This window comes from Methylocella silvestris BL2, from assembly GCF_000021745.1.
GTDB classification, from domain to species: Bacteria; Pseudomonadota; Alphaproteobacteria; order Rhizobiales; family Beijerinckiaceae; genus Methylocapsa; species Methylocapsa silvestris.
The window spans coordinates 4154795-4210882 of the sequence record NC_011666.1 but is presented as its reverse complement, the minus strand read 5'-3'; the positions used below and the strand labels follow the sequence as shown (position 1 = coordinate 4210882).

55 protein-coding genes (2 of these 55 only partly in view) are annotated in these 56088 nt (G+C 64.7%); 29 read left to right on the top strand and 26 right to left on the bottom strand.

The window, feature by feature from the left end; genetic code table 11:
* The 5 genes from rnr to rpmG all read left to right on the top strand — a co-directional run.
* Positions 1 to 1371 carry the 3' portion of a ribonuclease R gene (gene rnr, locus MSIL_RS19530; RefSeq protein ID WP_012592796.1) on the top strand. The gene continues 993 nt to the left of window position 1, outside the view, so 1371 of the gene's 2364 nt are visible here — the last part of the coding sequence; its start codon lies off the left edge, out of view; the stop codon is at positions 1369 to 1371.
* Positions 1372 to 1404: 33 nt separating this feature from the next.
* Positions 1405 to 1806: a DUF302 domain-containing protein gene (locus MSIL_RS19525; RefSeq protein WP_012592795.1), complete on the top strand. Its 402-nt coding sequence runs from the start codon at positions 1405 to 1407 to the stop codon at positions 1804 to 1806.
* A 99-nt stretch (positions 1807 to 1905) separates the two neighbouring features.
* Entirely contained in the window at positions 1906 to 2397 is a 492-nt protein-coding gene (locus tag MSIL_RS19520) for a DUF983 domain-containing protein (RefSeq protein WP_012592794.1), read from the top strand.
* A 26-nt stretch (positions 2398 to 2423) separates the two neighbouring features.
* On the top strand, positions 2424 to 3617 hold the full coding sequence (locus MSIL_RS19515) for an MFS transporter (protein ID WP_012592793.1): 1194 nt from the start codon (positions 2424 to 2426) through the stop codon (positions 3615 to 3617).
* A 106-nt stretch (positions 3618 to 3723) separates the two neighbouring features.
* Positions 3724 to 3891 (top strand): 50S ribosomal protein L33, encoded by a 168-nt coding sequence (rpmG, locus tag MSIL_RS19510; protein WP_012592792.1) that lies wholly within the window; start codon positions 3724 to 3726, stop codon positions 3889 to 3891.
* 39 nt (positions 3892 to 3930) lie between these two features.
* On the opposite strand, the gene recO is transcribed toward rpmG, so the two are convergent.
* The 11 genes from recO to pyrH form a co-directional block, all read right to left on the bottom strand.
* The gene (gene recO / locus MSIL_RS19505) at positions 3931 to 4674 is read right to left on the bottom strand and encodes a DNA repair protein RecO (protein WP_012592791.1); all 744 of its coding nucleotides are present in this window, start codon (positions 4672 to 4674) and stop codon (positions 3931 to 3933) included.
* Positions 4675 to 4694: 20 nt separating this feature from the next.
* The gene (locus tag MSIL_RS19500) at positions 4695 to 5666 is read right to left on the bottom strand and encodes a quinone oxidoreductase family protein (RefSeq protein ID WP_012592790.1); all 972 of its coding nucleotides are present in this window, start codon (positions 5664 to 5666) and stop codon (positions 4695 to 4697) included.
* A gap of 31 nt (positions 5667 to 5697) precedes the next feature.
* Positions 5698 to 6171 (bottom strand): 3-hydroxyacyl-ACP dehydratase FabZ, encoded by a 474-nt coding sequence (gene fabZ / locus MSIL_RS19495; RefSeq protein WP_012592789.1) that lies wholly within the window; start codon positions 6169 to 6171, stop codon positions 5698 to 5700.
* A gap of 156 nt (positions 6172 to 6327) precedes the next feature.
* Entirely contained in the window at positions 6328 to 7377 is a 1050-nt protein-coding gene (gene lpxD, locus MSIL_RS19490) for a UDP-3-O-(3-hydroxymyristoyl)glucosamine N-acyltransferase (protein ID WP_012592788.1), read from the bottom strand.
* A 278-nt stretch (positions 7378 to 7655) separates the two neighbouring features.
* Positions 7656 to 10103 carry an outer membrane protein assembly factor BamA gene (gene bamA / locus MSIL_RS19480; protein WP_041368198.1) on the bottom strand — a complete coding sequence of 816 codons (2448 nt, stop codon included), beginning with the start codon at positions 10101 to 10103 and terminating at the stop codon, positions 7656 to 7658.
* Between the two features lie 364 nt (positions 10104 to 10467).
* Positions 10468 to 11613, bottom strand: a complete 1146-nt coding sequence (gene rseP, locus MSIL_RS19475) for an RIP metalloprotease RseP (protein WP_012592786.1) — start codon at positions 11611 to 11613, stop codon at positions 10468 to 10470.
* A 96-nt stretch (positions 11614 to 11709) separates the two neighbouring features.
* Positions 11710 to 12948 (bottom strand): 1-deoxy-D-xylulose-5-phosphate reductoisomerase, encoded by a 1239-nt coding sequence (gene dxr, locus MSIL_RS19470; protein ID WP_012592785.1) that lies wholly within the window; start codon positions 12946 to 12948, stop codon positions 11710 to 11712.
* 152 nt (positions 12949 to 13100) lie between these two features.
* Positions 13101 to 14003 carry a phosphatidate cytidylyltransferase gene (locus tag MSIL_RS19465; protein WP_012592784.1) on the bottom strand — a complete coding sequence of 301 codons (903 nt, stop codon included), beginning with the start codon at positions 14001 to 14003 and terminating at the stop codon, positions 13101 to 13103.
* A 31-nt stretch (positions 14004 to 14034) separates the two neighbouring features.
* Entirely contained in the window at positions 14035 to 14817 is a 783-nt protein-coding gene (locus MSIL_RS19460; protein ID WP_012592783.1) for an isoprenyl transferase, read from the bottom strand.
* A 201-nt stretch (positions 14818 to 15018) separates the two neighbouring features.
* Entirely contained in the window at positions 15019 to 15579 is a 561-nt protein-coding gene (frr, locus tag MSIL_RS19455; protein WP_012592782.1) for a ribosome recycling factor, read from the bottom strand.
* Between the two features lie 75 nt (positions 15580 to 15654).
* Positions 15655 to 16413: a UMP kinase gene (gene pyrH, locus MSIL_RS19450; RefSeq protein WP_012592781.1), complete on the bottom strand. Its 759-nt coding sequence runs from the start codon at positions 16411 to 16413 to the stop codon at positions 15655 to 15657.
* A gap of 218 nt (positions 16414 to 16631) precedes the next feature.
* Between pyrH and MSIL_RS19445 the strand changes: the two genes are divergently transcribed.
* Complete coding sequence (locus MSIL_RS19445) at positions 16632 to 18107, top strand: histidine kinase (protein ID WP_148213151.1); 1476 nt, start codon at positions 16632 to 16634, stop codon at positions 18105 to 18107.
* Positions 18104 to 18739 carry a response regulator transcription factor gene (locus tag MSIL_RS19440; RefSeq protein ID WP_012592779.1) on the top strand — a complete coding sequence of 212 codons (636 nt, stop codon included), beginning with the start codon at positions 18104 to 18106 and terminating at the stop codon, positions 18737 to 18739. Before MSIL_RS19445 ends, MSIL_RS19440 begins: the two co-directional genes overlap by 4 nt.
* 72 nt (positions 18740 to 18811) lie before the next feature.
* On the opposite strand, the gene MSIL_RS19435 is transcribed toward MSIL_RS19440, so the two are convergent.
* Complete coding sequence (locus tag MSIL_RS19435) at positions 18812 to 19375, bottom strand: invasion associated locus B family protein (protein WP_012592778.1); 564 nt, start codon at positions 19373 to 19375, stop codon at positions 18812 to 18814.
* 486 nt (positions 19376 to 19861) lie between these two features.
* On the opposite strand from MSIL_RS19435, the gene MSIL_RS19430 reads away from it, so the two are divergent.
* The 8 genes from MSIL_RS19430 to MSIL_RS19395 all read left to right on the top strand — a co-directional run bounded on the left by MSIL_RS19430 (position 19862) and on the right by MSIL_RS19395 (position 29145).
* Positions 19862 to 21694 (top strand): extracellular solute-binding protein, encoded by a 1833-nt coding sequence (locus tag MSIL_RS19430; protein WP_012592776.1) that lies wholly within the window; start codon positions 19862 to 19864, stop codon positions 21692 to 21694.
* Positions 21695 to 21975: 281 nt separating this feature from the next.
* Positions 21976 to 22629, top strand: a complete 654-nt coding sequence (locus MSIL_RS19425) for a DsbA family oxidoreductase (RefSeq protein ID WP_012592775.1) — start codon at positions 21976 to 21978, stop codon at positions 22627 to 22629.
* 192 nt (positions 22630 to 22821) lie between these two features.
* Positions 22822 to 26277, top strand: a complete 3456-nt coding sequence (gene smc, locus MSIL_RS19420; protein ID WP_012592774.1) for a chromosome segregation protein SMC — start codon at positions 22822 to 22824, stop codon at positions 26275 to 26277.
* 216 nt (positions 26278 to 26493) lie between these two features.
* A complete protein-coding gene (locus MSIL_RS19415) occupies positions 26494 to 26928 on the top strand; it encodes an AtpZ/AtpI family protein (protein WP_012592773.1) in 435 nt (144 codons plus the stop codon).
* 73 nt (positions 26929 to 27001) lie between these two features.
* Positions 27002 to 27742 carry a F0F1 ATP synthase subunit A gene (locus MSIL_RS19410; RefSeq protein ID WP_041368196.1) on the top strand — a complete coding sequence of 247 codons (741 nt, stop codon included), beginning with the start codon at positions 27002 to 27004 and terminating at the stop codon, positions 27740 to 27742.
* A gap of 52 nt (positions 27743 to 27794) precedes the next feature.
* Entirely contained in the window at positions 27795 to 28022 is a 228-nt protein-coding gene (locus MSIL_RS19405) for a F0F1 ATP synthase subunit C (RefSeq protein ID WP_012592771.1), read from the top strand.
* 72 nt (positions 28023 to 28094) lie between these two features.
* Entirely contained in the window at positions 28095 to 28646 is a 552-nt protein-coding gene (locus MSIL_RS19400; protein WP_012592770.1) for a F0F1 ATP synthase subunit B family protein, read from the top strand.
* Between the two features lie 16 nt (positions 28647 to 28662).
* Entirely contained in the window at positions 28663 to 29145 is a 483-nt protein-coding gene (locus tag MSIL_RS19395) for a F0F1 ATP synthase subunit B family protein (RefSeq protein ID WP_012592769.1), read from the top strand.
* 99 nt (positions 29146 to 29244) lie between these two features.
* Here MSIL_RS19395 and MSIL_RS19390 read toward each other — a convergent pair whose 3' ends face one another.
* A complete protein-coding gene (locus MSIL_RS19390; RefSeq protein ID WP_012592768.1) occupies positions 29245 to 30096 on the bottom strand; it encodes a transglutaminase-like domain-containing protein in 852 nt (283 codons plus the stop codon).
* 201 nt (positions 30097 to 30297) lie between these two features.
* On the opposite strand from MSIL_RS19390, the gene MSIL_RS19385 reads away from it, so the two are divergent.
* The 5 genes from MSIL_RS19385 to MSIL_RS19365 all read left to right on the top strand — a co-directional run bounded on the left by MSIL_RS19385 (position 30298) and on the right by MSIL_RS19365 (position 35737).
* The gene (locus tag MSIL_RS19385; protein ID WP_012592767.1) at positions 30298 to 30573 is read left to right on the top strand and encodes a hypothetical protein; all 276 of its coding nucleotides are present in this window, start codon (positions 30298 to 30300) and stop codon (positions 30571 to 30573) included.
* Positions 30574 to 30588: 15 nt separating this feature from the next.
* Positions 30589 to 31857 carry a diaminopimelate decarboxylase gene (gene lysA, locus MSIL_RS19380; RefSeq protein WP_012592766.1) on the top strand — a complete coding sequence of 423 codons (1269 nt, stop codon included), beginning with the start codon at positions 30589 to 30591 and terminating at the stop codon, positions 31855 to 31857.
* 133 nt (positions 31858 to 31990) lie between these two features.
* Entirely contained in the window at positions 31991 to 34720 is a 2730-nt protein-coding gene (locus MSIL_RS19375; RefSeq protein ID WP_012592765.1) for a TIGR02302 family protein, read from the top strand.
* 113 nt (positions 34721 to 34833) lie between these two features.
* The gene (locus MSIL_RS19370) at positions 34834 to 35022 is read left to right on the top strand and encodes a twin transmembrane helix small protein (RefSeq protein WP_012592764.1); all 189 of its coding nucleotides are present in this window, start codon (positions 34834 to 34836) and stop codon (positions 35020 to 35022) included.
* Between the two features lie 127 nt (positions 35023 to 35149).
* Complete coding sequence (locus MSIL_RS19365) at positions 35150 to 35737, top strand: cob(I)yrinic acid a,c-diamide adenosyltransferase (RefSeq protein WP_012592763.1); 588 nt, start codon at positions 35150 to 35152, stop codon at positions 35735 to 35737.
* 3 nt (positions 35738 to 35740) lie between these two features.
* Here the strand turns inward: MSIL_RS19365 and MSIL_RS19360 are convergent, their stop codons facing one another.
* The 4 genes from MSIL_RS19360 to MSIL_RS19345 are packed head-to-tail and all read right to left on the bottom strand — an operon-like array spanning position 35741 to position 39494.
* Positions 35741 to 37327 carry a peptide ABC transporter substrate-binding protein gene (locus tag MSIL_RS19360; protein ID WP_012592762.1) on the bottom strand — a complete coding sequence of 529 codons (1587 nt, stop codon included), beginning with the start codon at positions 37325 to 37327 and terminating at the stop codon, positions 35741 to 35743.
* Between the two features lie 4 nt (positions 37328 to 37331).
* Complete coding sequence (locus MSIL_RS19355; RefSeq protein ID WP_012592761.1) at positions 37332 to 38171, bottom strand: carbon-nitrogen hydrolase family protein; 840 nt, start codon at positions 38169 to 38171, stop codon at positions 37332 to 37334.
* A 43-nt stretch (positions 38172 to 38214) separates the two neighbouring features.
* A complete protein-coding gene (locus tag MSIL_RS19350; RefSeq protein ID WP_012592760.1) occupies positions 38215 to 38865 on the bottom strand; it encodes an alpha-ketoglutarate-dependent dioxygenase AlkB in 651 nt (216 codons plus the stop codon).
* Between the two features lie 8 nt (positions 38866 to 38873).
* Positions 38874 to 39494, bottom strand: coding sequence for a 2,3-bisphosphoglycerate-dependent phosphoglycerate mutase (locus MSIL_RS19345; RefSeq protein WP_012592759.1), 621 nt, complete (start codon positions 39492 to 39494; stop codon positions 38874 to 38876).
* 224 nt (positions 39495 to 39718) lie between these two features.
* On the opposite strand from MSIL_RS19345, the gene MSIL_RS22125 reads away from it, so the two are divergent.
* Entirely contained in the window at positions 39719 to 40075 is a 357-nt protein-coding gene (locus MSIL_RS22125; RefSeq protein ID WP_012592758.1) for a DUF6460 domain-containing protein, read from the top strand.
* A 12-nt stretch (positions 40076 to 40087) separates the two neighbouring features.
* Here MSIL_RS22125 and MSIL_RS19335 read toward each other — a convergent pair whose 3' ends face one another.
* On the bottom strand, positions 40088 to 41191 hold the full coding sequence (locus tag MSIL_RS19335) for a quinone-dependent dihydroorotate dehydrogenase (RefSeq protein ID WP_041369566.1): 1104 nt from the start codon (positions 41189 to 41191) through the stop codon (positions 40088 to 40090).
* Between the two features lie 109 nt (positions 41192 to 41300).
* On the opposite strand from MSIL_RS19335, the gene MSIL_RS19330 reads away from it, so the two are divergent.
* The gene (locus tag MSIL_RS19330; RefSeq protein WP_012592756.1) at positions 41301 to 42002 is read left to right on the top strand and encodes a 4'-phosphopantetheinyl transferase family protein; all 702 of its coding nucleotides are present in this window, start codon (positions 41301 to 41303) and stop codon (positions 42000 to 42002) included.
* Positions 42003 to 42008: 6 nt separating this feature from the next.
* Here MSIL_RS19330 and MSIL_RS19325 read toward each other — a convergent pair whose 3' ends face one another.
* From MSIL_RS19325 to MSIL_RS19310, 4 genes are all read right to left on the bottom strand, one after another.
* Positions 42009 to 42275, bottom strand: a complete 267-nt coding sequence (locus tag MSIL_RS19325) for a DUF2158 domain-containing protein (protein ID WP_012592755.1) — start codon at positions 42273 to 42275, stop codon at positions 42009 to 42011.
* A gap of 191 nt (positions 42276 to 42466) precedes the next feature.
* Entirely contained in the window at positions 42467 to 43363 is an 897-nt protein-coding gene (hemF, locus tag MSIL_RS19320) for an oxygen-dependent coproporphyrinogen oxidase (RefSeq protein ID WP_012592754.1), read from the bottom strand.
* A gap of 297 nt (positions 43364 to 43660) precedes the next feature.
* A complete protein-coding gene (locus MSIL_RS19315) occupies positions 43661 to 44323 on the bottom strand; it encodes a hypothetical protein (RefSeq protein ID WP_012592753.1) in 663 nt (220 codons plus the stop codon).
* 45 nt (positions 44324 to 44368) lie between these two features.
* Positions 44369 to 44878 carry a tRNA (cytidine(34)-2'-O)-methyltransferase gene (locus MSIL_RS19310; protein ID WP_012592752.1) on the bottom strand — a complete coding sequence of 170 codons (510 nt, stop codon included), beginning with the start codon at positions 44876 to 44878 and terminating at the stop codon, positions 44369 to 44371.
* 194 nt (positions 44879 to 45072) lie between these two features.
* Here MSIL_RS19310 and petA point away from each other — a divergent pair, with 194 nt between their 5' ends.
* The 5 genes from petA (at position 45073) to MSIL_RS19285 (ending at position 50222) form a co-directional block, all read left to right on the top strand.
* The gene (petA, locus tag MSIL_RS19305; protein WP_012592751.1) at positions 45073 to 45594 is read left to right on the top strand and encodes a ubiquinol-cytochrome c reductase iron-sulfur subunit; all 522 of its coding nucleotides are present in this window, start codon (positions 45073 to 45075) and stop codon (positions 45592 to 45594) included.
* 114 nt (positions 45595 to 45708) lie between these two features.
* Positions 45709 to 46962 (top strand): cytochrome b, encoded by a 1254-nt coding sequence (locus tag MSIL_RS19300; RefSeq protein ID WP_012592750.1) that lies wholly within the window; start codon positions 45709 to 45711, stop codon positions 46960 to 46962.
* A gap of 37 nt (positions 46963 to 46999) precedes the next feature.
* Positions 47000 to 47893 (top strand): cytochrome c1, encoded by an 894-nt coding sequence (locus MSIL_RS19295; protein WP_012592749.1) that lies wholly within the window; start codon positions 47000 to 47002, stop codon positions 47891 to 47893.
* Positions 47894 to 48074: 181 nt separating this feature from the next.
* On the top strand, positions 48075 to 49832 hold the full coding sequence (locus MSIL_RS19290) for a lysine--tRNA ligase (RefSeq protein ID WP_012592748.1): 1758 nt from the start codon (positions 48075 to 48077) through the stop codon (positions 49830 to 49832).
* A gap of 33 nt (positions 49833 to 49865) precedes the next feature.
* Positions 49866 to 50222, top strand: coding sequence for a DUF952 domain-containing protein (locus MSIL_RS19285; RefSeq protein ID WP_041369554.1), 357 nt, complete (start codon positions 49866 to 49868; stop codon positions 50220 to 50222).
* A gap of 10 nt (positions 50223 to 50232) precedes the next feature.
* Here the strand turns inward: MSIL_RS19285 and MSIL_RS19280 are convergent, their stop codons facing one another.
* Both MSIL_RS19280 and MSIL_RS19275 read right to left on the bottom strand, forming a co-directional pair.
* The gene (locus tag MSIL_RS19280; RefSeq protein ID WP_012592746.1) at positions 50233 to 50955 is read right to left on the bottom strand and encodes an LrgB family protein; all 723 of its coding nucleotides are present in this window, start codon (positions 50953 to 50955) and stop codon (positions 50233 to 50235) included.
* The gene (locus tag MSIL_RS19275; RefSeq protein WP_012592745.1) at positions 50942 to 51349 is read right to left on the bottom strand and encodes a CidA/LrgA family protein; all 408 of its coding nucleotides are present in this window, start codon (positions 51347 to 51349) and stop codon (positions 50942 to 50944) included. The genes MSIL_RS19280 and MSIL_RS19275 overlap by 14 nt, the downstream gene beginning before the upstream one ends.
* Positions 51350 to 51443: 94 nt before the next feature.
* On the opposite strand from MSIL_RS19275, the gene MSIL_RS19270 reads away from it, so the two are divergent.
* A complete protein-coding gene (locus tag MSIL_RS19270) occupies positions 51444 to 52328 on the top strand; it encodes a LysR family transcriptional regulator (protein ID WP_012592744.1) in 885 nt (294 codons plus the stop codon).
* A gap of 14 nt (positions 52329 to 52342) precedes the next feature.
* Here MSIL_RS19270 and glgX read toward each other — a convergent pair whose 3' ends face one another.
* Together glgX and MSIL_RS19260 are read right to left on the bottom strand one after the other, a co-directional pair.
* A complete protein-coding gene (gene glgX, locus MSIL_RS19265; protein WP_012592743.1) occupies positions 52343 to 54496 on the bottom strand; it encodes a glycogen debranching protein GlgX in 2154 nt (717 codons plus the stop codon).
* Between the two features lie 104 nt (positions 54497 to 54600).
* Entirely contained in the window at positions 54601 to 55173 is a 573-nt protein-coding gene (locus MSIL_RS19260) for an NnrU family protein (RefSeq protein ID WP_012592742.1), read from the bottom strand.
* A 324-nt stretch (positions 55174 to 55497) separates the two neighbouring features.
* Here MSIL_RS19260 and MSIL_RS19255 point away from each other — a divergent pair, with 324 nt between their 5' ends.
* On the top strand, positions 55498 to 56088 hold the 5' portion of the coding sequence (locus tag MSIL_RS19255; RefSeq protein ID WP_012592741.1) for an HlyD family secretion protein. Its footprint extends 456 nt past the window's final position; the window shows 591 of its 1047 coding nt (coding positions 1-591); it begins with the start codon at positions 55498 to 55500; its stop codon lies off the right edge, out of view.

Here is a 56088-nt window from a genome sequence, read left to right as displayed (position 1 = left end):
CCCGACCCCGGCAACCCCGGCGGCTTCGTCCTGCGCGTCGCCATCGCCGACGTCGCCGCCTATGTGCGGCTCGGTTCGGCGCTTGACCGCGAAGCGCTCACGCGCGGCAATTCGGTCTATTTTCCCGATCGCGTCGTGCCGATGCTGCCAGAGCGGATCTCCAACGATCTCTGCTCGCTGCGCCCGCGCGAGGACCGCCCGGCTCTCGCTGCGCGCATCGTCATCGCCGCCGACGGGCATAAACTCAGCCATGATTTCCATCGCGTGATGATCAGGTCCGAGGCGAAGCTTTCCTACCCGCAGGCGCAGGCCGCCATCGACGGCGCGCCGGACGAGACGACCGGCCTGCTGGTCGAGCCCGTTCTTGCGCCGCTCTATGACGCCTATGCGGCGCTGAAGCGCGCGCGGGACCAGCGCTCGCCGCTCGAGCTTAATCTGCCGGAGCGCAAGATCCTGCTGAACACGGAGGGCACAGTCGACCGGGTGGTGATCCCCGAACGGCTCGACGCGCATCGGCTGATCGAAGAGTTCATGATCCTCGCCAATGTCTGCGCAGCGGAGACGCTCGAGGCCAAGCGTCAGCCGCTGATCTATCGCGCCCATGACGAGCCCTCGCTCGAAAAGCTGAATAATCTTGCGGAATTTTTGAGCACGATCGGCATCAAGCTGGCGAAGGGCCAGGTGCTGCGGCCGGAGCAATTCAACGGCATCCTGGCGCAGGTCCGAGACACCGAGAATGAGCATCTCGTCAATGAAATCGTGCTGCGCACGCAGGCGCAGGCCGAATATGTCGTCGAGAATTACGGACATTTCGGCCTCAATTTGCACCGCTACGCGCATTTCACCTCGCCGATCCGGCGCTATGCCGATCTGATCGTTCACCGCGCCCTGATTGCGGCGCTGGACCTTGGAACGGACGGGCTTACGCCGGCCTCCCGCGCCGAACTGCCGGAGATTGCGGCGCAGATCTCGGCCGCAGAGCGGCGCGCCATGGCCGCCGAACGCGAGACGGTCGAGCGCCTGATCGCCGCCCATCTCGCCGACAAGATCGGCGCGAGTTTCGAGGGCCGCATTTCAGGCGCGACCCGCGCCGGGCTGTTCATCCGGCTGGCCGACACGGGCGCCGACGGATTTATTCCGGCGAGCATGCTGGGCGATGATTATTTTCGTCACGACGAACGGCTGCATGCGCTGGTCGGGTCGCGCACCGGCAAGATGCATCGGCTCGGCGACATCGTCACGGTGAAGCTGGTCGAGGCGGCGCCCCTCGCCGGCGCTCTGCGGTTCGAGATGGTGACCGGAGGCGCGCCAGGCGCCCGCGCGCCAAAGGCGGCCGCCAAGCGCGCAGCGAAAAAATACGGCCGACGCTAACCTTTGGTCGCGGCGCAAATTCAGGAGCCGGTCATGGCCGACAATGGGCTGGTCACAATTCCAAGCGCTTTTCCGGTCGAGGAAACCGCGCGCCGCCTCGAAGCCGCGCTAAAGACTCATGATGTGACGCTCTTCGCCCGGATCGATCACGCCGCCGGAGCCGCGAGCGCCGGCCTGCCGCTGCGGCCAACGCTGTTGCTGATTTTCGGCAATGCGCGCGCCGGAACGCCCTTGATGCAGGCGGATCAACGGATCGGAATCGACCTCCCCCTGAAGGCGCTGATCTGGCAGGACGCCGACAACAAGGTTTGGCTGACTTATACGGAGCCTGCCTGGATCGCCGCCAGGCATGAATTCGGCGAGGGCGCCGAAAAGGCGGTCGCCGCGCTCGGCAAGGCGCTCGCCGCGCTGGCGAAGGACGCCGCCGGCGCTTGAGCTTGCCGATCCTATCGGGCCCTGCCTGCGACGCCAAGGCGCTAGCAATTGGGGCCGCAAAGGCCCATTTCACATGAAATGAGCGAAAGGGAGACATTTATGGCTACGTCTGCGCCGGGTTTTGCCGCTATCGCGCCGGGAAAAGACGAAAGTCGGGATCGCCCGATCTGGCGCTCGATCCGTCGCGGCTTCATGGGGCGTTGCCCGGCCTGCGGCGAAGGCCGGATCTTTGGCCGTTTCCTGAAGGTCAACCCCGCCTGCCCGAACTGCGGCGAGGAATTGCACCATCACCGCGCGGACGACGCGCCGCCCTATGCGACGATATTCGTCGTCGGGCATATTATCGGCACTTTGATGCTCGCCTGCGAGGAATTCTGGCCGGATGCGCCGATCTGGCTGCATGCGATGGTCTGGCCGACGCTGACCCTTATGTTGTCATTATGGTTTCTGCCCCGCATCAAGGGCGCGCTGGTCGCCTATCAATGGGCCCTGCGCATGCATGGCTTTGAAACGGCGCCGGGAGCGCAGCCCGCGCCAGTCCTGACGGCTCCAATCTCCCAATCCGCGCCGGCGATCGCCACCGCGCGCTGATCGCCGCGGAATTTCGGATCGGACCCATGCTCAATCAGCCGCGCCGGTCTTCCAGCGGGCGCGCCGGCGGCCCCTTCGCCGCCATCGCCTGCGCGGTCGCGACAGTAGCCATCGTCGGCGTCGGTCTGTCGCTGACCATGACCCTGATCGCCGTCAGGCTCGGCGAACAGGGTTTTAGCGCGCGCGCAATCGGCATCAACACCGCGGCGGCCGGCTTTGCGACGCTCGCAAGCGCCAGTTTCATCCCGGATCTTGCGCGCCGCTTCGGGGTCGGGCGGCTTTTGTTTGCCGCGCTGATCTTATGCGTGCTCTGCCTTGCCGCCATGGCGATCCGCGACGACTACTGGCTCTGGCTCGGCCTTCGCGCTTTGTTCGGCGTCGGCCTCACAGTGCTGTTCGTCCTCAGCGAATATTGGATCAACGCCGTCGCTCCGCCCGAGCGACGCGGCGCGATCCTCGGCTTCTACGCCGCCAGCGTCGCGCTTGGCTTCGCCGCCGGCCCGCTGATTCTCGCCTGCGTCGGCACGGTCGGCTCCGCGCCCTTCCTGATCGCCATGGCGCTGTTCGCCGCGGCGGCCTTGCCGATCGTTATCGGCAGCAAATCGGCGCCGGCGATCGAAACGCATTCCGCGACGCCAGTGCTTGCCTTTCTTCTCGTCGCCCCCGTCGCTACGCTGGCCGGCCTGCTGCATGGCGCAATCGAGACGGCAAGCATGGGATTGTTGCCCGTCTTCGCGCTCCGCTCCGGCCTTGGCGCGGAAACCGGCGCATGGTTCGTCACGCTGTTCGCCCTTGGCAATGTCGCGTTTCAGTTTCCCGTCGGATTTCTCGCCGATATGATCGAGCGTCGCCGCCTGCTCATGATGATCGCTCTCGTCAGCCTGATCGGGGCGATTGCTCTCTCGGCCCTTGAGCCCTCCGCCTCGCTGCTGTTTGGCGCCCTCCTGCTGATCTGGGGCGGCGTCGCGGGTAGTTTTTACGCCGTCGCGCTCGGCTATCTCGGCGCGCGCTACAAAGGGCCGGAGCTCGCGAGCGCGAACGCTGCTTTTGTCATGCTCTATTCGGGCGGCATGCTGGGCGGGCCTCCGATCATGGGCGCCGGGATGGACGCGCTCGGGCCGCATGGATTTTTTCTGGCGATCGCCGCGCTGCTTGCGATCTATCTTTTGATCGCGCGTCTCGCTGGCCCGCGCGAAGGCTCCGCGAAGCCCCGTTCTTGACATCGCGGCGACGATCCTTATGGTCGCGCGCTCAAGGATTCTTGTCGCCCCCCGCGCCTTGACGCGCGGGCCGGGGCGTTTTCTTATTGTCGAAGGACTGCCCCCGATGGCCAAGGCCGCAATGCTCAAGATCAAGCTCCTGTCCACCGCGGACACGGGCTATTTTTATGTGACCAAGAAGAACGCGCGGACCAAGACCGAAAAGCTGTCGTTCAAGAAATATGATCCCGTCGTGCGCAAGCATGTCGAGTTCAAGGAAACCAAGATCAAGTAATCGTCTGCGGCGTTGCGATTTCCCGCCGACTGAATGCATTCATTCGGTCGCAGAGCGTTCTTGGCGTTTCGAAAATTCCGCAAGATAGGCGCGTCGCGCCTCCGGCATCCCCTGTCCGCGCGGCGTGAAAACGTCGCGCTTGAGAAAAAAACCGGTCAGCCCAAAGCCGTCCAGGACGTCTTGCGGAGTTGGCTCCCCGCCCGGCGCCTCGTCGCGCAGGAACGGCGGCAGCGGCAGCAGCCGTTCGCGATAGGGCGCGCCGGCGGCAAGCGAAACAGCGCGGCCGGATTTCGGCGAAACATAAGCAAGATCCTCCCTCGCTCCCGTCGCGGCGCAACGGGACAGATCGAGCCCAAAGCCGGTTTCCCGCAAAATCTCGATCTCGAGCCGCACGAGCAAGGGCGCAAGCCGCTCGTCGCCGATGTGGCCGGCGATCAAAACCGCTGTTTCATAAAGATCCGGGTGCGGATCGCGCTCGGCGATGAGGCGAAGCAGCGCGCAGATGAGGCCGACCGCATGCAGCGCCTCCGCGCTCGCCATCAATGTGGCCGCGCGGAGCTGCGTCGGCTCGATAGCCCATGTTCCAAGTTGCTCGTCGAGCCGCGCGCGCCAGACCAGTTCGGCGCTGTTGCCCGGCTGCAGGACCGCGCGCATGCGCTGCGACCGGCCGCCCCTGACAAGGCCGAGATGGCGGCCATGCCCGCGCGTCATCGCCTCCAGAATGACGCTCGCCTCGCCATATTGCCTGACCCCGATAATGAGGCCTTCATCGCGCCATTCCATCGCTGATGCCCGGGCGGGATTTACGGAATCAGCACGAGCGAGCCGGTCGTCTCCCGATTCTCCAGCGCGCGATGCAAATTGGCCGCCTCTTCGAGCGGAAAGGCTCCCCCAAGAGCGATCTCCACCTTGCCGCTGGAGACGATGTCGATCAGGTCAGCCGCCATTTTGTTGAGCGCTTCAGACGAGGCCGCATAGGTATTCAGAGACGGCCGAGTCGCGTAGAGCGACCCCCTGCTCGCAAGAAGGCCGATGTCGAAGGCGTCGACCGGCCCCGACGATGAGCCGAAGCTGACGAACAGGCCGCGCGGCCGCAGACAATCGAGCGAGGCCGGGAACGTGGCCTTGCCGACGCCGTCATAGACGACGTCGCAGAGCTCGTCCTTTGTGATTTCCTTGACGCGGGCAGCGAAATCCTCGTTGCGATAAAGAATGACGTGCTTCGCGCCAGCCTTCTTCGCCAGCGCCGCCTTTTCGAGCGTTCCGACCGTTCCGATCACCTGCGCGCCGAGCGCCTTCGCCCATTGGCAGAGAATCAGGCCGACGCCGCCCGCCGCCGCATGGATCAGCACGCGATGACCCTTCTTCACCTTGAACGTCTGGCGCAGAAGATATTGCGCGGTGAGGCCTTTGAGCAGCATCGCTGCGGCGGTCTCGTAGGAAATCGACTTCGGAAGCTTGATCAGCCGGTCAGCGTTGACGAGCCGCGCCTCGGCATAGCCGCCAAACGTCGACAAAGCGGCGACGCGGTCGCCGGCTTTCACAGATTTGACGCCTTTGCCGACGGCGACCACCTCGCCGGCGGATTCATCGCCAAGCGTGAAAGGCAGCTGCGCCTTGTAACGGCCTTCGCGGTAATACACGTCAATGAAATTCACGCCGCACGCATGATTGCGCATGACCACCTCGCCGCGGCCGGGCGGAGGGATTTCGATATCCTCGATCCGCATCACCTCCGGACCGCCGGTCTCATGAACGCGCACTGCCTTGACCATTGGCTCTATCCTTGAAAGAGACCGCGCCGCGTTATTCCGCGAGCGCGGGAGGCGCGATCATTGCGGCGATATCCGCCTCGCAGACAAGCACGCCATCGACCAGCGCGCGGCCCGAATACCACCACATATTGCGCCTGTTGTTGGTCGGACTCATGTGGAATTCGACGCGATCGCCAGGCGTCACCGGCTTTCTGAATTTCGCCTTGTCGATGCTCATGAAATAGACGAGCGGCGCGGGACCGTCGCCCGCATGCGCCCGGATCACGAGGGCCCCGGCGGTCTGCGCCATGCCTTCGACCAGAAGAACGCCGGGCATCACCGGGCGGCCGGGGAAGTGACCCTGAAAATGAGGTTCATTGAAGGTGACGTTTTTGACTCCGACGCCGGATCCATCGCTCCGCGCCTCGATAATGCGGTCCACCATCAAGAAGGGATAGCGGTGCGGCAGATGTTTCAACAGCTGCAGGATATCGAAAGATTCGATCGTCGCCGCCAGCTCGGTCATGTTCGCGCCTTTTCCGGTTCGCCGCGCGCAGCCGACGTGATCCGGACGCGCCGCCCTCTATCGGGCAAAGAATGTTTTCATCATCTAACGGACGCCGCCGTCCAAAGCAAAATGCGGCCTTGAGGGGCCGCAACTGTGAGACGACGGCTTGCGGCATTATTGGCCTCGTCCGCGATCCGGCGGCTTCGGCCGGATAAGGCGCTCGACCAGCGCCAGAGCGCGCAGCCCGCGCAGGAGCGGGCGCGCCGGCGACCCGGCATAGCGCGCAAAAGGCGGCACATCGCTTGCGACCCCCGCTTGCGGGAGAATATGCGCTGAAAATCCGATGTGGAGATGTTCGCCGACGTCGGCCTGCGCGCCGATCCGCGCGAAATCGCCGATCTCAACCGATCCGCCGATGACAGCCAGCGCTCCGATCCGGCATTTGCGCCCCACTGTCACGTCGGCGCCGATTTCGACCAGATTGCCGATGGTCGCGCCCTCGCCGATCACGGTGTCGCGGCCCGAGCCGCGATCGATTGCGGCGTTGGCGCCGATTTCCACGTCGTCCTGGATGATCACGCGCCCGATCTGCGGCGTCGCGGCGCGGGCGGCATTTTGCGGCGATCCGGCCTGGCCGATGCGTGCGCCGGGGCGCAGTTTGACCCGGTTGCCGATCAGCGCGTTGACGATCGTGACCTGCGCCCCGATGGAGCAATCGCGCCCGATCCTGACGCCGGGACCGATCACGCTATTTGCGCCGACGATCGTACCGGAGCCGATCTCCGCGCGCGGCCCGATCACCGCGCCGGGATCGACCGCGACGCCCGGCTCGAGCCGCGCCTCCGGATGAACGCTGGCGCCGGGATTGACCCCCGCTGCGGCGAAGAGCGAAGCCTCTTGCAGGGCCGACGGATACATCGCCGCGAGGGCCTGCGCGAAAGCCTGTTCCGGCTGGTCCGTGACGAGCGCGGCCGTCCCGCGCGGCGCGGCGAAGGCGTAGCGCTCGGCAACAAAACAGGCGGTTGCATTGGTGTCGGGCAGCCGATGAAGCCGTTTTGGATGGGCGAAATAGGTGACATCGCCTGGCTCCGCCTCTTCGAAAGGCGCGCCGCCATAGACCTGCGGCGACAGATCGGCGCCGTCTGCGGGACGCGCTCCAGTCAGGGCGACGAGTTCGGCGAGCGACAGCTGCTTTGCCCGCAGGAAGAAGATCGGATCATTCATGGAGGCGCTGGCCGGGAAGAGCCGCCGCGCGAAGGTCCGGCGCCCGGCCGCGGGGGCCGGTTGCGGCGCGCGGCTCAGGCGCCTTTCGGGCGGCGATGCGTCCCGCGTTCAATCCCGGAATTCGACGAAGCTCGCTGCGTTTTGGACGCATGCCCTGAGACGAAACCACATCAAGATCGCCAGAAATATCTGAGAGCGAGGCGCGCCGCCCCGCTCTCCAGATTTTCAATCAATCCTCGTCCGATCGGGCAAGCCTTTCGGCTCCTCCCGGTCATCGTTTAGAACGTCGTGCCGCCGGTGAAGCGGAAGAACTGGGTCTGATCCGCATTGTCCTTCGAAAGGGCCTTGGCGAAATCGAACCGGATCGGGCCGAGCGGCGAGGCCCAGATCACCGAGGCGCCGACCGAGGACCGGATGCTGAAGGAATTGCCGCCGAGCGTGACGCAATTGCCCTGGGTATAAAGCGGCGGCGCATTGTTGGGCGTGCAGACGCCGTTCACGCTGAAGTTCGTCTGGCCGGTATAGTTCCACAGGCTGCCGGCGTCGGCGAACAAGGCGCCCTTGAGGCCGATATCCCGCGGCAGCCCCCAGATCGGGAATTGCACTTCAAGGCTGGCGCCGACATAGGACGTGCCGCCAAGCGCATTGCCCGAGGAGTAGTAATAGCCGCTCGAGACGTCGCGCGGACCGATGCCGTTCGGCGCGAAGCCGCGCACCAGGCTCGGGCCAAGGTTGAAATTGTCGACGATGCGGAGCGGATCGCCGCCATAGGAGAAGATATCGCCGCCCTGCAAATGGACGATGCCGACCACCTGATCGAAAATCTCGCGATAATAGCGAATGTCGCCGGTGGTGCGGATGAATTGCGACTGGCCGCCGGCGCCGGCGATGTCCTGCCTCAGCTCGGCGAAAATGCCGGCAGTGGGGCTCTTGTTGTTGTCGAGCGTATTATACGACAGCGTATAGCCGAACATCGAGGTGAGCGTATTGCCCGCCGCCTGCTTCAGAGCAAGCGAGGCTTCGCCGTTGGCCAGACAGTTGTTCGAATAGGACAGGAAAGTGCCGTTATAGACGCCGGGCGTCGTTCCCCAGATCGGGCTATTACAATCATTGTAGGGATAGCTCGAATTGTTCGGGATCGAGATATAGGTGTTGAACAGCGAATAACGCGGCGAGAAGGTGATTTCGTCAGTGATCGGCAGGCCGAACCGCACCGTGCCGCCGGTGACGAAATTATTATAGTAGGAATAGGAGCTGACGCTCGACTGCTTGGCGTAGACGTCGAAGCCGGCGGCCAGACGATTGCCGAGGAAATAGGGCTCCGTGAAGCTGAATTCGGCGCCGCGGGCGTATTGGCCCTCGGACACCGAGAGGCGCACATATTGGCCGCGGCCCATGAAGTTGGTCTCGGTCACCGCCACCTCGGCGATGAAGCCGTCGGAGGTCGAATAGCCGCCGGACACCGACAGCGAACCGGTCGGCTGGTCCTCGACGTCGACGATGACGATGACCCGATCGGGCGCCGAGCCCTGTTCATTGGTGATCTTCACCTTCTTGAAATAGCCGAGATTGTTGAGGCGCCGCTCGGCGCGCTCGATCAGCACGCGATTATAGGCGTCGCCCTCGCCGATCTCGAATTCGCGACGGATGACATAGTCGCGCGTGCGGCTGTTGCCGCGCACGACGATCCGTTCGACATAGACCTTCGGCCCTTCTTCGACGACGAAGACGATCGACACCGTATGCGCGGCCGGATCGCGGTCGCCGCGCGGGCGCACCTGCGAAAAAGCGAAGCCATGCGTCGTGACTTCCTTGGTCATCGCGTCAACGGTCTTTTCGACCATGTCGCCATTGTAGATCTCGCCGGGCGCGAGGCGCAGGAGCGGACGCAGCGTCGCCGCGTCGAGGCTTGGCAGATGCGATTCGATGTCGACTGCGCTGATCGTATATTGCGGCCCTTCCTCGACCGTAATGGTGATGACGTAGCCGCCCTCGGTGGGGTTATATTGAGCGTCGGAGCCGATCACGCGGAAGTCGGCGTAGCCGTTCTTCAGATAGAAACGCCGGATCAGTTCGAGGTCGGAGGCGATCTTGTCCGGATCATAGACGTCGGACGTCTTGAAGAAGGACAGGAAATTCATTTCCGTCGTCTGCATGAGGTCACGCAGTTTTCCGGACGAAAACACCTGATTGCCGACGAAATTGATCTGCTTGACGCCGGTCTTGTCGCCCTCGTCGATGGTGAAGACGACATCGAGCTTGCCGTTCGGTAGATCGACGGTGCGGGCGGTGACTTTGGCCGCGGCGCGGCCGGAGCGGCGATAGACGTCCTTGATGCGCTCGATGTCGGCGTCGACGATCGCCTGGCTGTAGGGCCCGCGCGACTTCGACTGCACTTCAGCTGTGAGGATTTCCGTCTTGACCTTGCTGTTGCCTTCGAAGGCGACGCGATTGATCAAATTGTTCTCAGTGACCGCGATGACCACGCGGCCGCCTTCATGCAGCACGCGGACGTTGGAGAACAGGCCAGTCGCATAAAGCGCCTTGACGCCCTTGTTGATCGAGTCCTGATCCGAGCCCGCGAAATAGCTATTGATGGTGTCCGAATCGACGCGGTGGTTGCCCTGCACCGAGATTCCCGCCGCGGCGGCCGGAAGAGCGCCGACCAACCATGCGACGGCGGCGGCGACGATGAGCCGGTTCAAAAGACGACGCACAGACTGCATAAAAACCGGTCTCCACACGCGCTTGCCGGGGCGGCCGGCCCAAAGCCACAGGACTGATCCTGCTGACTTTATTGGGCGAGGCAGCCGTCGGCTCGCGAACCCTTGGACTTTGCTTCTACAAGCTTTGCCCGAGCCTGCAAACGAAGATTCCCGCAATTGTGGCGTTTTGGCCCGGGCGTGGCGATCAAGACACGCTTTGCGGTGATTAGATGGTTAAACATTAAAGTTAATGTTTTACCTCAATTGCGTGACAGGCCGGAGCATGACGCCGAAAGCACAGACTTTCCTGGGCGACCTCATAGTCGAAAGACTTGGAATCGATCGCGTTCCTGGTCCGGATTGAATGAATCCAAACTATCGCAACCTAGCCCCACCGCATCAGCTGGCGCGTCAGGCGCAGGATGTCGTTGAATGTCGCAAATATCATCAGGCCGGCGACAAGGGTGAGCCCGATCTTGAAGCCGAACTCCTGCGCCTTTTCGTTGAGCGCCCGGCCGCGGATCGCCTCCACCGCGTAATAGAACAAATGACCGCCGTCGAGCAGCGGGATCGGCATCAGGTTCAAGAGGCCGACGGAAATGGAGAGCACCGCAGCCAGATTGAGCAGCGCGGCAATGCCGATCTTGGCCATCTCTCCCGAAACTTCGGCGATCCGAATCGGCCCCGAGAGCTGGTCGGCGGATTCGCGGCCCATCACCAGACCGCCGAGATAGGAGCCGGTGCGGGCCACGACATACCAGGTTTCCGAGGTCGCGCGGCCGAAGGATTCGATGAGGCCATAACGTTCGACGCGCCAGCTATCTGGTTTGCCGCGGGTTTCGACCCCGAGCACGCCAACGCGCGTGGTCCCGAACGGAGTCGAGACGTCGCGCCGCCGCGGCGTCGCCACGAGTTCGATGGTCTTCCCGGCGCGGTCGACTCCGAAAGTCAGCATGGCGTCGCTCGAGACCTGCACGATGCGTTGCATGTCCTCGAAACTGTCGATCTTCCTGCCATCGATGGAGACGATGAGATCGCCCGGCTGGAATCCCGCCGCTTCGGCTGCGCTGCCCGCCGACACCGCGTCGACGAGCGGCGAGAGCACGGCGCGGCCGTTGACGTAGAAGACCCCGGTGAAGATGACGATCGCGAGGATGAAATTGGCGATCGGGCCGGCCGCGACAATTGCGGCGCGCTTGGCCACGGGCTGCGCGAAAAAGCTGACCGCGCGGTCTTCCGGCGCCATGGACGCGGCGGCGGCCGAATCGGTCATCGAGGCGCCATTGGCGTCGCCGTGAAATTTCACATAGCCGCCGAGCGGCAGCGCGGCGAGGCGCCAGCGCGTGCCATGGCGGTCGACGAAGGCGAAGAGCTCCGGTCCGAAGCCGAGCGAAAAGGCGTCGACTTTCACGCCGCACCAGCGTCCGACCAGAAAATGGCCGAGCTCGTGGAAGAACACGACCGTGCTCAGGACGAAAATAAACGGGATGATGTAGACGGCGGCCGACCAGATATGGGTTAAAATCGTCAATTGGCTCTCCAGACGAACTGCGGACTCGCACGCCGCGACCGCCTTGGCGCGGGCGGCGCCGAAAAACTTCGACCCGCCGGCCGCCGACCGAGCCGGTTATGACGCCGCCGCGGTCCCCGGCAAACGGGCGCGCGTGCGTTCGCGCACGGCGAAATCAATGGCGAGCGCCTCGTCGATCGTCTCCGGCTCGCGCGCGACGCCATCGGACAGCGCCGCCTCGCAAGCCTGCTCGACGATTTTGGCGATCTCGTGGAACGAAATGCGCCGCTTCAGGAACGCCTCCACGGCAATCTCATTGGCGGCGTTCAATACAGTAGGAAGACCGCGGCCGGCGCGCAAGGCGTCGAGGGCGACGCGCAGGGCCGGAAAGCGGTTAAAATCCGGACGCTCGAAGGTGAGCTGGCCGATCGCCGCGAGATCGAGCCGGCGCGCCTTGGTAACGAGACGCCGCGGATGCGACAGGCAATGGGCGATCGGCACCTTCATGTCGGGCGCGGCGAGTCCGGCCGAGACCGATCCGTCTGAGAAGGCGACGAGGCCGTGCACCACCGATTGCGCGTGAACCAGCACGTCGAGCCGCGCCGTCTCGATCCCGAACAGATAATGCGCCTCGATGACTTCGAGCCCCTTGTTCATCAGGCCGGCCGAATCGATCGTGACTTTCGGTCCCATCGACCAGTTTGGATGGGCGAGCGCCTGCTCCGGCGTCGCGGCGGCGATGGCCTCGACGCTCCAGGTTCGGAATGGTCCGCCGGAGGCCGTCAGGGTGATCATCTCGACGGACGACAATTCGGCGTCGCCCATCGCCTGAAAAATGGCGTTGTGCTCGCTGTCGACCGGCAAAAGCCGGGTTCCCGACGCGGCCGCCTGACGCATGAAGGCCGGCCCGGCGCAGACGAGGCATTCCTTATTCGCGAGCGCGATGATGCGCCCGGCGGCCAGCGCGGCGAAGGTCGGCGCGACGCCGGCGGCGCCGGCGATGGCGCCGACAACGATGTCGGCCGGCCGCAGCGCCGCTTCGATCACCGCCTCGGGACCGGCCGCCGCCTCGATCGCGGTTCCAGACAGCGCCGCTTTCAAATCCGCATAGCCGGACGGATCCGCAAGGGCGGCGAATTCCGCGCCAAGCTCGATGGCGACGGCGGCGAGCGCCTTGGCGTCGCTGCCGCCGGCGACGGCGGCCACGCTGAAGGCGCCGTTGGCGCCGTTGATGATCTCGACGGTCGAGCGGCCGATGGAGCCGGTCGCGCCGAGCAGCACGACGCGGCGCGAATCGGCGTCCGGCGAACTCGCCTCGCCGGAGCGGGAGGGCCGCAGTTGAACGACTTTTTTCATGGCCCTATCCAATTACGCCCCGATGGCGCCTCGGCGCGCTCTGCGCCTGCAGAGATAAAATCATGGCGGAAAACAAAAGGGTAGCAGCCGGGTTGCGGTTTCGGCCGGCCTGTGGCCAATCGGCCGCAGAGGGAAGCTGCCTCGAGGCCGCCCTACCCCCAGTCGAACAGGCCCGCCGCGAAGGCGCCCGGCGCCCCGTGCAAGGCGCCGACCAGGGCGGCGAAAGCGCCGGCCGCGATGAAGCCGTCGAGCCGATCCATGAAGCCGCCATGACCCGGAATCAGCGCGCTCGAATCCTTGACGCCGAAGCGGCGTTTGACAAAGGACTCAAAAATATCTCCCGCCTGCGAGACGATCGCCGTCACGAGGCCAAGCGCGAAAATCGGAGCGAGAAGCCGCGTCGCGCTGACGCCATGCGCGCCGACAATGGCGCCGAGCGAGGCGCCGGCGACGACGCCGCAGAGCGTTCCCGACCAGGTTTTTGACGGCGAAATCTGCGGCCAGAGTTTTGGGCCGCCGATCAGCCTTCCGCCAAAATAGGCGAAGACATCGGTTCCCCACACTGTGGCGCAAAGCCAAAAAATTGCCCGGGACCCATCCGTCGGCGAGAAATAGAGCAGGCTGACCGAGACAATCAGCGCCCCCGCGTAAGGCACGCCGCAGAACGTCCAAACGCGCTTGCCTGGCTCGGCCGCAAGCGCGGCGAGAGCGCCGCCGAGGACCAAAATCGCGCAGGCGGCAAGATAATGCTGCTGCTCCGCGAGATAGGTCGCAAGGGCCAGCGCCGCCGCCGCCGCAAGAAAACGCAGACGCGGCCGCGCCGCGCCGATCAGCGTCTGCCACTCCCAGCCGACCGCGAGGGTGGCGATGAACCAGATCATCGAGAAGATCGCGCCGCCCAGCCAGACGGCCGTCAGCGGCGCCGCCGCGAGCACGAGCGACGAGGCGACGCGCGGCGCAAGATCGGTCAGCCGCCGCCGGGGACGACTCCAATCGAGGCCCTTGGCGGGTTGCGGCGCGAGGCCGCGCGTGTGTTGGGCGCCCTTATGTCTCATCAAAGGCGCAACCGGCGTCCCTTGGAGATGGCTATGTCCTCGCTGCGCTTGCCGTCGCCGCCGGGGTGACGCCGCCAAAACGCCGTTCGCGCGCGCCGAATTCCTCGACGGCTGCGGCGAAGGCCTTGCGGTCGAAATCCGGCCAGTGAATCGGCAGAAACACGAATTCGGAATAGGCCGCCTGCCACATCAGAAAATTCGACAGGCGCTGCTCGCCGGACGTGCGGATGATCAGATCGGGATCGGGAACGCCGGCGGTGTCGAGACGGCTTGCAAAAAAAGCCTCGTCGATATCGGCCGGATCGATCAGGCCGGAGCGGGCCTCTTCGGCCAGCGCTCGGGCGGCGGCGGCGATCTCCTGCCGCGCCCCATAGTTGAAGGCGACGATGAGATTGAGGCCAGTTCCGCCGCAAGTCGCCGTTTCGGCCTCCTGCAACAGGGCGCGGATGTCCGGCTTCAGATCATCGCGTCGGCCGATGACCTTGATCTTGACATTGGCCTTCTTGAGGTCGGCGAGATCGTTGCGGATGAAGCGCTTCAACAGCCCCATGAGGTCGGCGACCTCCGTGACAGGGCGGCTCCAATTCTCCATCGAGAAGCTATAGACGGTGAGATAGTCGAGCTTGAAGTCGATCGCCGTCCGCACCGCGCCGCGCAAAGCCTCAAGGCCGCGCCGATGCCCCTCAATACGGGGCAAGCCTCGGCTCGCGGCCCAGCGTCCATTGCCGTCCATGATGACGCCGACATGGACGGGGACGCGGAGCGGGCGCGGATCGGCCGCGACGTCTGGCTTGTTCGAGGTCACGCTTCGCATGCTGTCCTGATCAAGGATTGCGACGGCCCCGCGCGCGCGGCCGTCGAAAACTGTTTAAGCGATATTTTGCCAAAAGTCCCGTTTAGAGGGCTTTTCGTAACCACGCCGAATGCTCGAGTCGCGCCAAGCGATCGCGGCGCCGCGGTCTGAAGTCCGACAAAGGGCGGCTCGCCGGGCGCTCGCCTCTTCGGACGAGCCGCCTCACACCTGCATGATCTCGCGCTCTTTGGCGACGAGAGCCGAATCGACGTCGGCGACGCACTGGTCCGTCGCCTTCTGCACCTCGCTTTCGTGGCGCTTCTCGTCATCCTCGCTGATCTCCTTGTCCTTCAGGAGCCTCTTCAGGACGTCGATGCCGTCGCGGCGCACATGCCGGATCGCGACGCGCGCGTCCTCGGCATATTTATGCGCCACCTTGGCCATTTCCTTGCGCCTTTGCTCATTGAGCTCGGGAATGCGGATGCGCAGCACCTGGCCTTCGACCGTCGGCGAGAGGCCCAGATTGGCGTTGCGGATCGCCTTGTCGACGGCGCCAACCATGCCCTTGTCCCACACCTGAACCGACAGCATGCGCGGCTCCGGCACGCTGATCGTCGCGACCTGGTTCAACGGCATCGTTTGCCCGTAAGCCTCGACATTCACAGGCTCGATCAGGCTCGCCGAGGCCCGGCCGGTGCGCAGCCCGCCCAGTTCATGCTTCAAAGTGGCGATCGCGCCCTGCATGCGCCGTTTGATGTCAGCCAGGTCGAATTCAGCGCTCATGATCAGACCCTGTTGAGGCGTCCGCCCCGAAGGCGGAGCAAGGACGGCCAAGCTTCCGGCGCGGCGTGGCGCATGTCAGGGCGAGACGAGACTGAAGCGTCCCTGGCCCTGCAGCGCCGCGCTGATCGCGCCCGGCTCACGAATGGAAAAGACGATTATCGGAATCCGGTTCTCCCGCGCAAGGGCGAAAGCGGCGGTGTCCATCACCGCGAGGTTCTTGGCGATGGCCTCGTCGTGGGTCAGCGTCTCGTAGCGCGTCGCCGCCGGATTGCGCTTCGGATCGTCCGAATAGACGCCGTCGACTTGCGTCGCCTTCATGATCAGGTCGCAGGAAAGTTCCGCGCCGCGCAAGGCGGCTCCCGTGTCGGTCGTGAAAAAGGGGTTTCCGGTGCCGCCGGCAAGCACGACGATGCGCCCCTTGCCGAGATGATGCAACGCCGCCTGGCGCGAGAAGGGCTCGCACAGCGAGGGCATCGGCACGGCGGACAGAGCGCGCGCGCTCTTGCCGGCCTTTTCGATGGCGTATTCGAGCGCGAGCGCGTTCATGACCGTCGCGAGCATGCCGATCGAATCGGCCCGCGCGCGTTCAATGCCCTTATCGGCGCCGGCGATGCCGCGGAAGAAATTGCCGCCGCCGACGACGACGGCCACCTCGACGCCGAGTTGGGCGGCAGAGGACAGATCCGCGGCGATGCGGGTCAGGGTCGGCATGTCGAGGCCAAATCCGCCCTGCCCCATCAGGGCCTCGCCGGACAGCTTGACGACGACTCGCCGCCACGGCGAAGTTCGCGCCAGCGGCGCAGGCGCGGAGGAGCTTTGCGCAATCTCGTTCATCAGCGCCGTCCTTATCGCAATGAAGATAATCCCGCCTGTTCGCCGCTGCGGCGGGCTCGCTACATGATCCACGCCGCCTTGACCCGTCAAGCCCCCGCCGCGCTGACGCCCCTGCATCTTATTGCAGCGGAGCCGTCGACGGGGCATAGGTGAATTCAGAAGCGCGCGCAGCGCCGCAAAAGATAAAGAAATTTACGAAGGACATGGCGCCGAAGCCGATGCCTCATTCCGCCGCGCAGAACTCGATCCGGATGCAGTTGATTCTCATCCCGTCGTGCATTCTCGCGCTCGGAATCGCCGTCGTGATCGCCGTCACGCTGTATGGCGCAAAAAGCCGCATCGCCTCGGAAATTTCCTCGGGGCTGACGCTCGGCGACCATCTGATCCGCTATGCGCTGGACGATCTCGCCGATGCCCCGGCTTCCGACGCCGCCGCGGAGGCCAGCGCCCTCAGCCGGCTGCGCGAGGGCCTCGCCCATGTGCGCCATATCAAGGTTTCCTTCGTCAATGGTCCGGGCGCCCCGGGTCAGCCGGTCTCCGCGCCGGGGCGGGAGACGGCCCCCGCCTGGTTCGAACGCCTGCTGCGCCCGGCGACGATCACAAAAACCTATCCGGTGACCATCGACGGCGGACCGCATGGCGAGATCTTGATGGCGAGCGAGCCCGCCGATGAGATCGCCGAAATCTGGGCGAGCCTTCTCTTTCTGACGACGCTGCTGACCGTCCTCTCCATCGCTATCGTCGTGCTGATCATTCTTGCGGCGCGCCACACGCTGGAGCCGCTGCGTCAGCTCGTCGAGGGCCTCGACCGGCTCGGGCGCGGACAGTTCGGCGGCGTCGGCGAGATCAAGATCGCCGAGCTTTCCCGCATCGGCGAGCATTTTAACAAGCTCTCCGCGACGCTAGCCAGGGCAGAGGCGGACAATCATCTCCTGATCGACCGGCTGCTTTCCATCCAGGACGCCGAGCGCAAGGAGCTTGCAAGGGAGCTGCACGACGAATTCGGCGCCTCGCTGTTCGGCATTCGCGTCGCCGCCTCCTGCGTCGTCGAGGCCGCCGCCGCAGGCGCGGGGACGCCTGCGGAAAAAGACGAGATCATCGACCGCGCGAAAAACATCTCGGCGCTGGCGGACGCCATCCAGAAGCAGAATTATCGTATTCTGGAGCGCATCAGGCCGGTCGTGCTGCGCCAGATGGGGCTCGCCGACGCCTTGCGCCAGCTTGTCGAAACCTTCGCCGCGCAGCACCGCGATTTTTCCTGTGCGATCGATATTACCGGCGCCGAGGCGGAGCGGCGTTTCGACGAGGAGGCGAGCCTCACCGCCTATCGCATCGTGCAGGAATGCCTCACCAATGTCGCCCGCCACTCGGGGGCGAGCGCAGTCAGCATCGCCATGGCGGTCGAGACACTCGACGTGGCCGGGCCGCATATTCGGCTCGTCATCGCCGACGACGGGATCGGACCTCCGCCCGAATTGCGCTATGGTTTCGGCCTGCTCGGCATGAGCGAGCGGGCGCGGAAGCTCGACGGGCGGCTGAGCATCAAGAAGGGCGCGAGCGGCGGAATGCGGATCGAGGCCGTGATCCCAGTCGCCGGCCAAACGCCCATCGTCAAGGCGGCGGAGACATCTTCGTTTGAGACAAATTCGCCTGCGGGTGGCGAACGCGCGGAAGGAGCCGCGATTCATTCATGAGCGAACGCACCAAAATTCTCCTCATCGAGGATCATCCGATCGTCCGGGACGGCTGCCTGCGCATCCTGGCGCGGAGGCCGGATTTCGAGCCTTTCGAGGCGAGCTCCGCGCAGGCGGGCCTTGACGCCAACCGCGCCCTGCGGCCCGCGGTCATCATTCTCGATCTCGAACTGCCCGACCAGGGCGGCCTTGAGGTCATTCCGGAGCTGCTGCGGGACAATCCCGGAACCCGCATCGTGATTTTCACGATGTATGAGGCGGCGAGCTTCGTCACGCGAGCGCTGGAGCGCGGCGCGCGCGGCTATGTGACCAAGAACGACGATCCAAACGCGATCTTGCAGGCGATCGACAAGGCGCTCGCCGGCGCCGTCTATCTTGGTCAGTCGGTCGCGCAAAATCTTGCGCTGGCCAATTTCGAACCGGTGGAAGACCCGCTGCGCGTCCTGAGCGAAAGGGAAAAGCAGGTGGTGACCCTGCTGGGCGAGGGCAAGAATCTGTCCGAGATTTCCGCGGCTTTAGCGATTGGCTACAAGACGGCGGCGAATATCGTCTCGGCGGTGAAACAGAAGCTCGGCATCGGCACCAGCCCGGCGCTGATCAAATTTGCGGTGGAGCTGCGGGGCCGCGGCTGAGCGGCGTCTGCCTCTATTCAGTTTGAGGAAGCGGCGAATAAGCCGCCGCTTCCGAAGCAAACCTCCGCCGGGCTACGGCTTGGCCGGAGCCACGGGCGGAGCCGCGCCGCCGGTTCCGTCGGTCTTCTGGGTTTCGAGCTTCTTGCGCTCGTCCTCGGCCCGCTTCTGCAACTCGGCCTGGAGCTTCTTCTGCTGCTCCTCGAGCACCTTGGGATCGACCGCCGGCCCGTCGAACGCCTTGTCGAAGCCGGCGAGGGGCACCCCGAAGGTGACGAGGTTGTTCGCCTGATTCTTAACGTCGACGGTCATTACCGTCCCCTTCTTCAACTCCGCGATCGTCGTCCCCTTGACCTTGGCTTCGGCGAAGCAGCCATTGGGGAAGCAGATTTCGAAGCCGCCTTCGAGCGGCTGGCCCTTGTCGATCGTGAAGCGGAAGCCCGGACGCAGCATCAATCCGACCGGCATCAGAAGGCGGACGATGCGCGTGTCCTCACCCTTGATATCGTAGACGGCGAGCGCCAGAACCGGCGGCTGATCCTTCTGCGAGCTGAAGTCGCGCGTCGTGTAGCAGATTTCCTTGTTGGCGGCCTGATCCTTGCCGCACACCTTGGTCCAGTCGTTCTGCGTCGGCAGCAAATCGACCCGGAACGGGCCCTGCTGCGGCGCCTGCTGCGGAACCGGCGATCCGGGCTGTGCGGCGGGAGCTTGCGCCGGGGCTGGCGCAGGAGCCGGCTGCGCGGGCGCCGCGGCCGGCTTCTTCTGCTGCGCGAAAGCCGGCGCGCCGGCGAGCAGGAGCGCGCCGGCGAGGCCCGCCGCGCCGAGGCGCTCAACGACAAAGACATCAGAATTCCTTTCAATTCATCGGCCCGTTTGGTTCAAGCGCTCGGAAGGGGCCCGGGCGAAGAGCGGCGGCGCAAGACAAAACTGACATTCGCGACGCCGTCAAGGATGGCGTCGCCACGCGGCAGCGTTTATGTCTTTCGCAGCAATGGCGTCCGGGTTAACCAACATGGGGGCGGCTGGCAAGCCCGCTGCGCAAACTATGCCCGCAAGGCGCAGGAGCCGCGCGCCGGCGGCGACATGGGCGCGCCGCGCTGACGAGGAACGGTCCAGACTGCCGCGATGACGAACGCCCCCCGCAACAGCCGCTTCGCGGCGCTCGCCAGCGCTGTCCTTTGCTTCGCTTTGGCGCTGGCCGCGCCGGCGCTGGCGCAGCCCGCGCCGCGCGGGGCTATCGCCATGCACGGGGAGCCGCAGCTTCCGGAGGATTTCGACCATCTGCCCTATGCCGATCCGGCGGCGCGCAAGGGCGGCAAGCTGTCGATCGGCTTTCCCGGCGCCTATGACAGCCTCAATCCCTTCAATCTCAAGGCCGGATCGACGGCGCAGGGCCTCAACGGCAATGTCTTCGAGACGCTGATGACGCGCTCGCTCGACGAACCTTTCACGCTCTACGGACTCATCGCCGAAAGCGTCGAGACCGACGCGGACCGCACCTATGTGACCTTCCGGCTCAATCCGGCCGCGCATTTTTCGGACGGAACGCCGATCGCGTCGGAGGACGTGCGCTGGACCTTCGAGCTTTTGAAGACGCGCGGGCGGCCGCAGCACCGCGCCGCCTATTCCCTCGTCAAATCGGTCGAGACGCCCGATCCGCTGACCATCCGCTATGAGCTCGGTTCGGGCGCCGACCGCGAAATGCCCTTGACGCTTGCGCTGATGCCCGTGCTGCCGCGCCATGCCGTCGATCTTTCGAAATTCGACGACGCGAGCCTGACCGTTCCGATCGGATCGGGCCCCTATAAGATCGCCGAGGTCAAGCCCGGCGAGCGGCTCGTGTTGAAGCGCGATCCGAATTATTGGGCCAAGGATCTGCCGGTCCGCCGCGGCCTTTATAATTTCGACGAGATCGCCATCGACTATTTTCGCGACGCCAACAGCCTGTTCGAGTCCTTCGCCGCGGGACTCCTCGACTACCGCGAGGAGACGAGCCCGTCGCGCTGGACCAGCGCCTATGATTTTCCGGCGATGCGCGAGGGGCGCGACCGCCGGGAGGCGCTGCCGGCCGGCGGCCCGAAAGGCATGGAAGGCTTCGTCTTCAACCTGCGCCGGCCGCTCTTTGACGACATCAGGGTGCGCGAGGCGCTCGGCATGATGTTCGATTTCGAGTGGATCAACGCCAATCTCTACAGCGGACTCTACAAGCGCACGAAAAGCTTCTTCGACGAATCCGAACTCGCCTCGACGGGCCGGCCGGCCAGCGCCGCCGAGCGCGCTTTGCTGGCGCCCTTTCCGGGCGCCGTGCGGGAGGACATTCTCGAGGGAAAATGGCGGCCGCCCGAAACCGACGGGTCGGGGCGCGACCGGACCATGCCAAAGCGCGCGCTCGCCCTGCTCGAGCAGGCGGGCTACCAGCTCGAGAATGGCAAGCTCGTCAAGGACGGCGCGCCGCTCGCTTTCGAGATCATGGTGAAAGACCGCAATCAGGAGCGGCTGGCGCTGAACTATGCCGATTCGCTCGGCCGGATCGGCGTTTCCGCCAAAGTGCGGCTGGTCGATGAAGTGCAATATCAGCGCCGCCGTCAGAAATTCGACTTCGACATGATGATCGGCAGCTGGCTCGCCTCGGCCTCGCCCGGCAATGAGCAGCGCTCGCGCTGGGGCTCGAAGAGCGCCGACCAGGAGGCCTCGTTCAATCTCGCCGGCGTCAAATCCCCCGCCGTCGACGCGCTGATCGCCGCCATGCTCGCCGCCCGCAGCCGCGAGGATTTCGTGACCGCGGTGCGCGCCTATGACCGCGTACTGCTGTCCGGCTTCTATATCGTGCCGCTGTTTCATTCGTCCGATCTGTGGACGGCGTCCTCGACCGCGCTGGCGCGCCCGGCGGCGCTGCCCCGCTACGGCTCCCCGACCGCGAGCTCGACCCTCGACAATTGGTGGCGCAAGCAGCCTTGACGGCGACCATGCTGTGCAGAGCGTTCCGCTACGCGGCGCCGCATCCATAAGTCGCAGCCGCGCCAAGAAAGCCTTGATCGGGCGCCACGGCTCCATGTATTATTTGGCCGAACGATAGTAAAACGATTCAGCCTGATGCGAGAGTCGGCCGCGGCCTTTAGGATATGAAGTGTTGTGACGTGTCATTGTTGGATTTTATTGAAAGTTGATATTTTTTTCTGCCGCGACGTTCATCTCTATCGAACCCCTGGGACCCGTCGAAAGTCCGGTGTGATCTTTGCATGAGCGCGAAACAATCCGAGCCGATTCCCGTCGACTTTATCGGCGATCTCGCTAGCGCGCGCTGCTTCATCGGCCTCAGGCTGATCCAGACGGTCGTCGCCTCGGTGCCGGGGCTTGAGGTCGACATCCGCTGGCACCCGTTCCAGATCGATCCCGGACTGCCGCCCGAAGGGCAGGATCGCGGCGCCTATCTTGTCGAGCGCTGGGGCTCTCCCCAAAAGGCCCGCGAGGCGCTGCAGGACATGGAGGAGCAAGGGCGCGAGTTCGGCCTCCGGTTCGCTTTCGACAAGATCCGCCGCCAGCCCAATACGTTCGAGGCGCATCGGCTGATTCGTTACGCCCGCAGTTTCGGCGTCGAGCTGCAGCTGGTCGAATCGATCTTTCGGGCGTTTTTTATGGGCGGCGTCGATATCGGCGATCGCGAGGCGCTTTTGCTGCTCGCGGCGCACAGCGGCGTCGATCCGGAGCTCGCGGCGCCGTTCCTTGGAATGAACGATGACGTCGCGGGGCTCCGCCAGGAGCTGTCTGGCTTCCGCTCGCTCGGCATGGACAGGGCGCCGCGCTTTATCATCGCCGGCAAGGAGACGATCCACGGGCTCGTCCCGGCGGAGGATTTCGCCGACGCCCTGTTTCGCGCCGTCCAGGAAGAATGAAGCGGCTTTTGCGCGAAGAAGCTGTTCGCCCCGGCGGACCGGCGCGTCGGCGCGGTTGCGTCCCGGCTCGACCCGGTCCCTAATTCGGCAGGCCGAATCAGCGCGGCATGGGCCGCTGCCTCATTCCGGTTAACCAAAACCTAACGGGATTGGATAAATTATAGGCGCCGCGCGCCCTGGGTCAGATTGTCGATGAAATTCACCAAACTGCGCATAGCCGGGTTCAAGACCTTCGTCGATCCAACCGATTTCCTGATCGAGCCGGGCCTGACCGGCGTCGTCGGTCCGAACGGCTGCGGCAAATCCAATCTCGTCGAGGCGATGCGCTGGGCGATGGGCGAAAGCTCCTCGAAGAACATGCGCGCCTCCGGCATGGACGACGTCATCTTTTCCGGCGGCGGCAACCGGCCGGCGCGCAATATGGCCGAAGTCGTCCTCTATCTCGACAATAGCGCGCGGACCGCTCCGGCGGCCTTCAATGATTCCGACGCGATCGAGGTCTCCCGCCGCATCGAGCGCGAATCCGGATCCACCTATCGCGTCAACGGCCGCGAGGCCCGCGCCCGCGACGTGCAGCTCTTGTTCGCCGACGCCTCGTCCGGCTCGCGCTCGCCGGCGATGGTGCGCCAGGGGCAGATCGGCGAGATGATCTCGGCCAAGCCGCAGGAGCGCCGCCGCATCCTCGAAGAGGCCGCCGGCGTCGCCGGCCTGCACTCGCGCCGCCACGAGGCGGAGCTGCGCCTCAAGGCCGCCGCCGACAATCTGCAGCGCCTCGACGATATTTTGCAGCAGATCGAGGGCCAGACGAAGGGCCTCGAACGGCAGGCGCGGCAGGCGGCGCGCTACCGCGATCTTGCTGGGTCGATCCGGCGCGCGGAGGCCCTGCTCGCCCTTATCCATCATAAGGAGGCGGCGCAGTCCCTCGCCGAGGCCGAGGCCAGCCTCGACATTTTTACGCGCGAGGTCGAGGAACGCACCAAAGCACAGGCCGAGGCTGCGCGCGCGCAGGGTCTTGCCGCCCACGCTTTGCCTGCCCTGCGCGACGCCGAGCTCGCGGCCGGCGGCGAATTGCAGCGGCTGATCATCGCCAGAGAAGCGCTCGACGGCGAGGAAAAACGCGCCAAGGCGCGCAGCGCGGAACTGTCGCGCCGGATCGAACAAATGTCCGGCGATCTCGCCCGCGAACGGGCGCTGATCGCTGATGCGGCCGGGGTGCTCGAACGGCTTGACGTCGAGCAGGCTGAACTTTCGGGCTGCGCCGCGGCGGAGGGCGCCTTCGAGAGCGAAACGCGCAAAAAGCTCGTCGAGGCGGAAGCGGCCCTTGCGGCGATGGAGGCGGAGCTCGCGGCGGCGCAGGACTCTCGCGCCCTGATCGAGGCGCGCCGCTCGGGATTTGAGACGACGCTGCGCGACGAACGCCAGCGGCTGGCGCGCGTCGAGGCCGACCTCGCGCGGGTTCTGGACGAGCGCGCGGCTTTCGAGCTGCAATCGGACTCCAGCGCGGAGAGCGCGCCTCTTCTCGAAGAGCTGGAAGCGGCGCTGGAAAAAGCCGCCGCCTTCGAGGACGAGATCGCCGCCCTTGAGGCCGCTCACGCCGATGCGCGCGCCAGCGAGGCGAGCGCCCGCCAGCGCGCGACTGAGGCCGACCGCAAGGCGCAAAGACTGGGCGCCGAGGCGCAGACGCTTTCAAAATTGCTGAACGCCCGAAGCGGCGATTTCTGGCCGGCGGTCACCGAGGAGATTACCGTCGCGCGCGGCTTTGAGGCGGCGCTGGGGGCGGCGCTCGGCGACGACCTTGACGCCTCGACCAATCCGTCGGCGCCGGCGCATTGGGCGGAAACGGACCGGCGCGGCGATCCCGCTTTGCCGGAAGGCTGCGAACCGCTGTCTGAGCTCGTGCAGGCGCCGGAGGCTCTGGCGCGGCGCCTGAACCAGATCGGCCTCGTCACGCGCGAAGACGGCCGGCGCCTGCGCGGAGCGCTGAAGCCCGGCCAACGGCTGGTTTCGAAGGAAGGCGATCTTTGGCGCTGGGACGGATTTTTTCAGGCCGCGGAAGCGCCGACGCCGGCGGCGCGCCGCCTCGTCGAGAAAAACCGCCTCGGCGATCTTGTGATTGAGGCTGATGCCGCGCGGGAATTTGCCGACGCCCTCAAGGCTGAGGCCGAATCCTGCGAAGCGCTGCGCGCCGCGGCTGCGGCCGCCGAAACCGAGGCGCGCCAGGGCCATAAGGCGGCGCTGCGGGACATTGACGCGGCGCGCGCCAAACATGCCGCCGCCGAACGCGTCGAAGCCAGCGCCGCGGCGCGGCTGTCTTCCATCGCCGACGCGGTGCAGCGCCTAACGGCGGCGCGAGACGAAGGACGCGAAAACTACGCTCTGGCGCAGAGCGGCCTCGATGAACTCGAGGGCGCAGCCGAAGTGACCGAGCGGCTCGAGCTCTGCCGCGCCGGCGCCGCCCGCGAGCGCGCCGTGGCGAGCGAGGCGCGCGCCGCGCTTCAGGCCCATGTGCGCGAGGCCGAGGCGCGCGCTCGCCGCATCGAGGCGATCGCGCGCGAGCGCACGTCCTGGCTCGCCCGCAGCGAAGGCTCCGGCGGCCAGATCAGCGCCTTCGAGACGCGGCTCGCGGAAGCGCAGGAGGAATTCGAGCGCCTCGCCGAAGCCCCCGACGTGTTTTTGTCGAGCCGCCGCACGCTGCTTGGCGCGATCGAGGCGGCCGAAGCCGCCCGTAAGGAGGCGGCCGACCGGCGCGCCGAAGCTGAGACCGCGCTCGCCGCCGCCGACAAGGCCGCGCGGATCGCCCTCGACGCCATGAGCGCCGCGCGCGAACAAAAGGCCCGCGCCGAAGCCTGGATCGAGGCCGCCCGCACGCGGCGCGACGAGGTGGCGCGCCAGATCGCCGCCGAACTCGACTGCGGCCCCGAAGATCTGCCGGCGCTGGCGAAGCTCGGCGCGGACGAGGATCTGCCGCCGGCCGCCGATGTGGAGCGGCGGCTTGAGGCGCTTAAACAGGACCGCGAGCGGCTCGGCGCGGTCAATCTGCGGGCGGAGGAAGAGCTCAACGAAGCGGAAACGGAAAAAGCCCGCCTCGCCGCCGAGCACGCCGACCTCACCGAGGCGATCCGGCGCCTGCGGCAGGCGATCGCCAGCCTCAACAAGGAAGGCCGCGAGCGCCTGCTCGCCGCCTTCGCCAAGGTGAACGCGCACTTTACCGAGCTGTTCACCACCCTGTTCGGCGGCGGCTCAGCCGAGTTGCAGCTCGTCGAATCGGACGACCCGCTCGAGGCGGGGCTCGAGATCCTTGCCCGTCCGCCCGGCAAGAAGCCTCAGGTGATGACGCTGCTGTCAGGCGGCGAACAGGCGCTGACCGCCTTGTCGCTGATCTTTGCGATCTTCCTCACCAATCCGTCGCCGATCTGCGTGCTCGACGAGGTCGACGCGCCGCTCGACGACGCCAATGTGGAGCGCTTCTGCGACCTGTTGCAGGAGATGCGCGGCAAGACGGAAACCCGCTTCATCACCATCACCCATAATCCGATCACCATGGCGCGGATGAACCGCCTGTTCGGCGTCACCATGGCCGAACGCGGCGTAAGCCAGCTGGTCAGCGTCGATCTTGAGGACGCCGAACGTCTGCTGGAGGCCGGCTGAACCTTTCGCCGGGGCGCCCTGCGGCGATTTGGCGGACATGTGAATTCCTCTGAAAATTCAGACGATTAACTCTCTCTGTCTAAGTCTTGACAGGGGAAAGCGTCGCCCATATGTTGCGGCGGCTCACAAGAGCTTGACCTGCCGCCGCGATAATCTTTCTTCGCTCTCCTCAATTTGGCCGCTTCTGCTCGATTTCCGCATCGAGGCGACCTATAGATGGCTTCAATCTGCAAAGAAGCGATCTTGAAAATGGGAGCGGCGCAGTTGGGCGAGCGCGAAGGGCCTCGGAGCGAAAACGAAGGCCGTCCGGACGCGAAAGAGTCGGCGGACGAGCGGGAGACGGCGGCGCTGCGGTCGCGGCTCGACAGATTGTCGGCTGATCTCGGCGCGGCGCGCGAGGCGCCGCCATCTGGCGGCGCGGAGGGGTCGGCGCCGGAAGTTGGATCGATCGGGACGGCGATGAGCCTCGGCTTCCGCGTCCTTGCGGAATTTGTGTCGGCGGTCGTCGTCGGCGCGCTGCTTGGGTGGCAGCTCGATAAGTGGATTGGCACGACGCCGCTGTTTCTTCTGGTCTTCCTTCTTCTTGGGACGGCGGCGGGGTTTTGGAACGTGTATCGAATAGCCGTCAACCGCAAAGGTCTTGGACCTTAGCGTGACGGCAGGCGAGGCGCCCGCGTTGGGCGCCGATCATGGGTGAGGCGGGGGTTCGCGCGTGGCAGAAAAAATGGATCCGATCCATCAGTTCAAGATCGAGCCGATCCTGAGCTTGCACCCGTTCGGAATCGACGCCTCCTTCACCAACGCCTCCCTGTTCATGGTGATCGTCGTTCTCGCCAGCGCGGCGCTGATGATCCTTGGCACCTCCGGACGCTCGCTCATTCCCGGCCGGCTCCAGTCCGCCGCCGAAATGACCTATGAATTCGTCGCCAATACGGTGCGCATGTCGGCCGGACGCGAGGGGATGCGGTTCTTTCCCTTCGTCTTTTCGCTTTTCCTGTTCGTGCTGTTCTCCAACCTTATCGGCCTCATTCCCTATACTTTCACGGTGACGAGCCAGATCATCGTCACCTTCGCGCTCGCTGCGCTGGTGATCGGCACCGTCATCGTTTATGGCGTCATCCGTCATGGCGCGCATTTCCTCAATCTGTTCGTGCCGTCTGGCGTCGCGCCCGCGCTTCTCCCGTTCATCGTGCTGATTGAGGTGATCTCCTTCATCTCCCGGCCGATCAGCCTGTCTGTCCGCTTGTTCGCGAATATGCTGGCGGGCCACATCACGCTCAAAGTTCTTGGCGGCTTCGTCGCCGCTTTGCTCGGCGCGGGCGCCTATGCCGTGATCGCGCCGCTTCCTCTGGCCGGCGTTGTCGCGCTGACGGCTTTCGAGCTTCTCGTGGCCGTTCTGCAAGCCTACGTCTTCGCCATCCTCACTTGCGTCTATCTGAACGACGCAATTCATCCGGGTCACTGAATAAAATATCAACAACAGATCAGCGCCCGCTTCCGCAAGCCAGGAGTATTTAATGGATCCCGCAGCAGCTAAATTCATCGGCGCCGGCCTCGCCGCCATCGGCATGGGCGCCGCCGCCATCGGCGTCGGCCTGATTTTCGGCAACTTCCTGTCGGGCGCCCTGCGCAATCCGACCGCCTCCGACGCCCAGTTCGGTCGCGCCTTCATCGGCGCGGCGCTTGCGGAAGGTCTCGGCATTTTCGCCTTCCTCGTGGCGATCCTTCTGCTCTTCGTGCTTTAGCCCGAAGCGTTGCGCCCGGTCTTCGCGCCGGGCGCATTTTTTCGTTTTTGCAATATCGCGCAGGATTTGACGATGGCGACACATGAAGGGCACACCAGCGGCACGGTTGAGCCCGCTGACATTGACCATGGCGCCCACGCCTTCCCGCCGTTTGATTCGTCCAATTTCTCCTCGACCCTGATCTGGCTCGCGATCAGCTTCGGGCTGCTCTATTATCTCCTCTCGAAGATCGCTTTGCCGCGGGTGGAAGGCATCCTGAACACGCGCCAGGGCAAGATCACGAGCGATCTCGAGGAAGCCCATCGCGCGCGCGAAAAGTCCGAACAGGCCGCCGCCGAGCACGAAAAAACTATCGCCTCCGCGCGCGCCAAGGCGCAGGCCCTGGCGCAGGAAGCGCAAGCGAAGATCAACGCCGAGAACGACGCCAAGCGCCACGCGCTCGAATCCAATCTCGCCGGGAAGCTGGCGGACGCCGAAAAGCAGATCGTCGAAACCAAGTCCAAAGCCATGGCGAATGTCGAGACGATCGCGGCTGAGGCCGCCTCGGCGATCGTCGAGCGCCTCACCGGGCGTCCCGCAGACGGCGTCGCCGTCGCCGCGGCGGTTTCCCAGTCCAAGGCGTGAAGGCGGAGTTAAGTCCATGCTGAACGAAGAAACTTTCGTCGCCTTCGGGTTCTTGCTTCTGGTCGGTCTCTTCGCCTATCTCGGCGTGCATAAGAAGATCGCCGGCGCGCTCGACAGCCGCGGCGAGCGCATCAAGGGCGAACTCGCCGAAGCGCAGCGGCTTCGCGCCGAAGCCGAAGCCGTCCTCGCCTCTTTCGGCAAACGTCTGCAGGAAGCCGAGGCCGAGGCCGCCGCCGTCGTGGCGCAAGCCCATGCCGAGGCCGACCGCCTCGCCAAGGAAGCCGCAACGCGCCTGACGGAATTCGTCGAGCGCCGCACCAAGCAGGCGCAGGAAAAAATCGCCGCCGCCGAGGCGCAGGCGACCGCCGATGTGCGCGCCGCCGCCGCCGACGCTGCAACAAAGGCCGCCGGGCTGGTCCTCAAGGAAGAAGCCAAGGGGCCGTTCGGCGAGCAGCTCGTCTCAAGCAGCATCAACGATCTGAAGTCGCTGTTTCACTGAGATCCATAGGGTCGGGGCGGATTTTTCCGCCCTTCCCAGCCAAACGCAAAGGCCGAAAAGTCCGACGACTTTTCGGCCTTTTTGCTTTGCCGTGAAGTTTTAAGCGATGGCCGCTCCAAGCGGCGTGAGGCCCGACTCGGCGCTTTCCAAAACCTCGTCGGTCCAGACTCGAAACCCCTTCAGCACATTCGGCCCGAAGGTGGTCGTGATCGCGACATCGGCGGCGTCGCGTCCGCGCGCCAGTAGGACGCGGCCAATGCGCGGCTCATTATTGCGGGCGTCGAAGGTGCGCCAGGCGCCGCCGAGAAAGACCTCGAACCAGGCCGCGAAATCGCCCGGCGGATAGGGCGGCTCCATGCCGACGTCGCCGAGATAGCCGGTGCAATAGCGCGCCGGAATATTGAGCGCGCGACAGAAGGCGACGGCCAGATGGGCGTAGTCGCGGCAGACGCCCTGCCCTTCCTGATAGGCTTCCGACGCCGTCCGCGTCACCCGCGCGAAATTATAGCCGAACTGGATGCGCTGATGGGTAAAGTCGCAGATCGCCTGCACGCGCGCCCAACCCGGCTTGGTCTGCCCGAAGAGCTGCCAGGCGAGATCGAGCAGCCGGTCCGAATCGCAAAAGCGGCTCGGCAGCAGAAATACGATCGCCTCTTCCGGGAGAAGCTCGATCGGGACCTGGGCCGCGTCCGGAACGATTTCGTCGGGAAGCCCCGTATCCGACACGATCGCGTCCGTCGACAGGACCATTGTCCCGGCGGGCGCGACGATCCGGCTGCACCAATTGCCGAAAAGATCGCGATAGCCGGAGATGCGAACCGGAGGCGTGATCTTGATATGGTCCGGCTCGGCGAGATCGGCGACGCGCGAATGATGAATGTTCAGCATCCCGATCAGCGGCGTCGCCTGCGGAAATTCATAAATCAACTCATAGCCGACTCGAAGCTTCAATGGACTTCTCCGCGTGGGAGGCGGCGGAAAGCCCTGCGGACTAACCGTTGCGGCGGGTTGCGCGCGAGCCATGGTAACATCTAAGCATCTGGTCGAATGCGGGTTTATTAGGCAACCCCGGCGCGGGCTCCGCGCCAATCCGCGCCATTTCGGTTCCAATCGCAAAGGTTTTGGTGTAGCGCTTCCGGCGGAGCCGAGCCCTTGACCTTTCCTCGCCAAATTCTTCCCGCCGTCCTCTGTCTTGCGCTCGGGCTTTGCCTTGCGGGTTGCGGACGGCGCGGCCTGCCCGAGGCGCCGCAGAGCTCGGCGGCGGACGCGTCCGTTCCCGCCGCGCCCTATGCCGGCCTGCCGCGCAACAATGAGATCGAGCCGCTCGATTCGGCTGCGATCTCGCCGCCGAAGGGAGCCGCCGCCGCCGAGGCGAGCGGGCCCGCCAAAAAGCCGCCCCGTCCCTTCCTGCTCGACCCGGTTCTCTGACGGCTCTCGGTTGAAATGCATCATTTCGAGTCAGAAAACGGCGTTCTGTATGCCGAAAACGTCGATCTCGCCGCGCTCGCGGACGACGTCGGCACGCCCTTCTATTGCTATTCGAGCGCGACGCTCTCGCGCCATTACCGGGTCTTCAAATCGGCGCTCGAGGGGATCGATTCGCTGGTCTGCTACGCCGTCAAGGCGAATTCCAACCAGGCGGTGCTGACCACCCTCGCCCGTCTCGGCGCGGGAATGGACGTCGTCTCGGAAGGGGAGCTTCGCCGCGCCCTCGCCGCCGGCGCTCCGGCCTCGCAGATTACCTTTTCCGGCGTCGGCAAGACAAAGCAGGAGATGGCCTTCGCGCTCAAGGCCGGCATCTTCTGCTTCAATGTCGAATCAGAGCCCGAACTCCTCGCGCTCTCCGAAGTCGCGAGCGCGATAGGGTCGACCGCGCGCATCGCCATTCGCGTCAATCCGGACGTCGACGCCAAAACGCACGCCAAGATTTCCACCGGCAAGTCCGAGAATAAATTCGGCGTGCCAATTTCCCGCGCACGCGAGGTCTATGCCGAGGCGGGGCGGCTGCCCAACATAAAGGTCAGCGGGGTCGATCTGCATATTGGCTCGCAGATCACCGATCTCGAACCGTTCGACGCCTCGTTCAAGCTCGCCGCCGGCTTCGTCGCGACGCTGCGCGCCGACGGCCATGACATCGATCATGTCGATGTCGGCGGCGGCCTTGGCATTCCCTATCGCGAGGGCGACGACCCGGCGAGCTATCATCCGGACCGCTACGCCCGCATTTTGCGCGCCCGCCTTGGCCCGCTCGAGTGCCGAATCGTCTGCGAGCCCGGCCGGCTCATCGTCGGCAACGCCGGAATTCTGGTGACGCGCGTTCTCTATCTCAAGCGCGGCGAGGCGAAGACTTTCGTCATCGTCGACGCGGCGATGAACGACCTGATCCGGCCGACGCTTTATGACGCCTACCACGAGATAAGGCCGGTGCGCCCGCGCGCGGACGCGCCGGAGATCCTCGCCGACGTCGTCGGGCCGGTGTGCGAAACGGGCGATTATCTGGCCCTCGGGCGCAAGATGGCGGCGCCGCAGCCCGGCGATCTCCTCGCAATCATGTCGGCCGGGGCCTATGGCGCGACGCAATCCTCGACCTATAATTCGCGCCTGCTTATTCCCGAAGTTCTCGTCAATGGCGCAGCCTATGCCGTCGTTCGGCCTCGCCCTGCCTACGATGAATTGATCGGGCTCGACAAACTTCCGGCTTGGTTGCGGTAGAGGGTCCAACTCTTGCGTCTGGCGCGGGCGCGCCGACATGATAGCTTGATGACGCACGCGCGGCGCCGGACGAGCGCGTTGATCGACCGGAATGCGGTCATGGCGGCGGACGAACCGCTTTTCGGAGATGCTTTTGGCGAGTTTCGGACGCCCCGGCGGCAAAAACGATGCGTCCGAAGGACCGTTGGCCGCCGCCGCGCGCCCGGCGCAGCGCCTCGACCGTCTCGTCTGGCAGGGGCGCGCGCTTTTGCTGTTCGAGCGCAGCTGGCGCGCTCTGGCGCCGGCGCTGATCGTCGCGGGGGCTTTCCTCGCTTTATCCTTCACGGGGCTTTGGCTGGAGACGCCGCATTGGGCGCGCCTCGGGGGCGTTGCGCTTTTTGCCGCGGCGCTGGCGCTGGCGCTGTGGCCGATGCGCAGGCTGCGCCTGCCGACCCGGCGGGACGCATTGGAGCGGATCGACCGGGTCTCGGGGCTGAAAGAGCGCCCCGCAGCAGTCCTCGACGATCGTCTCGGCAACGCCGACGGCGATCCTGAAACCGCGGCGCTGTGGGCGCTGCACCAGCGCCGCGCCGAGCGGCAGGTCGCGCTGCTGCGGACCGGCTCGCCATCGCCGCGCGTCGTCGACGTCGACCGCTATGCGCTGCGCGCCGCCGTTCTTGTCGCGCTGGTCGCCGCCGCCTTTATTGCCGGGCCGGAGAAATATGCGCGGGTCGCCGCCGCCTTCGACTGGCGCTTCGCCGGCCTCGCCGGCGCCGGACAGCGCATCGACGCCTGGGTCGATCCGCCCCCCTATACCGGCCGCACGCCGATCGTCCTGACCCAGCGCGCGGGCGCCCCCGGCCACGACAAGATCGAAGCGCCGGTCGGATCGATCATCGTCATCCGCAGTTCCGCGGGCAAGCCAGCCTATCGCGCGACCGGCGCGCTCGCCGAGCCGCCGCGCGACGACGCCAAGGAGGCGCAGGCGAAGGACGCCGGCGCGCAAGGGCAGAACCCGCCGGCCCCGGCCGCAAAGCAGGTCGCAGGCTCCGCCCCCCATAATGAGACGCGCCTCGTGCTGCGCGGCGACGCCAGCCTGACGATCGATGGCGTCGGCGCCTTCGATTTCGCGAGCATCCCCGACAAGCCGCCGACGATCGCGCTCGCCGCCGTCCCGCGCCCCAATGCGCGCGGCTCCCTGACGCTGCGATATCAGATCAAGGATGATTACGGCGCGATCGCCGCCGAGGCCATCTTCGCCGACCCCGTGCTGCCAGACGGCAAAACTTCCTCTCGTTCGCTGGTCGAGGCGCCGAAGGCCGCGCTGCAGCTGCCTCCCGCCGGCGATGAGGCCGGCGAGGCGGAAACCACCATCGATCTCTCCGAAAACCCCTGGGCCGGCGCGCGGGTGCAGATGACGCTCGTCGCGCATGACGAAGGCGGCAATGAAGGCAAGAGCGAAGCCTTCACGATCGTCCTGCCGCAAAAGCCCTTCGTGAAGCCGCTCGCCCGCGCGCTGGTCGAGCAGCGGCGCAATCTCGTGCTGAATCCCGACGACAAGGGCCGCGTCTCGACCGCGCTCGACGCTTTTATGATCGCCCCCGAATCCTTCGACGTCAGCGACGGCGTCTATCTTGGCTTGCGCGTCGCCTCCGAGCGGCTTGCCGCGGCGAGCAGCGACAAGGACCTCGTCGATGTCGCTGACTATCTCTGGCAAATGGCGCTGCGGCTTGAAGAGGGCGATCTTTCGGAAGCCGAGCGCGATCTACGCGCCGCGCAGCAGCAATTGCGCGAGGCCCTGCAACGCAACGCGCCTCCCGAAGAAATCAAGCGCCTTACCGACAATCTGCGCGCGGCGATGGACAAATTCCTGCGCGAATTCGCCGAACAGCAGCAGCAAAAGCAGGAGGACGCCGATCAGAGCGCCGACGATCAGCGGGGATCCGGCAAATCGATCAGCGAAAAAGAGCTGAAGGCGATGCTCGACAAGATGCAGCAGCTTGCGCAAAACGGCGATCCCGCCGAAGCCCAGAAAATGCTCGAGCAGATGCAGAACATCCTTGAAAATCTGAAGATGGCGCAGCATCGCAAGCGCGATCCGCAATCGCGGGAAATGAGCCGGGCGCTGAACGAGCTCGATCGTATGAGCCGCGAGCAGCAGCAGTTGCGCGACGAGACCTATCAGAAGGGCGAGGCGGCCAAGCGCCAGCAAAGGCGCCAGCGCAGCCCGCTCGACGATCAGGACGAGGAGGATTTGAGCGGCGGCGGCCCGAACCAGGACCAGCCGGGCGAGGACGGCGATCAGCAGGAGGCGGATCAGAAGCCGGGCGGGAAGTCTGACGCCGGCCAATCGCAGGCAGAACTTGAAAAGCGGCAGGAGGATTTGCGCCAGCGCCTCGAGGATCTGGAGCAGCGGCTGAAAAAGGCGGGCCAGGGCGGTCCCGGGCTCAGCGACGCGCAAAAAGCCATGCAAGACGCGAAGAAGGCGCTCGGCCAGGGCGCGCGCGGCTCCGACTCCGCCGTCGAGGCGCAGGGGCGCGCCCTCGATGGGTTGCGCGACGGAGCGCAGAAGCTGGCGCAGGCCATGGGCCAGCAGGGCGAAGGCGAGGGCGAAGGCCAAGGCCAGGCGCAGGGGGAAGGACAAGGCGAGGGACAGGAAGGACCGGGCCAGCAGGGCCAATATGGCCAGGACGGCACCGATCCGCTCGGCCGACCAACTGGACGCGAGCGCGCCTTCAACCCAAGCGCCAAATATGATCCGATGGGCGTTCCCGCCGCCGAGAGGGCGCAGCGCGTTCTGGAAGAGCTGCGCCGCCGGCTCGGCGATTTTTCGCGCCCGCGCGAGGAGATGGATTATCTGGAGCGCCTGCTGCGGCGCTATTGAGCGATGCTTCGCACGCCTGCCGCTGGTCCGAGGCCGCCTTAACTCTTTGCGATCGGCCCGTCAGCCCGGTCTTGTCCGGTTCGCTTGCCCTCTTAAATTCGGAGCCGCCCGACATGCATGCCGCAACGAATCTCATCGCCGCTCTCGCGGTTGGCGCGGTGGCCGCCGTGCTGGTGGCGGGCTTCGTCAATATGATGCGGGGCGGAAGCCCGAATTTGTCGCAAAAGCTGATGCGGTGGCGGGTTGGATTGCAGTTTTTCGCAATCCTCGTCATCATTGGCATATTATGGTTGCGCGGCTGACGTCAGGGGTAAGCTATCCACGGCGCGTCGCCGAAGAGCCGCAGACATTTCAGATCGTCATCACGCCCAAAATGCGTGTTGCAAGCCGCCGCCGGCGACGTCGGCCAGACTATGACGAAAGAGCCGCATGGTTGTCCTGAACCGTATCTACACCCGCACTGGAGACGCCGGCCAGACCTCGCTCGGGACGGGCGAGCGCCGCCCGAAGAACGATCTGCGGGTCGAGGTCTATGGCACGATCGACGAAGCCAATTGCGCGATCGGCCTCGCGCGGGTTGCGACGTCGAAGGACCCCGCTTGCGCGCGCGTCGACGCCATGCTGCTTTGCGTGCAAAATGACATGTTCGACCTTGGCGCCGATCTCTGCGTGCCGGAGACCGAGCCGATTCCGCAATATGAGCCGCTGCGGATCGTTCAGGCGCAGGTCGACCGACTTGAACGCAAGATTGACGATCTCAACGCCGAGCTTCCGCCGCTGATGTCTTTCGTGCTGCCCGGCGGATCGAGCGCGGCCGCGTCGCTGCATCTTGCCCGCACAATCACCCGCCGCGCCGAACGGCTGCTCGTCGCGCTCGCCGCCGTTCCGAACGAACACGTCGGCGAGCCGGCGCTGAAATATGTGAACCGGCTGTCCGATTTCCTGTTCGTCGCGGCGCGCTACGTCAATCGCAAAGGCGACGGCGATATTCTATGGGTGCCGGGCCAGAACCGGTAGAATTCATCGCGCGATCGAGACGTACCGCCCCGGATGAATGTCGAGCGCATTCGGCTCAAAACCTTTGAGCTTCGGCGAGACGAGGTGGCTCGACCGATAATTCATCAAGACGATAAAGGGCTGCTCTCTGAGGAGCAGCGCTTCGGCTTCGTGAAGCCGCGTCTTGCGCGCATCGGAATTTTGCTCCTCGGCCGCCCGCCGCATCAGCGCATCGAATTCGGGGTTGGAAAAGCTCGGCGTATTCAAGCCCTTATTGGCGCTTTCGGCGAGAAACAGAAAATTCTGCGCATCAGGATAATCGGCGTACCAGCTCATCCGCGCGGCGTCGAACGGCGGCTTCTCGCGCAATAGAGCATAGTGGGTGGAGGCGTCCGTGCCGATCAGGCTCGCCTTCACCCCGAGCCTCATCCACATATCGGCGATGGCGACCGCAGTCGTTCGGTGGCTGCCTGAATTGTTGAAGCGGATCTCGACCTCGAGCGTCTTGCCGCCCTCGCCGAACCCGGCCTCCTTGAGCAGACGCCGCGCCTGCTCCTGCCGTTCGGGAAAGCTCAAATCTTTCCATGCGACCTCGGCGGGCGCGCCATAACTTGCGACGCCGGGCGGAACGAAGCTGTATCCGGGCGCCATCGAGCCGCCCCAGATCTTTTCGGCCAAAAACTCCCGATCGATCGCCATCGCGAGCGCCTGACGCACCCGCGCGTCGTCGAAGGGCGGGCGGCGCGTATCGAGCGCGTAATAATAGCCGCCAAGGCTCGGCGAAAGATGCAGCGCCCCCGACAGCGTTTTGCGCACGAAGCCGATCTCCTCAACCGGGACTTCATCATAGGAATCGATCTCGCCGGCCATGAAGCGACGCAGCGCCGCCGAGCGATCCTCGAGCGGAATGAAGATCTCGCGGTCGAGCGCAATCTTGCCGGCGTCCCAAAAGCGCGGGTTTTTCTCCAGCACGATCGCATCATTGGGAATGAATTTTTTGAGCCGGAACGGACCGTTGGCGACGACATGCTCGGGATGGGCGAAATCGGAGCCGAACGCCTCGATGGATTTGCGATGCAGCGGCTTTGCGGTGAAATGCGCCAACTGCTCCAGAAAATAGGGCACGGGTTGTTCGAGGGTCAGCTCAAGCTCGCGCTCGCCCAACGCCCGGGCGCCCAGCGCATCTGGCGGCAAGGCCCCGGAATTGACCTGTTCGCCATTCTTCAGCGCGTAGAGAATATTGGCGTAGGGCGCGCCGGTGCGCGGGTCCATCAGGCGACGGAAGGCGAAAACGAAATCCTCCGCCGTGACCGGATCGCCGTTCGACCATTTGGCGTCCTCGCGTAGCTTGAATTTATAGACGCGCCCATCCGGCGCGACGCTCCAGCTTTCGGCGACGCCGGGAATAAGCGCGCCCGCGGCGTTGCGCGAAAGCAGCCCCTCGAAGAGCTCGCCGAGCACATTGCTTTCGATGAGCGTCGTCGCCTTGTGCGGATCGAGCGAGCCGGGATCGCCGAGCGCGCCGCGCCGCCAGACCATCTCGGCGCAGGCGGGCTGGACAAGGCCGAGACAGAGCGCCAGCGCGCAAAGAAGCCGCGACGGAAGGGTCATCGCCTTACGCCGCCGCGAATTCGACCCTGTGGCTCGCCACCGGGATCTGCGCCCGCACTTTGGCGACCAGTGCCGAATCGAGGCGGCTCGAGACGATCCCAACCCCGTCGGAGGCCTTGGCGATGACATGGCCCCAGGGGTCGACGACCAGCGAATGGCCATAGGTCAGGCGCTTTTCATTGCCAACCGTATGAACGCCGGTCTGCGCCGGGGCGCAGAAAAAGGTCTGCGTCTCGATCGCCCGCGCGCGACAGAGCACCTCCCAATGATCCTTGCCAGTCTGCTGCGTAAAGGCGGCCGGCAGAGCGATCAGCTGCGCGCCGCGCGCGGCAAGCTCCTGAAACAGCGCCGGAAAGCGCAGATCGTAGCAGATCGCGCAGCCGACGATGACGTCCTCGCAAGGATAGGTCACGACGGCCCGGCCCGGGGCGAAGGAATTGCTTTCATGATAGCGCGCGCCGTCCGGCGTCGTGACGTCGAACATATGGATCTTGCGATAGCGCGCGATCTCGGCCCCCGAGCGGTCGAACGCCACCGTGGTGTTGTGGATGCGCTCGGGCTCGCTCTCCCCGGCCTTGGGCTTTTCGAGGATCGAGCCGGCATGGATGAAAACCGCGTGCTTGCGCGCCAGCGCCTGCATGGCGCTATAGGCCGGCCCGCCCGGCAAAAACTCGGCGGCGGCGAATTTGTCCGCGCGCGAGCCGCCGAGGAAATCGAAGCATTCCGGCAGGCTGATCCAATCCGGCCGTTCTTCGGCGACCGCGCGTTCGATCAGCCGCTCGGCCTCGGCGATATTGGCGCCCTTGTCGGCGACCGAATTCATCTGGATGAGTGAGACTTTCATCGCGGGTCCTTTGGGGGGAGGCGCTGAGCGCGAACTCTATCCCTTACTGCCCCCGTCCGGTCACGCGCCGCAAGGTCAAATTGATCCGGCCGCCGCCTTGCAGCAACTCTGACGTCCCCGGAAAGATGCGGTCGACGCCGTGAAAGGCGCGCCGCGACGGGCCGCCCAGCACGATGACGTCGCCTGAGCGCAACCGCACGCTTCGCGTCGGATCGCTGCGGTTCTGGCCGCCGTAGCGGAACAAAGCCTCGTCGCCGAGCGAGATCGAGACGACAGGCGCGGAAAAATCGCCCTCATCCGCGTCCTGATGGAGCCCCATGCGCGCCTCGGCGCCATAGAAATTGACGAGGCAGGCCTGCGGCGGCAGCGGATAGGCGGAAAAGACGCCCCATGCGCGCAGCGCGAGCGCGGGGATCGGGCGCCAGGGCTCTCCCGTCACCGGATGGAGCGGTTGATAGCGATAGCCGCCAATGTCCGAGACCCATCCGAGCGTCCCGCAATTGGTCATCTCGACCGAAAACGGCTTTCCGCTGCGCGGCATGCGCGGCCGATACCAGGGCGAGACGGAGGCGAGCGCGGCGATCTCATCGGCGAGGAGCCGCTGCGCCGAACCGTCGAAAAAGCCGCGCGCCAGAACGAGTCCGGGCGCCAGTTCGACGGACGGCTCAAGCGCTGCGAAAAGATCTTTCGTCATCCGCTCCCTTAGGGCTCAAGCACCTGCTTACTCTCCACCGTCGAATCCGCCTTCAGCCGGTAGACGATCGGCACGCCCGTCGCGAGCTCCATCCCGGGAATCGTTTTCGGCGTCAATTTGTCGAGCACCATGATCAAGGCGCGCAGCGAATTGCCATGCGCCGTCACAAGGGTCCGCTTGCCATTGAGCACCGCGGGAAGGATCTCCTGACAATAATAGGGCAGGACGCGCGCGACCGTGTCCTTCAGGCTTTCGCCGCCGGGCGGAGGCACGTCATAGGATCGCCGCCAGAGATGCACCTGCTCGTCGCCCCATTGCTGGGCGGCCTCGGCCTTGTTGAGGCCGGAAAGATCGCCATAGTCGCGCTCGTTCAGCGAAACGTTTTTCGTGACCTGAAGATCGGGCTGGCCGAATTCGGCAAGCAGCAGCTTCATCGTCCGCTGCGCCCGCAACAGGTCCGACGTGAAGCCGATATCGAAGCCGACGCCCGCCGTCTTCAGGGCGCGCCCGGCGGCTTTCGCCTCGGAGACGCCGAGGTCCGTCAGATCGGGATCCTTCCAGCCCGTGAACAGATTCTGCAAATTCCATTCGCTTTGGCCATGACGCACGAGCACGAGAAGGCGATCCATGTCTCTTCCTTGAATAGTGGACCCTGGGCGAAGCCGCCGCAGCTTCGGCGCCAAGCTGAGCTTAGCCTGCGCCAAATTTTTTTAAGCGAATTTGGCGCCCCGGAAAACGAAAGAGTTTTTGCGCCTATATATTGACGACCGGGGGCCGCGCCGCGCGCCGCGCGCCAATTTTGCGGAATGGGCGAAAAAGTGCAGAATCGCGCAGGCCATAGGACAGGATCAAGATGACCGACCGCAGCAGCGACTCTCCGCCCTCTCCGCCGCCTGCGCCGCCCGGCTGGACCGATACGCGCGGCCCTGCCCCGCTCGATGCGCAGACGCCGCTGACGCGATTCCTCGGCGGCTCGCCGGCGAATGTCGCGATGCGGCTGTTCTTCGTATCGCTGATCGTCGGCGCTCTGTTCATGTGGCTGGACATCAGGCCGGCTGATGTTTTGCGCGGACTGACGGACCTGTTCGACCGGATTTCACGGCTTGGTTTCGACGCCATCCGCGAAGTGATCAATTATGTGCTGGTCGGCGCCGCCGTGGTGGTGCCGATCTGGCTCGTGCTGCGGCTTCTCAACATGCGCGGAAAATAAGCGAGCTTTGCCTCAGGGAACGGGCCCCGCCGTTCCCGCGGCAAAATCCTTCGCCCTCCGCCCGATTGCCTCCGAAATAGCGGGCAGGCCGCGGCGCTCCAGCGTTGCGACGAGGCCGCGCTTGATGGCGTCGGCAAGCCCCGGCCCCTTGAAAACCAGCGCCGAATAGAGCTGCACGAGGCTCGCGCCCGCTTCGATCTTGGCGAAGGCGCGCTCGGCGCTGTCGACGCCTCCTGCGCCAACCAACGGAAACGCCCCCTCGGCGCGCAAGAAGGCCGCCGCCAGCATCCGCGTCGACAGATCGAACAGCGGCCGACCGGACAGGCCGCCCTGCTCTCGCGCCAGAGCGGCCTCGCGCAGGCCGGAGGGACGCGACAGCGTCGTGTTGGACACGATCAGCCCGTCGATGGCGCGGCGTCTGGCGCAAACTATGATCGCGTCGAGTTCGTCGAGCGTCAGGTCGGGCGCGATTTTGAGAAGCACCGGCTTGCGGCCGCAGGCCGAGATCAATTCATCGCGCGCGTCAAGAATCCGCGCCAGCAGATCGTCGAGCGCGGCGGCGTGCTGGAGATCGCGCAGGCCCGGCGTATTCGGCGACGAAATATTGACGGTGAGATAATCCGCGGGCGCCGCCAGCTGCGCAATCGCCCGCACATAATCCGCCGTGCGGTCCGCTGAATCCTTGTTGGCGCCGACGTTGACGCCGAGCACCCCCGCCCGGCGGACGCCACGCTTGGCCAGGCGCGCCCGTACGGCCGCGGCGCCTTCGCTGTTGAAGCCGAAGCGGTTGATCACCGCTTCATCCGCCGTCAGCCGGAACAGGCGCGGCCGCGCATTCCCCGGCTGCGGCAGCGGGGTGATCGTGCCGACTTCGGCAAAGCCGAAGCCAAGCGCGAGGATCGCATCGACCGCCTCGGCGTTTTTATCAAAGCCAGCGGCAAGGCCGACCGGATTGGGAAAATGGAGGCCGAACGCCGTGACGGCGAGGCGCGGATCGTCCGGCGCTGCGCCTGTTGCGGGATAGAGCGCCAGCGCCCGGATCGTCAGCCGATGCGCGGTCTCGGCATCCAATTGCCGCAGGAGCGGCGTCGCCGCCGCGCCGATCCAGGCGACCAGTCGGTTGAGCGCGGGCGCCATGGCCGAAACTCCTTGCTGAGGGGAAGCGCTTTCGGCGTCATGCTTATGCGGGGCTTGCCAAAGCGTAAAGGATTCGCGACAGCCGCTTATGACCATCGCGCAATGGATACAGTCGGGAGCCGCCCGCCGGGCGGCGGTTTCAGATCCCGCCGCAAAACTCTGGTTGGTGGAGGCCGCGCCCGACCCGGCGCGTCTCGCTGCGGCCGAACCGCTGTTGAGTTCTGACGAAATCCAGCGCGCTGACAGGTTTTATCGTCTGGAGGACCGGGCGCGCGCCGTGCTCTCCCGCGCGGCGCTGCGTCTCATTGTCGGCGAGGCCGCAGGAATCGCGCCCGAAAAACTTGCTTTCTCGCTCGGCCCCTTCGGCAAGCCGTTCCTCGCCGAGCGGCCGGACCTTCATTTCAACGTCTCGCATTCGGGCGATCTGGCGCTGATCGGCCTTTCAGCCGAACGGATGATCGGCGTCGATATCGAGCTGATGCGCGAAAACCTCGACGAGGTCGAGCTGGCCCGGATGTTTTTTTGCGCAAGCGAGCATCGTCTTATCGCCTCGAAGGCGGGCGCGGCCCAGCTTGAGGCCTTTTACCGGATCTGGACGGCCAAGGAGGCCGTCCTCAAAGCGTTCGGCATCGGCGTCGCCGCCTCCCTCAAGGATTTCGAGGTGAGGCTTTCGCCCGGCGCGCTCGCGATCTGGCCGCTTGCCGGACGTTTGGCGCCGGCGCTCGCCGGCGTGCAGATCGAGCCCGTCGCGGCGCCGGATTCTTATGCGGCGACCGTCGCGCTGGCCTAGTCCCTGTCAGCGATGTTTCTTTTTGCCGCGAGGCTTGCGGTCCCGTTCGTCCTCGTCCTCGTCGTCTTCATCGTCCTCGTCGACGATGAAGATTTTCTCCAGCGCAATCAGAGGCAGGAAACGCGTTTTCACGTCGCCATCGACCTCATCATACCAGATGGCGTTAACGCCGTCGTTGTCGAGCGAGACCACCGTCATCGGCGGTCCATAGGATTTCAGCTGCACGATATCGCCCGGCGCGATGCCGGCGTCTTCCTTTTCAATGTCAGTCACTTCAGCCTCCATGCGCGGCCATCGTCGGCGCGAGGGTTCGGCCATCAAAGAAGAAGGCGGATGCGGCGGAGCCTACCCACCGCATCCGCCGGCCCTCGCGCGGGGCTCTCGCCCCGGATGGTCGCGCGGACCAAACTCGTCAAAGCCCGCGGCGTCAAGCGCGGAGGCCTTTGTTCAACGCCGGAGCGCGCTCAGGGCCATTCGGCCATCGGCGGCAGCGAGGATAGGATCGCCTCGACATTGCCGCCGGTCTTGAGGCCGAACACCGTGCCGCGGTCGTAAAGCAGATTGAATTCGACGTAGCGGCCGCGGCGGACCAGCTGCTCGTGACGATCGGCCTCGGTGAAGGACAGATCGAAATTGCGCCGCGCCAGTTTCGGATAGATATCCGCAAAGGCGAGACCGACCGCCTTTGTGAAGGCGAAGCTCTTGTTGAAACTCTCCGCATCGTCCGGCGGACATTCCAGATAATCGTAAAAAATCCCGCCGACCCCACGCATCTCATTGCGGTGCTTCAAAAAGAAATAGTCGTCGCACCAGGTCTTGAACCGCGGATAGTCCGCGACCGGCTCAAAGCCCGCGCAGGCGCCGGCCATGGCGGCGTGAAAATCGACCGTATCCAGATCAGTCTGCGTCCGGCGCCGGTCGAGCACAGGAGTCAGATCCGCGCCGCCGCCGAACCACGCCTTGCTCGTCTCGACGAAGCGGGTGTTCATATGGACGCAAGGCACGTTGGGATTCCAAGGATGGGCGATGAGCGACACGCCCGAAGCCCAATAGCGCGAATCGGCGTCGGCGCCCGGGATCTGCGCGGCAAATTCCGGCGCGAAAGAGCCGAACACCGTCGAGGTGTGCACAGCCATCTTCTCGAAGACGCGGCCTTTGAGGACGGCCATGAGGCCGCCGCCGCCCGTCTCCTTTTGCCAGGGCGTCTGCACAAAGCGTCCCGGCGCCATATCCGGCCGCGCGAAGGGTCCGGCAGCGTCATCTTCGAGGCTTTCGAAGGCTTTGATGATTTTCTGCTGCAACGATTCGAACCAAGCCCGCGCTTCGGTCCTGCGCCGCTCGCTGATCGTTGACTCAATCATCATAGCTCTCCTTGCGGCGATATTCGGTCCCTTGGCCGCCCCTTGCCAGCCCCGCCGGGCGCACAACACCGCAACGGGCGTCATAATAGATAATTCCAGCCGGACCAGAATGCGGCGGATCAATCCGCGCACCGTTTCCAGCGGCGCCGCAGTGGAACGGACGTTTGGCGAAGGGGCCGAGGACTGCGCTTTTAAACGCGCTTATCGACCGAATGGAAGTCCATCGGTCGATAAAATCGCTCCGGATGCAAGAAGGTTCAGCAGAATTCGATCGATCAATTGCGATCGCGGCGCGTTCTAAAGCCCCGCGACGGCGTCCGGTTTCGTGGCGGGCCTTGGCTGCGTCGCTCCGCCGGACGCGTTAAACGCGAACTTAAAGGTCTGCACCAGCGCGGTCCTGACGTCGTGGCCGAGGCCGGTGAGCTCAAGACTATAGCAGAAGGTGGCGGCGCCATGCGGATCCTCGGCGCCGGCTTCCGCCTTTTGCTGGGACTGAGCCGTGACGCGGGTGAGCCGATCCGGGTTTGCGACGAGTCGGGCCAGCTCCTTTTCCTTCAGCAAATAATCGATCGCGACGTCGGCGCGCATCTGCGCCGACGCCTTGTCATATTCGCAGACAGGTCCCAACCGGCCAATGTCCATCAGTCTTGCGAATTCCGCAGGCCCGAGCTTGGCGATCATCTCCGTGGCGGGCCCGGACAGACGACGCGAATCGAGCTGATCCATAACGGAGGCGAGCGCCGTCGACACCGTCTTCTGATCGAGCTCCACTTCGAAGCCGGCGACCGAAAGCTTGGTCACGGCGCCGGCGTGAGCGAGAAACTTATCCGTGGCGTTCTGGATCGCGCCGAATTCGGAGACAAACAATGCGAGCGCGGCGCAGCCCGCGAGAACGCCGATGACCGACCGCGCGGCGGAAAGCGCGTCATTCAGCCTGTCCTTGAATCCGACTTCAGCCATTGTCGCCTCCTGATCGCCAATCTCCCTTCGGCGTCGAGGCTGAAGTTACGCTTTGTTAACCTTATCCCGCGTGCGTTGTTGCACGAGTCGGATCTGCCGCATCGCCTCGCCCGCGACGATTGCGGCCGCGACCGCGACATTGAGCGAACGCATGCCATCCGCCAGCGGAATGATGATCCGCGCGTCGGCGCTGCGATGCACTTCGTCCGGCGCCCCGGCCGATTCGCGCCCAAGCAGCAGAATGTCTCCGGCGCGGAAGGCAAAATCGGCATAGGGGAGCGCGGCTTTGGTCGAGAGCAGCACGAGGCGCGCGCCTTCCGCGCGGCGGGCTGCGTCGAAGGCGGCGAACGAAACATGACGCTCAATCGCAACATGATCGAGGTAATCCATGCCGGCGCGGCGAAAATGCCTGTCGCTGACCGGAAAGCCGGCGGGCTCGATGATCGCCGCCCGCAATCCGAGACAGGCGCACATGCGCAGGATCGTCCCGGCGTTCTGCGGAATGTCGGGCTGGTACAAAGCGACGGTCAGATCGACCGGCTCGAACACGCTCATCCCTCGCCGATCTCCGCCAAAGGGCGCAGACCGGCACAGGCCTGGCAGGGGATTTTCATTACTATAAAAAAAACTTGGCGGCTAAGCGTCACACCTTGACCTATGATGTTGATTCTTTCTACGCCCTTGATTAGTGCGTAGGGAAATTCGAGGCGTTCCAAATTGCGGGGGCGCAGCGCCAGTTTGAGGACATTATGGCAGCCACAACCACGCTGGAAGAGCCGACCCGCCGAGATTTCCTTTACATCGCGACAGCCGCCGTCGGAATCGTGGGAGCCGGCGCTGCGGTCTGGCCGCTGATCAGCCAGATGAGCCCCGACGCCTCGACGCTCGCGGCCGGCTCCGTTGAAGTCGATATCAGCGGCATCGCCGTGGGCCAGATCCTCACCGTGAAATGGCGCGGCAAGCCGATTTTCGTGTCTCACCGCACGCCGGAGGAAATCGCCGCCGTGCGCGCGGTTCCCCTGAATGAACTGAAAGATCCGGCGACCGATCAGTCGCGGGTGCAAAAGCCGGAATGGCTCATCGTCATCGGAATCTGCACCCATCTCGGCTGCGTGCCGCTCGGCAATGAAGGGCCCTATCATGGCTTCTTCTGCCCCTGCCACGGCTCGGTCTATGATCCCTCGGGCCGCATCCGGCAGGGGCCGGCGCCGGCCAATCTTGTGGTCCCGCCCTATAAATTCGTCAGCGACGCCAAGATTTCCATCGGCTAGGCTTCAGCATTTGCGGGCGCGCAGCGCATCGGCTCCTCCCCGCGATCCTGAACATCCCTTATTTTTTCAACGCGGCGCCATTGTCGGGCGGCGCATTCTGACAGAGACGAGCGCATGAGCGGAGAATCGACTTACGTCCCGAAGAATGCAGTCGCGAAATGGTTTGAAAGCCGCTTGCCGGTGCTGGGGCTGGCGCATTCCTCCTTCGTGGTCTTCCCCAATCCGCGCAATCTGAATTACTGGTGGACCTTCGGCGGCATTCTCGCCTTTCTGCTCATTTCGCAGATCATCACCGGCGTCGTGCTGGCGATGCATTACACGCCCGAATCCACGCTCGCCTTCGATTCGGTCGAGCGCATCATGCGCGACGTGAACTTCGGCTGGCTGATGCGCTACTGGCACGCCAATGGCGCGTCGATGTTCTTCATCGGCCTCTATGTCCACATTCTTCGCGGCATGTATTACGGCTCCTACAAGGCGCCGCGCGAAGTTTTATGGCTGCTCGGATTCATCATCTATCTCCTGTCGATGGCGACGGCCTTCATGGGTTATGTGCTGCCTTGGGGACAGATGAGCTTTTGGGGCGCGACCGTCATCACCAGCCTGTTCTCGGCGATCCCGGTCGTTGGCGACGCCATCACCACTTGGCTGTGGGGCGGCTATTCGGTCGATAATGCGACGCTGAACCGCTTCTTCGCCCTGCATTATCTGCTGCCCTTCATGATCGTCGGCGTCGTCGGCCTGCATATCTGGGCGCTGCATGTGCCGGGATCGAACAATCCGACCGGCATCGAGCCGGAGAGCGCGAAAGACACCCTTCCCTTCCACCCCTATTTCACGGTGAAGGACGGGTTTGCGCTGACCGTTTTCCTGATCTTCTACGCCTGGTTCGTGTTCTACATTCCGAACTATCTCGGCCACGCCGACAATTACATCGAGGCCAACCCGCTGGTGACGCCGCCCCATATCGTTCCGGAATGGTACTATCTGCCCTTCTACGCGATCCTCCGCTCGATCCCCTCGAAATTTGGCGGCTTCCTCGCCATGTTCGGCGCCGTGCTGATTGTCGCCGTTTTGCCCTGGCTCGACACTTCGAAGATCAAATCGGCGGTCTACCGTCCATTGTTTCGGATCTTCTTCTGGATCTTCGTCGTCGACGCCGTGCTGCTCGGCTATATCGGCTCGCAACCGCCGGAGGGCGGCGCGGTGATCGCCGGACGCCTGTTGACGGCCTATTATTTCATCCACTTCCTGGTGATCCTGCCGCTGCTCAGCCGATTTGAGCCGACGCGGCCGCTGCCGGCCTCCATTTCCGACGCGGTGCTTGGCGACTCCGTGAAGGCGGAGCCTGCGCTGGCGAGCCACTGAGCCTAAAGAGACGGCCGTGTCCAAAAGGAATTCATTCATGACGCTTGCCAGCAAATTCGCCGCAGGCGCGGGGGCGGCCTTTTTCGGCGCCCTCGCCTTAACCTTCGCGGTTTCAGCAACCTCGGTTCGCGCCGACGACAAGGCCGGCGCGGCCGCCGGGGATAAAGCCGGCGCAGGGGCCGAATCGGCCGTGGTCGTGGAGCATCCACATCCGCATCGGCAATCCTGGAGCTTCGCTGGTCCGTTCGGCAAATTCGATCGCGCCCAGCTTCAGCGCGGCTATCAGGTCTATAAGGAAGTCTGCTCGGCCTGCCATTCCATGCGGCTTGTCGCCTTCCGCGACCTCGAGGAGAACAGCGGCCCGGCCTTCTCCGAGTCGCAGATCAAGGCGCTCGCGGCCACTTTCAAGGTCAAGGACGGTCCCAACGAGGCCGGCGAGATGTTCGAGCGGCCCGGACGCCCCTCGGATTATTTCCCCTCGCCGTTCCCCAATCCCCAGGCCGCCCGCGCCGCGCTTGGCGCCATTCCGCCTGACATGTCGGTGCTGGCCAAGGCGCGCGACCTGCACAGCGGCTTCCCGGGCTTCGTCATCGACGCCTTCACCCAATATCAGGAGGGCGGCCCCGACTATATCTACGCCCTGCTCAACGGCTATACGAAGCCGGACGACCCGAATTTCAACGCCATCTTCCCGGGCCAGCATATCGCCATGCCGCCGCCGCTCAGCGACGGGCTGGTCGATTATACGGACGGCGCGCCGAAGACCACGCCGCAATACGCCAAAGACGTCACCGCCTTTCTGATGTGGGCCGCCGAGCCCAAGCTTGAGGCGCGCAAGAGCCTCGGCTTTGCGGTCATCATCTATCTGCTCGTCTTCGCCGGCCTGCTCTACACGATCAAGAAGCGTCTCTGGGCGAAAGTCCCTCACTGAGCTATTAGCACTACGCTGCATCTTCGGGGCGCGATTGGCTTTGGCCGATCGCGCCTTTTCTTTTGGCTTCGCCGCGGCGAGGATGCAGGGCGTCTTTCCCGCGCCAAGCGGGTGCTTGCCGTGCGGCCGTCAATCTGTCAGCACAGCATCAAACCTCTTCCCCGCCTCAAGGAACCGCCAAATGCCGACCGGCGCCGATTTCCCTGCCCCTTCGCCGGCCAGTCTTGCGCTGGCAGAGCGCGCGGAGCCGATCTCGTCCGAAACCATCGAGGCCGCGCTGAAGGCCAGCGCCTGGCCGTTCGAGGAAGCGCGCAAGCTGATCGACCGCCTCAAGGCGACCGGCAAGACCGAAGTCATCTTCGAGACCGGCTACGGTCCCTCCGGCTTGCCGCATATCGGCACCTTCGGCGAAGTCGCTCGCACCACCATGGTGCGCCACGCGTTTCGCGTCATGACGGAAGACCGCTTCAAGACGCGCCTCCTCGCCTTCTCCGACGACATGGACGCGCTGCGCAAGGTGCCGGACAATGTGCCGAACAAGGCGATGCTTGAATCGCATCTCGGCGAGCCGCTGACCCGCGTGCCCGACCCCTTCTCCAACGAATATCCTTCCTTCGGCGCCGCCAATAATGCGCGGCTGCGCGCCTTCCTCGACCGTTTCGGCTTCGATTATGAATTCGCCAGCTCGACCGATTATTACGCCTCGGGCCGGTTCGACGAAACGCTGCTGCGCATGCTCGCCGTCTATGACGAGGTGATGGAGATCATCCTGCCGACGCTCGGCCCGGATCGGCGGGCGACCTACTCCCCCTTCCTGCCGATCAGCCCGCGCTCCGGCAAAGTGCTGCAGGTTCCGATGGTCGAGCGCGACGCCGCGCGCGGAACGATCGTCTATGTCGACCCCGACACCGGCGAAAAAATCGAAACGCTCGTCACCGGCGGGCGCGTCAAATGCCAATGGAAAGCCGATTGGGCGATGCGCTGGTTCGCGCTCGGGATCGATTATGAGATGGCCGGAAAGGATCTGATCGAATCGGTCAAGCTCTCGAGCCGGATCTGCCGCGCCCTTGGCGGCCAGCCGCCCGACGGCTTCAACTACGAGCTTTTTTTGGACGACAAGGGCCAGAAAATCTCGAAGTCGAAAGGCAATGGCCTGACCATCGACGAATGGCTCGCCTATGCCAGCCCCGAAAGCCTCTCGCTGTTCATGTTCCAGAAGCCGACGGCGGCGAAGCGGCTTTATTTCGACGTCATCCCGCGCGCCGTCGACGATTATCTTAGCTTCCTCGAAGCCTATCCGCGCCAGCCGATCAAGGAGCAGCTCGGCAATCCGGTCTGGCACATCCATTCGGGCGCGCCGCCCGAGCCTGAAATTCTCGGCTCCGGCGAGCACCAAACCGCGGTCACCTTCGCTATGCTGCTCAATCTCGCGGCCGTCGCAAACAGCGAGGACCCGCAGGTGCTTTGGGGCTTTCTGCGCCGCTATGCGCCGGACGTCTCGCCCGAAAACCATCCGCGGCTCGGCGCCCTCATCGCCTATGCGGTGCGTTATTTCCGCGATTTCGTGCGCCCGGCAAAAGCCTATCGCGCGCCGGACGACGTCGAGCGCGAGGCGCTGGGCCGCCTCGCCGACATGCTGACGGCGCTGCCGGCGGACGCCAGCGCCGAGGCCATTCAATCGGCGCTTTACGATATCGGCCGCACAATCCCGCGTTATCAGGACATGAAGGCCAAGGGCGCGACGCCGGATCGCCCCGGCGTCTCGACCGATTTCTTCAATATGCTCTACGCGGTGCTGCTCGGCGAAGGCCGCGGCCCGCGCTTTGGCTCCTTCGCCGCGCTTTACGGCCTTGACGAGACCCGCAAGCTGATCGCTGCGGCGCTCAGCGGCGATCTCATCAAGCGTCACGAGGATTTTCTGACCGAGCGGAGGACCTAGCCGGTGCCGACGCGGCAAGGCGAAAAGCCAAAAATGGAGCTGATCTACAAGATCGCCCCGGCGGCGCTGTGGCGGCAGGCGCAGGACCGCGGCCGCTTCGATGGCTCGGCCGTCGATCTCAAGGATGGATTCATCCATTTTTCCACCGCCGCCCAGGTCGAGGAGACGGCGCGGCTGCATTTCGCCGGTCTCCCCGACCTCGTGCTGATCGCGGTCAACGCCACAAAGCTCGGCGCCGATCTGCGCTTCGAGGCCTCGCGCGGCGGCGCTTTGTTTCCACATCTTTATGCGCCGCTGCCGCTGGATTCGGTTGCGTCCGTCAAGCGGATTCCGCGCGGCGCCGATGGCGGCCATGATTTCTCGGGCCTGATCGACGCGCCGGCCAGCTGACCCGCCGAAGCTAAAATCCGCCCTTCAGCCCATAGGCGAGAATCGGCGCGGCGAGCACGTTGAGCAACCCCGCAAGCACCATGACGAGACCGGCGATCGAGCCTTCCTCCTGCCCGATCTCGCGCGCCTTGGCGGCGCCGGCGCCATGCGCGCCCATGCCGAGCAGCGCGCCGCGGGCGAGGCTTGAGCGGAGGGGCAGCAACGTCAGCATCAGCTCCCCGAGCGCCGCGCCGAAAATGCCGGTGACCATGACGAAAATCGCCGTCAGATCGGGCGCTCCCCCGATGTCGCCCGACACCTCCATGGCGAAGGGCGTGCTCATCGAGCGCGGCAGCAGGCTGAGCCGCAAATCGCCGGAAAGGCCGAGGGCGCTCGCCATCGCCCAGGCCGAGGCCATCGCCGTGCCGCTGCCAATGAGGACGCCAAGAAGCAGAACACGCCAGTTGCGGCGGATCGTCTCCCGCTTTTCGTAAATCGGGATCGCGAAGGCGACCGTCGCCGGACCCAGCGCCAGCATGATCCAATGCGCGCCGCGCATGTAGTCGACGTAACGGGCGCCGAGCAGAACGGCGAGAGCGAGCAGCAGCGCCGGCGTCACCGCCAGCGGCGACAGATACCAGCGCGGCCAGCGCGCATAGATTTTTCGCGCGCAAAGATAGAAGCCTATCGTCGCCGCCGGCCAGAACAGCGCGAGGACGATCGGCGACCCGAAGAAAGGATTATCGAGCGACATGGCGCGACGTCCAGCGCGCGCAAAGATCGACCGTCAGAGCGGTCGAGGCCATGACGCAGAGCGTTCCCGTGAGGATGACGGCCAGCAGTTTCAGCCCGAGCACGCCTACAAATTCGGAATGGTCGAGCAGCGCCATCACCGCCGGGACGAAGAACAGCAGCATCTCGGCGAGCAGCACTTCCGCGCCCCGGCGAAAGCTGAAGACGCTCATGCGCCCGCTCAGCAGCAAGGCCAGCACAGCCGCCATGCCGACGACGCCGCCGGGGACAGGCAGCCGCAAAGCCTGCGCGGCGGCCTGGCCGAGAAACCAGAAGCCTGTGAGGACGCCGAGCTGCAGCAGCCGGCTATGGTGGAACGCATATCGAATGCGAAAAAGAGGCCCGCGCCTATGCATATCCGTATCTCCAATCCGGAGGGAGCATACGCTGCGGAGCAGCATGACAAAAATGAATTGATTTCATAGAGTCTATTCTGATATCGAATTCTATATGGAGCTGAGGACGCTGCGCGCTTTCGTCGAGGTCGTCCGCCAGGGCGGCTTCTCGGCCGCCGCGAAAACGCTGAACGCGACGCAGCCGACCATCAGCAAATCGGTCAAGCTGATTGAGGACGAGCTTGGCGTCCCTTTGCTGGAGCGGCTTGGCCATCGCAGCGAACTTACCGCCGCCGGCGACATCGTCTATCGCCGCGCGCTGGCGATGCTCGCCCAGCGCGACGATCTCATCGCCGAACTCGACGAATTGCGCGGGCTGAAGCGCGGCGTGCTGCGGCTCGGCCTGCCGCCTATCGGCACGAGCCTGCTCTTCGCGCCGCTGTTTGCGATCTATCGCAGCCGCTATCCCGGCGTCGACATCCGCCTCAACGAGCATGGCAGCAAGCGGCTCGAGGAGCTTGTCGCCGCCGGGGAACTCGACCTCGCCGCCGTGCTGCTTCCGGCCGGGCATGATTTCGACTGGCAGAAGGTGCGCGACGAGCCGCTGATGGCGCTGATGGCGCCAGATCATCCCTGCGCCGGCGAGGAAAAGGTCGGGCTGGCGCGCCTCAAGACCTCGCCCTTCATCCTGTTCGAGAGCGGCTTCGCACTCAATCAGGTCATTCTCGACGCCTGCGGACGTCACGGCTTCGCGCCGACGGTCGCCGCGCGCAGTTCGCAGATCGATTTTGTGATCGAACTTGCAGCGGCGGGGCTTGGCGTCGCCTTTTTGCCCCGGCTAATGGCGGAGCAGCGCGCGAACCCCGGCGTCCGCCGCGTGCTGCTTGACGAGCCGGGCACGGAATGGCGGATGGTTCTGGCGTGGCGGCGCGGCGGCTATCTTTCCGCCGCCGCCCGCGCGTGGCTCGCCCTCGCGCGCGAACAAAAGACCGGCGCGTAGGCGGGCAGCCAGCCTTATTCGGCGCCGCCGTCGTCCGGAACCAGCGCGAACAACAGGAAGGAGCGCGCGGTCACCGCATATTTCTGGCCGAAGCGGAACGTCTGGGTTTCCTTTTCATCCTCCTCGACGGAAAGGTTGGTGTCGATCATCAAGGTCCAGTGCTGATCCGCGCCGCTCTGGCTCGGCAAGCTGAATTCGACGACGTCGTCCCAGGCGTTGAAGATCATCAAAATGGTCGCGTCTTCGCCGCGCTTGTGGATGCCGGTCGGCTGCGCGCGGCCGTCGAGCATAAGACCGAAACATTGCGCGAGCTCCCAATCGCCCTGCTCCATCTCGCCGCCGCCGGCGTTGATCCAGGTCAGCTCCTTGATATCCAGTTCTTCATTGTAGGCGACGGTCAAAAAGCGGCCCCGGCGCAAGATCGGGAAACGCTGCCGCAGCGCCGTGATGCGCGTGAAAAAGCGGATCAGCCTGAGGCCGCGCTCGCCAAAATTCCAGTCGACCCAGGACACTTCATTGTCCTGGCAATAGGCGTTATTGTTGCCCTGTTGCGTGCGGCCGAACTCGTCGCCGGCGACCACCATCGGACACCCCTGGCTGAGCAGCAGCGTCGCCAGCATGTTGCAGATCTGGCGCTCGCGCAGCCTGTTGATTTCCGGATCGTCGGTCGGCCCCTCGGCCCCATGGTTGAAGGAGCGGTTGTCGTCTGCGCCGTCCTTGTTGTCTTCGCCATTCGCCTCATTGTGCTTCTCGTTGTAGGAGACAACGTCGTTCAGCGTGAAGCCGTCATGTGCGGTGATGAAATTGACCGACGCCCAGGGCTTGCGGCCCTGATGATCGAATTCCTCGGGCGAAGCCAGAAGCCGCGGCGCGAGATCGCCAGCGCGGCAGGCGCCTCTCCAGAAATCGCGCGCCGCGCCGCGGAATTTGTCATTCCATTCCGACCAGCCGGGCGGAAAGGCGCCGACCTGATAGCCGCCGGGGCCGCAGTCCCACGGCTCGGCGATCAGCTTCACCGTGCCGAGCACGGGATCCTGGCTGCACGCCTTGAGGAAGCCCGACTGATTGTCGAATCCGTTCGGCTCGCGCGCGAGAATGGTGCCGAGATCGAAGCGGAAGCCGTCGACATGGGTCTCATTAACCCAATAGCGCAGGCTGTCCGTCACCATTTGAATCACGCGCGGATGCGACAGATTGACCGTGTTTCCAGTGCCGGTGTCATTGACGTAATGCCGCTTCTGGTCGGGCGGCAGCCGGTAATAGGAAGCGTTGTCGATGCCTTTAAAAGACAGCGTCGGACCCCGCTCATTGCCTTCGGCCGTGTGATTGTAAACGACGTCGAGAATGACCTCGAGCCTCGCGTCATGGAATCGCGAAACCATCTCCTTGAACTCGCGCAGGCAATTGGCGCGATCGGCCGCATAGCGCGGGTCCGGCGAGAAGAAGCCGATTGTATTATAGCCCCAATAATTGGTGAGATTTTTGTCGAGCAGATAGTCGTCATTGATGAAGCTGTGGATCGGCAACAGCTCGATCGAGGTCACGCCAATCGACTTGATGTAGTCGATGACCTGCTTCTCGCCGAGGCCGGCATAGGTCCCGCGCAGCGCCTCGGGGATCTTCGGATGGAGCTTGGTATAGCCGCGCACATGCGCTTCGTAAAAGATGGTCCGATCCCACGCGACGGGGCTGCGCCTCGGCTGCCCGCGCCAGTCGAAATTCGGATCGACGACGATCGATTTCGGCATGAAGGGGGCGCTGTCGCGCTCATCGAAGGAGAGGTCGCCGTCTGCGTGGCCAATCGTATAGCCGAACACCGCCGGATCCCATTTGAGGTCGCCCATATGGGCTCGGCCATAGGGGTCGAGCAGCAGTTTTGTGGGATTGAAGCGATGGCCGGCGTTGGGCTCATAGGGACCATGAACGCGATAGCCATAGACCTGTCCCGGCCCGACGTCGGGCAGCCAGCCATGATAGATCTGGTCAGTATATTCAGGGAGCGCCACGCGCTCGAGTTCGGTCTTGCCCTCGGAATCGAACAGGCAGACCTCGACCTTCGTCGCATTTGCCGAAAAGAGCGCGAAATTAACGCCCTCGCCATCCCATGTCGCGCCGATCGGATAGGGCAGGCCTTCGCGTATCCGGGATTTTATCGTCTCCGCCATCATGCCGTCTCCTATAGCGCCCGTCGCGCCCCAAGATTCTGCAACCCCTCAGAGGGTAGCGAGTTTCGTGCCGCCCGAGCCCGGAGCGCGGGCGCATCGCCGCAGGCTCACCGCAGTACCGGAACCCCGATCAGGATGGGATGGAGGAAGATCATCACGACATAGGCGACTGTCCCGCCGACGAGCGTCACGACATCGGCGCGGGTGAATTCGGCGAGCCGGGGCGCGCCCACGTCGCCGCGCCGCTTGACCGCGATCCGGTCGTAGACAGCGAAAGCGAGAAAGGAGCAAAACAGGATCATGCCGCCAAGATCGCCGTTGACGAGGAGATGCGCCAGCGCCCAGATCTTGATCGCGACAAGCATCGGGTGCCGCAGCCAGCCCCTGATCCGGCTCGGAGTCTTGCCCATCGCCGCGAGCGCAATAAAGGCAAGCCACATCAAAAGCATGGTGATGTGGCGCGTCCACTCCGGGGGCGCCCAGACCGGGATCAAGCCATGCGCCCGATAGCGCGAAAATCCCCAGACGATCAGCACGAAGCCGACGACAGACGCCGCCGCGTAAGCAAGCTTATAGGTGCGCTCGCCGAAGCGCCCGATCAATTCGACGCGCGTCTCCCGCATCGTCGTCAGCACATGGACGCCGAGAAAGACGATGAGTCCGACGATCAAGATCAACATGCCATCTTCCCTTTGCATAGCTGCGGGCGCGGGCGCCGCCCGGCTCCTCTATCACAGAAGGGCCGGATACGGCGAGACGGCTTCCGGGCAATTTGCCTTCCGCCTTGCGTCATCCGCTTGACAAGCCGCGGGCGCCTGACAAGCTCCGGGGAATCGCCGGCTGTCTCGAACCCACGCATTTTCGCCCGATAAAGCAGGACAGCCCGCCCCGCGCGTTCGTCCGTGGCGATTTGCGCGGCCTTCAGCCGGAGCCAAAAACAAAAAATCCTTGATCATAAAGTCGATGCGCCCGAATGGATCGAGCCTGTCGCAAAGGGAATTGAGATGTTCGCTCGCCGCGCCGCCCGATTTTGCCTGATCGCTGCTGTTCTGACCACCACGGGCGTTGCAACGGCGCAAGGCCAAAGCGATCTGAAGCAGGCCGCGACGAAAGCGGGCGAGATGGTGCAAACGCTGATCGCGCGCCTGCGCGGCGGCAAAATGCCCGCCGGCATCGCCAAATCGAACGGACGCATCGAGGCGACGCAGGTCGACGTCGCCGCGAAATATGGCGGGCGCCTCGAAACGCTCAATTTCGACGAAGGCGACGAGGTGACGGCCGGACAGGTCGTCGGCAAAATCGCTGGCCCCGAATATGAGGCGCAGCTGCGCGGCGCGCAGGCGCAGGTGCTGGGGGCGAAGCAGGCATTGGCCGAAGCGGTGGCGCTGATCGCGCAGCGTCAGAGCGATCTGACCTTCGCGAGGACCGATCTCGAACGCGGCCAGAGCCTGCTCCAGCGCGGCAACATCACGCAGCAGGTGGTCGATCAGCGGCGCAACAAATTCGAGGCGGCGGAGGCGGCCCATCGCGCCGCGACCGCGCAGCGCGACCAGGCGCAATTTGCGATCCAGACGGCGGAAGCCGATGTGCAACGG

Coding starts and splice junctions, on each gene's coding strand:
- MSIL_RS19525 (WP_012592795.1), top strand. CDS start 1,405: ATGGCCGACAATGGGCTGGTCACAATTCCAAGCGCTTTTCCGGTCGAG.
- MSIL_RS19275 (WP_012592745.1), bottom strand. CDS start 51,349: ATGCATAGGCGCGGGCCTCTTTTTCGCATTCGATATGCGTTCCACCAT.
- pyrH (WP_012592781.1), bottom strand. CDS start 16,413: ATGAACGAGATTGCGCAAAGCTCCTCCGCGCCTGCGCCGCTGGCGCGA.
- MSIL_RS19425 (WP_012592775.1), top strand. CDS start 21,976: ATGAGCGCGAAACAATCCGAGCCGATTCCCGTCGACTTTATCGGCGAT.
- dxr (WP_012592785.1), bottom strand. CDS start 12,948: ATGAAAAAAGTCGTTCAACTGCGGCCCTCCCGCTCCGGCGAGGCGAGT.
- MSIL_RS19330 (WP_012592756.1), top strand. CDS start 41,301: ATGACCATCGCGCAATGGATACAGTCGGGAGCCGCCCGCCGGGCGGCG.
- lysA (WP_012592766.1), top strand. CDS start 30,589: ATGCATCATTTCGAGTCAGAAAACGGCGTTCTGTATGCCGAAAACGTC.
- MSIL_RS19350 (WP_012592760.1), bottom strand. CDS start 38,865: ATGACGAAAGATCTTTTCGCAGCGCTTGAGCCGTCCGTCGAACTGGCG.
- fabZ (WP_012592789.1), bottom strand. CDS start 6,171: ATGACCGAGCTGGCGGCGACGATCGAATCTTTCGATATCCTGCAGCTG.
- MSIL_RS19515 (WP_012592793.1), top strand. CDS start 2,424: ATGCTCAATCAGCCGCGCCGGTCTTCCAGCGGGCGCGCCGGCGGCCCC.
- MSIL_RS19270 (WP_012592744.1), top strand. CDS start 51,444: ATGGAGCTGAGGACGCTGCGCGCTTTCGTCGAGGTCGTCCGCCAGGGC.
- MSIL_RS19355 (WP_012592761.1), bottom strand. CDS start 38,171: ATGAAAGTCTCACTCATCCAGATGAATTCGGTCGCCGACAAGGGCGCC.
- MSIL_RS19415 (WP_012592773.1), top strand. CDS start 26,494: ATGGCTTCAATCTGCAAAGAAGCGATCTTGAAAATGGGAGCGGCGCAG.
- MSIL_RS19400 (WP_012592770.1), top strand. CDS start 28,095: ATGGCGACACATGAAGGGCACACCAGCGGCACGGTTGAGCCCGCTGAC.
- petA (WP_012592751.1), top strand. CDS start 45,073: ATGGCAGCCACAACCACGCTGGAAGAGCCGACCCGCCGAGATTTCCTT.
- MSIL_RS19300 (WP_012592750.1), top strand. CDS start 45,709: ATGAGCGGAGAATCGACTTACGTCCCGAAGAATGCAGTCGCGAAATGG.
- recO (WP_012592791.1), bottom strand. CDS start 4,674: ATGGAATGGCGCGATGAAGGCCTCATTATCGGGGTCAGGCAATATGGC.
- bamA (WP_041368198.1), bottom strand. CDS start 10,103: ATGCAGTCTGTGCGTCGTCTTTTGAACCGGCTCATCGTCGCCGCCGCC.
- MSIL_RS19295 (WP_012592749.1), top strand. CDS start 47,000: ATGACGCTTGCCAGCAAATTCGCCGCAGGCGCGGGGGCGGCCTTTTTC.
- MSIL_RS19445 (WP_148213151.1), top strand. CDS start 16,632: ATGCCTCATTCCGCCGCGCAGAACTCGATCCGGATGCAGTTGATTCTC.
- MSIL_RS19430 (WP_012592776.1), top strand. CDS start 19,862: ATGACGAACGCCCCCCGCAACAGCCGCTTCGCGGCGCTCGCCAGCGCT.
- smc (WP_012592774.1), top strand. CDS start 22,822: ATGAAATTCACCAAACTGCGCATAGCCGGGTTCAAGACCTTCGTCGAT.
- MSIL_RS19260 (WP_012592742.1), bottom strand. CDS start 55,173: ATGTTGATCTTGATCGTCGGACTCATCGTCTTTCTCGGCGTCCATGTG.
- lpxD (WP_012592788.1), bottom strand. CDS start 7,377: ATGAATGATCCGATCTTCTTCCTGCGGGCAAAGCAGCTGTCGCTCGCC.
- MSIL_RS19520 (WP_012592794.1), top strand. CDS start 1,906: ATGGCTACGTCTGCGCCGGGTTTTGCCGCTATCGCGCCGGGAAAAGAC.
- MSIL_RS22125 (WP_012592758.1), top strand. CDS start 39,719: ATGACCGACCGCAGCAGCGACTCTCCGCCCTCTCCGCCGCCTGCGCCG.
- MSIL_RS19405 (WP_012592771.1), top strand. CDS start 27,795: ATGGATCCCGCAGCAGCTAAATTCATCGGCGCCGGCCTCGCCGCCATC.
- MSIL_RS19345 (WP_012592759.1), bottom strand. CDS start 39,494: ATGGATCGCCTTCTCGTGCTCGTGCGTCATGGCCAAAGCGAATGGAAT.
- MSIL_RS19500 (WP_012592790.1), bottom strand. CDS start 5,666: ATGGTCAAGGCAGTGCGCGTTCATGAGACCGGCGGTCCGGAGGTGATG.
- MSIL_RS19365 (WP_012592763.1), top strand. CDS start 35,150: ATGGTTGTCCTGAACCGTATCTACACCCGCACTGGAGACGCCGGCCAG.
- MSIL_RS19410 (WP_041368196.1), top strand. CDS start 27,002: ATGGATCCGATCCATCAGTTCAAGATCGAGCCGATCCTGAGCTTGCAC.
- MSIL_RS19440 (WP_012592779.1), top strand. CDS start 18,104: ATGAGCGAACGCACCAAAATTCTCCTCATCGAGGATCATCCGATCGTC.
- MSIL_RS19465 (WP_012592784.1), bottom strand. CDS start 14,003: ATGAGACATAAGGGCGCCCAACACACGCGCGGCCTCGCGCCGCAACCC.
- MSIL_RS19310 (WP_012592752.1), bottom strand. CDS start 44,878: ATGAGCGTGTTCGAGCCGGTCGATCTGACCGTCGCTTTGTACCAGCCC.
- MSIL_RS19460 (WP_012592783.1), bottom strand. CDS start 14,817: ATGCGAAGCGTGACCTCGAACAAGCCAGACGTCGCGGCCGATCCGCGC.
- frr (WP_012592782.1), bottom strand. CDS start 15,579: ATGAGCGCTGAATTCGACCTGGCTGACATCAAACGGCGCATGCAGGGC.
- glgX (WP_012592743.1), bottom strand. CDS start 54,496: ATGATGGCGGAGACGATAAAATCCCGGATACGCGAAGGCCTGCCCTAT.
- MSIL_RS19290 (WP_012592748.1), top strand. CDS start 48,075: ATGCCGACCGGCGCCGATTTCCCTGCCCCTTCGCCGGCCAGTCTTGCG.
- MSIL_RS19360 (WP_012592762.1), bottom strand. CDS start 37,327: ATGACCCTTCCGTCGCGGCTTCTTTGCGCGCTGGCGCTCTGTCTCGGC.
- hemF (WP_012592754.1), bottom strand. CDS start 43,363: ATGATTGAGTCAACGATCAGCGAGCGGCGCAGGACCGAAGCGCGGGCT.
- MSIL_RS19280 (WP_012592746.1), bottom strand. CDS start 50,955: ATGTCGCTCGATAATCCTTTCTTCGGGTCGCCGATCGTCCTCGCGCTG.
- MSIL_RS19285 (WP_041369554.1), top strand. CDS start 49,866: ATGGAGCTGATCTACAAGATCGCCCCGGCGGCGCTGTGGCGGCAGGCG.
- MSIL_RS19395 (WP_012592769.1), top strand. CDS start 28,663: ATGCTGAACGAAGAAACTTTCGTCGCCTTCGGGTTCTTGCTTCTGGTC.
- rpmG (WP_012592792.1), top strand. CDS start 3,724: ATGGCCAAGGCCGCAATGCTCAAGATCAAGCTCCTGTCCACCGCGGAC.
- MSIL_RS19315 (WP_012592753.1), bottom strand. CDS start 44,323: ATGGCTGAAGTCGGATTCAAGGACAGGCTGAATGACGCGCTTTCCGCC.
- MSIL_RS19370 (WP_012592764.1), top strand. CDS start 34,834: ATGCATGCCGCAACGAATCTCATCGCCGCTCTCGCGGTTGGCGCGGTG.